General features: G+C 37.1%; 60 protein-coding genes (2 of these 60 only partly in view). 49 read left to right on the plus strand and 11 right to left on the minus strand.

Annotated elements, in window-relative coordinates:
• From IEV74_RS02090 to IEV74_RS02100, 3 genes are all read left to right on the plus strand, one after another.
• Nucleotides 1-1,291 carry the 3' portion of a vitamin B12-dependent ribonucleotide reductase gene (locus IEV74_RS02090; RefSeq protein WP_188453676.1) on the plus strand. It extends 1,271 nt beyond the left edge of the window, so the window shows 1,291 of its 2,562 coding nt (coding positions 1,272-2,562); its start codon lies beyond the left edge, outside the window; its stop codon occupies nucleotides 1,289-1,291.
• Nucleotides 1,292-1,505: 214 nt separating this feature from the next.
• Nucleotides 1,506-1,919: a transcriptional regulator MntR gene (gene mntR, locus IEV74_RS02095; protein WP_188453677.1), complete on the plus strand. Its 414-nt coding sequence runs from the start codon at nucleotides 1,506-1,508 to the stop codon at nucleotides 1,917-1,919.
• A gap of 112 nt (nucleotides 1,920-2,031) precedes the next feature.
• The gene (locus IEV74_RS02100; protein ID WP_188453678.1) at nucleotides 2,032-2,922 is read left to right on the plus strand and encodes a patatin-like phospholipase family protein; all 891 of its coding nucleotides are present in this window, start codon (nucleotides 2,032-2,034) and stop codon (nucleotides 2,920-2,922) included.
• Between the two features lie 44 nt (nucleotides 2,923-2,966).
• Here IEV74_RS02100 and IEV74_RS02105 read toward each other — a convergent pair whose 3' ends face one another.
• Entirely contained in the window at nucleotides 2,967-3,341 is a 375-nt protein-coding gene (locus IEV74_RS02105; protein ID WP_188453679.1) for an SA1362 family protein, read from the minus strand.
• A gap of 326 nt (nucleotides 3,342-3,667) precedes the next feature.
• On the opposite strand from IEV74_RS02105, the gene IEV74_RS02110 reads away from it, so the two are divergent.
• The 26 genes from IEV74_RS02110 to spo0A all read left to right on the plus strand — a co-directional run bounded on the left by IEV74_RS02110 (nucleotide 3,668) and on the right by spo0A (nucleotide 25,222).
• Nucleotides 3,668-4,177, plus strand: coding sequence for a YqhR family membrane protein (locus IEV74_RS02110; RefSeq protein ID WP_188453680.1), 510 nt, complete (start codon nucleotides 3,668-3,670; stop codon nucleotides 4,175-4,177).
• A gap of 87 nt (nucleotides 4,178-4,264) precedes the next feature.
• A complete protein-coding gene (gene aroQ / locus IEV74_RS02115) occupies nucleotides 4,265-4,696 on the plus strand; it encodes a type II 3-dehydroquinate dehydratase (RefSeq protein ID WP_188453959.1) in 432 nt (143 codons plus the stop codon).
• Between the two features lie 15 nt (nucleotides 4,697-4,711).
• A complete protein-coding gene (locus IEV74_RS02120) occupies nucleotides 4,712-5,773 on the plus strand; it encodes a M24 family metallopeptidase (protein WP_308418961.1) in 1,062 nt (353 codons plus the stop codon).
• A gap of 45 nt (nucleotides 5,774-5,818) precedes the next feature.
• Entirely contained in the window at nucleotides 5,819-6,376 is a 558-nt protein-coding gene (gene efp / locus IEV74_RS02125; protein ID WP_188453682.1) for an elongation factor P, read from the plus strand.
• Nucleotides 6,377-6,681: 305 nt separating this feature from the next.
• Entirely contained in the window at nucleotides 6,682-7,662 is a 981-nt protein-coding gene (gene spoIIIAA, locus IEV74_RS02130; RefSeq protein ID WP_188453683.1) for a stage III sporulation protein AA, read from the plus strand.
• Nucleotides 7,607-8,119: a stage III sporulation protein SpoIIIAB gene (gene spoIIIAB / locus IEV74_RS02135; protein ID WP_188453684.1), complete on the plus strand. Its 513-nt coding sequence runs from the start codon at nucleotides 7,607-7,609 to the stop codon at nucleotides 8,117-8,119. Before spoIIIAA ends, spoIIIAB begins: the two co-directional genes overlap by 56 nt.
• A 27-nt stretch (nucleotides 8,120-8,146) precedes the next feature.
• Nucleotides 8,147-8,353 carry a stage III sporulation protein AC gene (spoIIIAC, locus tag IEV74_RS02140; RefSeq protein WP_188453685.1) on the plus strand — a complete coding sequence of 69 codons (207 nt, stop codon included), beginning with the start codon at nucleotides 8,147-8,149 and terminating at the stop codon, nucleotides 8,351-8,353.
• A 6-nt stretch (nucleotides 8,354-8,359) separates the two neighbouring features.
• The gene (gene spoIIIAD, locus IEV74_RS02145) at nucleotides 8,360-8,752 is read left to right on the plus strand and encodes a stage III sporulation protein AD (protein WP_188453686.1); all 393 of its coding nucleotides are present in this window, start codon (nucleotides 8,360-8,362) and stop codon (nucleotides 8,750-8,752) included.
• 36 nt (nucleotides 8,753-8,788) lie between these two features.
• Nucleotides 8,789-9,973: a stage III sporulation protein AE gene (spoIIIAE, locus tag IEV74_RS02150; RefSeq protein ID WP_188453687.1), complete on the plus strand. Its 1,185-nt coding sequence runs from the start codon at nucleotides 8,789-8,791 to the stop codon at nucleotides 9,971-9,973.
• An 11-nt stretch (nucleotides 9,974-9,984) separates the two neighbouring features.
• Nucleotides 9,985-10,614: a stage III sporulation protein AF gene (spoIIIAF, locus tag IEV74_RS02155; RefSeq protein ID WP_188453688.1), complete on the plus strand. Its 630-nt coding sequence runs from the start codon at nucleotides 9,985-9,987 to the stop codon at nucleotides 10,612-10,614.
• A complete protein-coding gene (gene spoIIIAG / locus IEV74_RS02160) occupies nucleotides 10,611-11,249 on the plus strand; it encodes a stage III sporulation protein AG (protein WP_229683035.1) in 639 nt (212 codons plus the stop codon). Before spoIIIAF ends, spoIIIAG begins: the two co-directional genes overlap by 4 nt.
• Nucleotides 11,250-11,262: 13 nt before the next feature.
• On the plus strand, nucleotides 11,263-11,820 hold the full coding sequence (locus IEV74_RS02165) for a SpoIIIAH-like family protein (protein WP_188453690.1): 558 nt from the start codon (nucleotides 11,263-11,265) through the stop codon (nucleotides 11,818-11,820).
• A gap of 241 nt (nucleotides 11,821-12,061) precedes the next feature.
• Nucleotides 12,062-12,562, plus strand: coding sequence for an acetyl-CoA carboxylase biotin carboxyl carrier protein (gene accB, locus IEV74_RS02170; RefSeq protein WP_188453691.1), 501 nt, complete (start codon nucleotides 12,062-12,064; stop codon nucleotides 12,560-12,562).
• A 12-nt stretch (nucleotides 12,563-12,574) separates the two neighbouring features.
• Nucleotides 12,575-13,933 carry an acetyl-CoA carboxylase biotin carboxylase subunit gene (accC, locus tag IEV74_RS02175; protein WP_188453692.1) on the plus strand — a complete coding sequence of 453 codons (1,359 nt, stop codon included), beginning with the start codon at nucleotides 12,575-12,577 and terminating at the stop codon, nucleotides 13,931-13,933.
• 16 nt (nucleotides 13,934-13,949) lie between these two features.
• Nucleotides 13,950-14,348, plus strand: coding sequence for an Asp23/Gls24 family envelope stress response protein (locus IEV74_RS02180; RefSeq protein ID WP_188453693.1), 399 nt, complete (start codon nucleotides 13,950-13,952; stop codon nucleotides 14,346-14,348).
• A 164-nt stretch (nucleotides 14,349-14,512) separates the two neighbouring features.
• Complete coding sequence (nusB, locus tag IEV74_RS02185) at nucleotides 14,513-14,893, plus strand: transcription antitermination factor NusB (RefSeq protein ID WP_188453694.1); 381 nt, start codon at nucleotides 14,513-14,515, stop codon at nucleotides 14,891-14,893.
• Nucleotides 14,894-14,907: 14 nt separating this feature from the next.
• The gene (gene folD, locus IEV74_RS02190) at nucleotides 14,908-15,762 is read left to right on the plus strand and encodes a bifunctional methylenetetrahydrofolate dehydrogenase/methenyltetrahydrofolate cyclohydrolase FolD (RefSeq protein WP_188453695.1); all 855 of its coding nucleotides are present in this window, start codon (nucleotides 14,908-14,910) and stop codon (nucleotides 15,760-15,762) included.
• Nucleotides 15,759-17,111, plus strand: a complete 1,353-nt coding sequence (xseA, locus tag IEV74_RS02195; RefSeq protein WP_188453696.1) for an exodeoxyribonuclease VII large subunit — start codon at nucleotides 15,759-15,761, stop codon at nucleotides 17,109-17,111. The genes folD and xseA overlap by 4 nt, the downstream gene beginning before the upstream one ends.
• Complete coding sequence (locus tag IEV74_RS02200) at nucleotides 17,101-17,328, plus strand: exodeoxyribonuclease VII small subunit (RefSeq protein ID WP_188453697.1); 228 nt, start codon at nucleotides 17,101-17,103, stop codon at nucleotides 17,326-17,328. Before xseA ends, IEV74_RS02200 begins: the two co-directional genes overlap by 11 nt.
• 2 nt (nucleotides 17,329-17,330) lie before the next feature.
• Complete coding sequence (locus tag IEV74_RS02205; protein ID WP_229683045.1) at nucleotides 17,331-18,215, plus strand: polyprenyl synthetase family protein; 885 nt, start codon at nucleotides 17,331-17,333, stop codon at nucleotides 18,213-18,215.
• Nucleotides 18,216-18,903: 688 nt separating this feature from the next.
• Entirely contained in the window at nucleotides 18,904-19,491 is a 588-nt protein-coding gene (locus IEV74_RS02210) for a hypothetical protein (protein ID WP_188453698.1), read from the plus strand.
• Nucleotides 19,492-19,515: 24 nt separating this feature from the next.
• The gene (locus IEV74_RS02215; RefSeq protein ID WP_188453699.1) at nucleotides 19,516-20,343 is read left to right on the plus strand and encodes a TlyA family RNA methyltransferase; all 828 of its coding nucleotides are present in this window, start codon (nucleotides 19,516-19,518) and stop codon (nucleotides 20,341-20,343) included.
• A gap of 50 nt (nucleotides 20,344-20,393) precedes the next feature.
• Nucleotides 20,394-20,843, plus strand: coding sequence for a transcriptional regulator AhrC/ArgR (gene ahrC / locus IEV74_RS02220; protein ID WP_188453700.1), 450 nt, complete (start codon nucleotides 20,394-20,396; stop codon nucleotides 20,841-20,843).
• Nucleotides 20,844-20,892: 49 nt separating this feature from the next.
• Nucleotides 20,893-22,593 (plus strand): DNA repair protein RecN, encoded by a 1,701-nt coding sequence (gene recN, locus IEV74_RS02225; RefSeq protein WP_188453701.1) that lies wholly within the window; start codon nucleotides 20,893-20,895, stop codon nucleotides 22,591-22,593.
• A 277-nt stretch (nucleotides 22,594-22,870) separates the two neighbouring features.
• Nucleotides 22,871-24,151 carry a SpoIVB peptidase gene (spoIVB, locus tag IEV74_RS02230; protein WP_188453702.1) on the plus strand — a complete coding sequence of 427 codons (1,281 nt, stop codon included), beginning with the start codon at nucleotides 22,871-22,873 and terminating at the stop codon, nucleotides 24,149-24,151.
• Between the two features lie 345 nt (nucleotides 24,152-24,496).
• A complete protein-coding gene (gene spo0A, locus IEV74_RS02235) occupies nucleotides 24,497-25,222 on the plus strand; it encodes a sporulation transcription factor Spo0A (RefSeq protein WP_229683046.1) in 726 nt (241 codons plus the stop codon).
• A gap of 54 nt (nucleotides 25,223-25,276) precedes the next feature.
• Here the strand turns inward: spo0A and IEV74_RS02240 are convergent, their stop codons facing one another.
• Together IEV74_RS02240 and IEV74_RS02245 are read right to left on the minus strand one after the other, a co-directional pair.
• The gene (locus IEV74_RS02240) at nucleotides 25,277-26,623 is read right to left on the minus strand and encodes an aspartate kinase (RefSeq protein WP_188453704.1); all 1,347 of its coding nucleotides are present in this window, start codon (nucleotides 26,621-26,623) and stop codon (nucleotides 25,277-25,279) included.
• A gap of 411 nt (nucleotides 26,624-27,034) precedes the next feature.
• Entirely contained in the window at nucleotides 27,035-27,262 is a 228-nt protein-coding gene (locus IEV74_RS02245; protein ID WP_188453705.1) for a DUF2627 family protein, read from the minus strand.
• 135 nt (nucleotides 27,263-27,397) lie between these two features.
• On the opposite strand from IEV74_RS02245, the gene IEV74_RS02250 reads away from it, so the two are divergent.
• The 10 genes from IEV74_RS02250 (at nucleotide 27,398) to IEV74_RS02295 (ending at nucleotide 39,163) form a co-directional block, all read left to right on the plus strand.
• Nucleotides 27,398-29,470, plus strand: a complete 2,073-nt coding sequence (locus IEV74_RS02250) for a sigma 54-interacting transcriptional regulator (RefSeq protein WP_188453706.1) — start codon at nucleotides 27,398-27,400, stop codon at nucleotides 29,468-29,470.
• Between the two features lie 108 nt (nucleotides 29,471-29,578).
• On the plus strand, nucleotides 29,579-30,478 hold the full coding sequence (yqiS, locus tag IEV74_RS02255; protein ID WP_188453707.1) for a phosphate butyryltransferase: 900 nt from the start codon (nucleotides 29,579-29,581) through the stop codon (nucleotides 30,476-30,478).
• 24 nt (nucleotides 30,479-30,502) lie between these two features.
• Entirely contained in the window at nucleotides 30,503-31,600 is a 1,098-nt protein-coding gene (bcd, locus tag IEV74_RS02260) for a branched-chain amino acid dehydrogenase (protein WP_188453961.1), read from the plus strand.
• Nucleotides 31,601-31,629: 29 nt separating this feature from the next.
• Entirely contained in the window at nucleotides 31,630-32,718 is a 1,089-nt protein-coding gene (buk, locus tag IEV74_RS02265) for a butyrate kinase (protein ID WP_188453708.1), read from the plus strand.
• 18 nt (nucleotides 32,719-32,736) lie between these two features.
• Nucleotides 32,737-34,164, plus strand: a complete 1,428-nt coding sequence (gene lpdA / locus IEV74_RS02270; RefSeq protein WP_188453709.1) for a dihydrolipoyl dehydrogenase — start codon at nucleotides 32,737-32,739, stop codon at nucleotides 34,162-34,164.
• Nucleotides 34,165-34,185: 21 nt separating this feature from the next.
• A complete protein-coding gene (locus IEV74_RS02275) occupies nucleotides 34,186-35,178 on the plus strand; it encodes a thiamine pyrophosphate-dependent dehydrogenase E1 component subunit alpha (RefSeq protein ID WP_188453710.1) in 993 nt (330 codons plus the stop codon).
• Between the two features lie 15 nt (nucleotides 35,179-35,193).
• Nucleotides 35,194-36,177, plus strand: coding sequence for an alpha-ketoacid dehydrogenase subunit beta (locus tag IEV74_RS02280; RefSeq protein ID WP_188453711.1), 984 nt, complete (start codon nucleotides 35,194-35,196; stop codon nucleotides 36,175-36,177).
• Nucleotides 36,178-36,194: 17 nt separating this feature from the next.
• Nucleotides 36,195-37,460: a dihydrolipoamide acetyltransferase family protein gene (locus tag IEV74_RS02285; protein WP_188453712.1), complete on the plus strand. Its 1,266-nt coding sequence runs from the start codon at nucleotides 36,195-36,197 to the stop codon at nucleotides 37,458-37,460.
• A gap of 175 nt (nucleotides 37,461-37,635) precedes the next feature.
• Nucleotides 37,636-38,067 (plus strand): BrxA/BrxB family bacilliredoxin, encoded by a 432-nt coding sequence (locus IEV74_RS02290; protein ID WP_188453713.1) that lies wholly within the window; start codon nucleotides 37,636-37,638, stop codon nucleotides 38,065-38,067.
• A gap of 106 nt (nucleotides 38,068-38,173) precedes the next feature.
• A complete protein-coding gene (locus tag IEV74_RS02295) occupies nucleotides 38,174-39,163 on the plus strand; it encodes an aromatic acid exporter family protein (RefSeq protein ID WP_188453714.1) in 990 nt (329 codons plus the stop codon).
• 30 nt (nucleotides 39,164-39,193) lie between these two features.
• Here the strand turns inward: IEV74_RS02295 and prli42 are convergent, their stop codons facing one another.
• Nucleotides 39,194-39,331 (minus strand): stressosome-associated protein Prli42, encoded by a 138-nt coding sequence (gene prli42 / locus IEV74_RS02300; RefSeq protein WP_188453715.1) that lies wholly within the window; start codon nucleotides 39,329-39,331, stop codon nucleotides 39,194-39,196.
• Between the two features lie 127 nt (nucleotides 39,332-39,458).
• Here prli42 and IEV74_RS02305 point away from each other — a divergent pair, with 127 nt between their 5' ends.
• The 5 genes from IEV74_RS02305 (at nucleotide 39,459) to IEV74_RS02325 (ending at nucleotide 46,010) form a co-directional block, all read left to right on the plus strand.
• On the plus strand, nucleotides 39,459-41,093 hold the full coding sequence (locus IEV74_RS02305) for an acyl-CoA mutase large subunit family protein (protein ID WP_188453716.1): 1,635 nt from the start codon (nucleotides 39,459-39,461) through the stop codon (nucleotides 41,091-41,093).
• Between the two features lie 15 nt (nucleotides 41,094-41,108).
• Nucleotides 41,109-41,933 carry a methylmalonyl-CoA epimerase gene (gene mce / locus IEV74_RS02310; RefSeq protein WP_188453717.1) on the plus strand — a complete coding sequence of 275 codons (825 nt, stop codon included), beginning with the start codon at nucleotides 41,109-41,111 and terminating at the stop codon, nucleotides 41,931-41,933.
• Entirely contained in the window at nucleotides 41,933-43,486 is a 1,554-nt protein-coding gene (locus IEV74_RS02315) for an acyl-CoA carboxylase subunit beta (RefSeq protein WP_188453718.1), read from the plus strand. Before mce ends, IEV74_RS02315 begins: the two co-directional genes overlap by 1 nt.
• A gap of 59 nt (nucleotides 43,487-43,545) precedes the next feature.
• Entirely contained in the window at nucleotides 43,546-44,673 is a 1,128-nt protein-coding gene (locus IEV74_RS02320) for a M20/M25/M40 family metallo-hydrolase (RefSeq protein WP_188453719.1), read from the plus strand.
• 89 nt (nucleotides 44,674-44,762) lie between these two features.
• The gene (locus tag IEV74_RS02325; protein ID WP_188453720.1) at nucleotides 44,763-46,010 is read left to right on the plus strand and encodes a DNA polymerase IV; all 1,248 of its coding nucleotides are present in this window, start codon (nucleotides 44,763-44,765) and stop codon (nucleotides 46,008-46,010) included.
• Nucleotides 46,011-46,052: 42 nt separating this feature from the next.
• Here the strand turns inward: IEV74_RS02325 and IEV74_RS02330 are convergent, their stop codons facing one another.
• From IEV74_RS02330 to IEV74_RS02345, 4 genes are read right to left on the minus strand one after another with little or no spacing between them, the layout of a single operon-like run.
• The gene (locus IEV74_RS02330; RefSeq protein ID WP_188453721.1) at nucleotides 46,053-47,423 is read right to left on the minus strand and encodes an aldehyde dehydrogenase; all 1,371 of its coding nucleotides are present in this window, start codon (nucleotides 47,421-47,423) and stop codon (nucleotides 46,053-46,055) included.
• A gap of 13 nt (nucleotides 47,424-47,436) precedes the next feature.
• Nucleotides 47,437-48,360: a ribonuclease Z gene (gene rnz, locus IEV74_RS02335; RefSeq protein ID WP_188453722.1), complete on the minus strand. Its 924-nt coding sequence runs from the start codon at nucleotides 48,358-48,360 to the stop codon at nucleotides 47,437-47,439.
• A gap of 13 nt (nucleotides 48,361-48,373) precedes the next feature.
• On the minus strand, nucleotides 48,374-49,390 hold the full coding sequence (gene namA / locus IEV74_RS02340; RefSeq protein ID WP_188453723.1) for an NADPH dehydrogenase NamA: 1,017 nt from the start codon (nucleotides 49,388-49,390) through the stop codon (nucleotides 48,374-48,376).
• Nucleotides 49,391-49,406: 16 nt separating this feature from the next.
• Nucleotides 49,407-50,147 carry a glycerophosphodiester phosphodiesterase gene (locus tag IEV74_RS02345; RefSeq protein ID WP_188453724.1) on the minus strand — a complete coding sequence of 247 codons (741 nt, stop codon included), beginning with the start codon at nucleotides 50,145-50,147 and terminating at the stop codon, nucleotides 49,407-49,409.
• Between the two features lie 68 nt (nucleotides 50,148-50,215).
• On the opposite strand from IEV74_RS02345, the gene IEV74_RS02350 reads away from it, so the two are divergent.
• The 3 genes from IEV74_RS02350 (at nucleotide 50,216) to IEV74_RS02360 (ending at nucleotide 53,679) form a co-directional block, all read left to right on the plus strand.
• A complete protein-coding gene (locus IEV74_RS02350) occupies nucleotides 50,216-51,847 on the plus strand; it encodes a M20/M25/M40 family metallo-hydrolase (RefSeq protein WP_188453725.1) in 1,632 nt (543 codons plus the stop codon).
• A gap of 66 nt (nucleotides 51,848-51,913) precedes the next feature.
• On the plus strand, nucleotides 51,914-52,876 hold the full coding sequence (locus IEV74_RS02355; protein ID WP_188453726.1) for an MBL fold metallo-hydrolase: 963 nt from the start codon (nucleotides 51,914-51,916) through the stop codon (nucleotides 52,874-52,876).
• A gap of 8 nt (nucleotides 52,877-52,884) precedes the next feature.
• Entirely contained in the window at nucleotides 52,885-53,679 is a 795-nt protein-coding gene (locus IEV74_RS02360; protein WP_188453727.1) for an SDR family NAD(P)-dependent oxidoreductase, read from the plus strand.
• A gap of 58 nt (nucleotides 53,680-53,737) precedes the next feature.
• Here IEV74_RS02360 and IEV74_RS02365 read toward each other — a convergent pair whose 3' ends face one another.
• The 3 genes from IEV74_RS02365 to IEV74_RS02375 all read right to left on the minus strand — a co-directional run bounded on the left by IEV74_RS02365 (nucleotide 53,738) and on the right by IEV74_RS02375 (nucleotide 56,939).
• Nucleotides 53,738-54,076: a YolD-like family protein gene (locus IEV74_RS02365; RefSeq protein ID WP_188453728.1), complete on the minus strand. Its 339-nt coding sequence runs from the start codon at nucleotides 54,074-54,076 to the stop codon at nucleotides 53,738-53,740.
• A 545-nt stretch (nucleotides 54,077-54,621) separates the two neighbouring features.
• Complete coding sequence (gene dinB, locus IEV74_RS02370; RefSeq protein WP_444545754.1) at nucleotides 54,622-55,854, minus strand: DNA polymerase IV; 1,233 nt, start codon at nucleotides 55,852-55,854, stop codon at nucleotides 54,622-54,624.
• A gap of 164 nt (nucleotides 55,855-56,018) precedes the next feature.
• Nucleotides 56,019-56,939 carry an aldo/keto reductase gene (locus IEV74_RS02375; RefSeq protein ID WP_188453730.1) on the minus strand — a complete coding sequence of 307 codons (921 nt, stop codon included), beginning with the start codon at nucleotides 56,937-56,939 and terminating at the stop codon, nucleotides 56,019-56,021.
• A 115-nt stretch (nucleotides 56,940-57,054) separates the two neighbouring features.
• Here IEV74_RS02375 and IEV74_RS02380 point away from each other — a divergent pair, with 115 nt between their 5' ends.
• Nucleotides 57,055-57,603, plus strand: a complete 549-nt coding sequence (locus tag IEV74_RS02380) for an NUDIX domain-containing protein (protein WP_188453731.1) — start codon at nucleotides 57,055-57,057, stop codon at nucleotides 57,601-57,603.
• Nucleotides 57,600-57,671, plus strand: the 5' portion of a protein-coding gene (locus IEV74_RS02385) for an endonuclease Q family protein (RefSeq protein ID WP_188453732.1). 1,095 nt of this gene lie beyond the right edge of the window; the window shows 72 of its 1,167 coding nt (coding positions 1-72); it begins with the start codon at nucleotides 57,600-57,602; its stop codon lies off the right edge, out of view. Before IEV74_RS02380 ends, IEV74_RS02385 begins: the two co-directional genes overlap by 4 nt.

Raw genomic sequence — 57,671 nt, forward strand, 5'->3', positions numbered from 1 at the left:
TTATGGTATCCGTGTATATCGCAAAGTTAAAGCCAAAGAATTATGGAATTTAATTAACGTTTGTGCAACATATTCAGCAGAGCCGGGGATTTTCTTTATTGACAATGCAAACGACAAAACAAATGCAAAAGCATACGGTCATCAAGTAGTTGCAACAAATCCATGCGGGGAACAGCCTCTTGCGCCTTATTCTGTTTGTAACCTTGCAGCTGTTAATTTGGCCGAAATGGCAGACAAAGAGTCAAAAATAGTTAACTTTGAAAAGTTAAGGAATACTGTAAAAACCGGCGTTAGAATGCAGGATAACGTTATCGATGCTACACCTTATTTCTTGGAAGAAAATAAAAAACAAGCACTTGGAGAACGCCGAGTAGGACTTGGTGTCATGGGATTGCATGATCTTTTAATCTATTGTGAGACGGAATATGGATCCAAAGAAGGGAATACATTAGTTGATCAGATTTTTGAAACGATAGCAACCACTGCATATCGTGAGTCTATTGAAATTGCTAAAGAAAAAGGAAGTTTCCCATTTTTAATTGGACAAACTGAGAAGGAAACAACTGAACTAAGAGAGGCATTCATTAATACTGGGTATATGAAGGAAATGCCGGATGATATTAGGCAAGGTATATTGCAGTATGGTATTAGAAATTCACATTTACTAACAGTTGCACCTACAGGAAGTACAGGAACAATGGTCGGTGTGAGCACTGGCCTGGAGCCTTATTTTTCATTTTCATATTTCAGAAGCGGACGACTTGGTAAGTTTATTGAGGTAAAAGCTGATATTGTACAGGAATATCTTGAACACAATACTGGACAGGACCCGGATAATCTGCCTAAATGGTTTGTAACAGCAATGGATTTAGCTCCCGAAGCACATGCAGATACACAGTGCGTTATTCAGCGCTGGGTGGATAGCTCCATTTCTAAAACCGTAAATGCACCAAAAGGCTATACCGTAAATCAGGTAGAAAATGTGTACCGAAGATTGTATAATGGCGGTGCTAAAGGTGGCACAGTATATGTAGATGGGAGCCGTGATTCACAAGTATTAACCTTAAAAGCAGAAGAAAATTCATTTGAAGAGAAAACGACAGAAGATTCTACAGCCGAAAAACCGCGTGTTGTACTGATGGATACGATTCAGGAATTAGAAAAAACAAATGTCACAATCGGTTCAGAAGTTGGCGATACATGTCCAGTTTGCCGTAAAGGAGATGTTGAGGATATGGGCGGCTGTAATACTTGCACCAATTGTGGGGCGCAATTAAAATGCGGTTTATAAAATAATCTTAATTGAGAAGGGCTAATCCAAGAAGGTTAGTCCTTTTTATATGAAAGAAATACGAATGTAAACACATTTTAAAGTTTAGGCATGCATCGGCTTTCTTACTCAATTTTAGGTAATAACTTGTCTAAAATCTTCATATCCTGTATGCTTTAAAAAGAAACATTGTTGCACTAGCTAAAAAATTATTCTTTGAAATGAGGAGATTTTTATGCCTACTCCGAGTATGGAGGATTACATAGAACAAATCTATAATTTAATTGAGACAAAAGGGTATGCACGTGTTTCCGATATAGCGGAAGCATTACAGGTCCATCCATCATCTGTTACGAAAATGGTTCAAAAACTGGATAAAGATGCCTATTTAAATTATGAAAAATACAGAGGATTTATTTTAACTGCTAAGGGCAAGAAGATAGGTGAACGATTGGTTTTCCGACATGAATTATTAGAAGAGTTTCTGGAAATTATTGGTGTTGATAATGAAAATATTTATGATGATGTGGAAGGGATTGAACATCATTTAAGCTGGAATTCCATTGATCGAATTGGTGATTTAGTACAGTATTTTAAAATGGATCAGAAACGAGTGGAAGTTTTAAGACAAACCCAAAAAGAAAAGTAATACAGAAATAAATCCACCCGGAACTGTTCCGTGTGGATTTTTCATTAAATATGTTCTATTCCCAAACTAATGTGCTTAAAAATGTATAAAGACAGCGTAGAGGAGAGGACCAATGAAAATCGATGCGGTATTTTCAGGTGGCGGGGTTAAGGCATACGCATTTTTAGGTGCATTGGAAAGTATAACTAGTAAAGACCACACAATTGAGCGTGTGGCCGGAACATCTGCAGGAGCTATCATAGCAGCATTTATAGCGAGTAATTATCGAATCAGTGAAATAAATGAGCTGATCAGGGGAATAGATCTGACAAAGTTTCTGGATCCACCAAAAATTAGTGAAATAATTCCTTTTAGTAAATGGCTGTTTTTATATTTTCAAATGGGAATATATAAAGGCGATAAACTTGAAAACTGGTTATATAATCAACTAAAAGAGAAAAATATTTATACCTTTAATGATTTAAAACCGGGTTATTTAAAGGTTGTTGTCAGTGATCTGACCCTTGGAAAACTTGTTGTTATTCCAGATGACTTGGAACGAATATACGGAATAAATCCCAAGCATTTTCCGATTGCCAAAGCGGTACGAATGAGTGCTGGTTTTCCATATTTTTTTATGCCTAAAAGGATGCCAGGCAAAACGAATCAGAAAAGCATTGTAGTTGATGGAGGCTTGTTAAGCAATTTCCCATTATGGATATTTGAAAATCATGACGAATCAAAGACACGCCCAATTCTGGGTGTAAAATTAAGCGGCGATTTGGAAAGTCAGCAGCCAAGAAGGATTAAAAATGCTTTAGATATGTTCCATGGTTTATTTTCAACAATGAAGCAGGCACATGATTCCAGATATATTTCAAAATCACACCAAAATAATATACTCTTTATTCCAACTAAAAACGTGGAAACTATCAACTTTTCAATAAGTGAAGAAACTAAATTACAATTAATAGAAACCGGGAGAGCAAGCGCTGAACGTTTTTTAAAATATTGGCCGACATAAAATGCGGAATCAAAAACAATCGCATTATCATTAAATGCGATTGTTTAAAATGTAGCTCTATTTTTTCTTTTTTGTTTATTGCCATCTATTACCCGTAAATGGGAAGCGCGTTTATTTGTTTTTTTCTTCATTTGGACTTGTTGTGGGCGTTTTGATTGAGTGAATTTTTGTTTTGGATCGTGTCCGTATTTTGATTTTGATTGTTTGACTGCCCTTTTGTATTTCTTCATGTCGCTTGATGATTCTCTTTTTCTAAGAAAAACAAAATAGAATACCCCAAATAAAGCTAAACCTATACCAAGCGTTATCAAAATAGTTGTGATGAAATTTACAGTATTGGTAAACACCTGAGATAACAGGCCAATCACAGCGAGACCTATGATTAAATAAATGAATATAGAAAATTTATTACGAGCCATCAGTATGTGTCCTCCCTTCAATTGTCTGTTAATTAAATTACCTTTATTACCTATATACCACGATTAACCATTTTTATAGCATAAAATTAACCCTATACAAACAAAGTATTACAATAAATTCTTTCCTTTATGTGTTAAAAATATTCAGGGTATAATAAGTTTTTCTTAGGTCAGGAGAGTATTAACTGTAATACTATAATCATGCATTTTATTTGATCATATCATTAGTTTCGTTTAAATTAAATCATTTTCTGCCTCCATTTTGCTAAATGAAAAATGATTTGTTTTACAGCATTTGGTCATACTAAAAGTTGGAGGTGTAAGCTGTGAGTGATGATAAACTCTTAGAACAAAATAAACGGGAAAAACCGATGACACTGTTGACAAGATCTTTAACTACAGGTTTTATAGGCGGGCTATTATGGAGTTTATTAGGTTTAGTCATGTATTATTTCAATTTTTCCGAAGTAGCTCCAAAAACCTTTTTATTACGATCATGGCTGACTGCCGAATGGACGGATAGCTGGTTGGGTAATGTTGTGTCAATTTTAATGGTAGGGGTACTTTCCATTTTGACCGCATTTATATATTACGGATTATTTAAAAAGATAAACTCAATGTGGATGGCTTCTGGATTTGGTATAGTACTTTGGTTCATTGTCTTTTACGTGGCGCAGCCGATTTTCACAAATGTACCGCAATTAACTGATCTCAGTGCTAATACGATTGTATCTACCATATGTCTGTATATCTTGTATGGTACATTTATTGGGTATTCCATCGCCTATGATTACCATGACACAATATTAACAGAGGAACGAAAGCATTCTGAGTAAACTGTTAAAATTATTATTCAAAAATGTCTATTTATGATAAGATTAAAAAGTCGGAATTATTCTGAAGAAAAAGGATTGAGTTCGCGGATGAACCGTATTTTATTATTAAATGGGCCTAATATTAATATGTTAGGACAACGGGAAAAAGAGATTTATGGACAATTTACTTTGCAGGATATTGAGCAAAGCCTGGAACAATTGGCTACTGAAAATGCCTACGAGCTTGATAGCTTTCAGTCAAATCATGAAGGGGAATTGATTGATCGATTACAGCAAGCAAATGGGAAATATGCGGGAGTTATTTTTAATCCGGCTGCCTACACGCATACAAGTATAGCGTTGAGGGATACGATTAAAGCTATTACAACTCCTGTGATTGAAGTACATATTTCGAATGTGCATAACCGGGAAGAATTCCGTCATACATCCATGCTTGCTCCTGTATGTTTTGGCCAGATTGTTGGATTAGGAATAACCGGCTATCGTTTAGCAGCGTTGGCATTTTTTGAGAAAAAGTAGAAAGGGATGGAGAACTTGGAGAAACTAAACAGCTTAAGAAAACAATTAGATTTAAAAAATTTAGATGCACTTATTATTACGAGCCCGATTAACCGTAGATATATTACCGGTTTTACCGGGACTGCAGGTGTTGCAATCGTCGCAAAAAATGATGCCCGCTTTATTACAGATTTTCGTTACACAGAACAAGCGAACGATCAAGTAAAGGATTTTAAGGTCGTTGAACATAAACAATTGATAGTTCAGGAAATAAATGCCCAGTTAAACAATTTACATGCAACTAAAATCGGCTTTGAAAAAGAACATATGACATATGCCGCATTTGAACAATATAAAAAAGTAATCGATGGGGAGTTAATCCCAGTAAGTGGCCTGGTTGAAGAATTGCGCTTGATAAAATCAGCTGAGGAACTGTCAATATTAAAAAAAGCGGCTGAAATAGCTGATGCCGCTTACGTTCATATTCAAAAATATATTAAGCCTGGTGTAAAAGAAATTGACGTTTCAAACGAGCTTGAATTTTTCATGCGAAAACAAGGAGCAACTTCGTCCAGCTTCGATATTATTGTAGCTTCAGGAAACCGATCTGCACTGCCGCATGGAGTAGCATCAACAAAAGAAATCCAAAATGGAGAATTAGTAACATTGGATTATGGAGCACTTTATCAAGGTTACTGCTCAGATATAACCAGGACACTTGCTGTTGGTGAGATAAATGATGAACTAAGAACTATCTATAATACGGTACTGGAGGCGCAATTAAAAGGCGTTGAAGGGATCAAACCGGGGATTACTGGAAGAGAAGCTGATGCCCTAACCAGAGATTATATAACTGACAAGGGATATGGCGACTATTTTGGCCATTCAACCGGGCATGGTTTAGGGATGGAAGTTCATGAAAATCCAGGCTTATCTTACCGCTCAGAAACCGAGCTTAAAGCTGGAATGGTTGTGACCGTTGAACCAGGAATATACGTTCCGGGTGTAGGTGGATGCCGTATTGAGGATGATATCGTCGTAACTGAAACTGGAAATGAGCGTTTAACATTTGCAGCTAAAGAGCTAATTCAATTATAATAAGTTGTTGTGTTTTTAGAGGCTTATTTCAAGGAGGAATTTATTTTGATTTCGGTTAATGATTTTAAAACAGGACTTACAATTGAAGTAGATAATGATATCTGGCAGGTTTTGGAGTTCCAGCACGTGAAGCCTGGAAAAGGTGCTGCATTTGTCCGTTCAAAATTACGTAATTTAAGGAATGGTAACATTCAGGAAAAAACTTTTCGCGGTGGAGAAAAAGTTAGTAAGGCACATATCGAAAATCGAAAAATGCAATATTTATATGCTTCAGGCGATTCTCATGCGTTTATGGATACGAATACGTATGAACAGATTGAAATGCAAACAAAGCAAATTGAAAATGAATTAAAATTTATGAAGGAAAACATGGAAGTATCAGTTATTACCTACGAAGGTGAAATTCTAGGTGTTGATTTGCCAAATAACGTGGAGTTGACGGTTACTGAAACAGAGCCTGGAATTAAGGGAGATACTGCCAGCGGTGGAACAAAGCCCGCCACTTTGGAAACAGGACACATTGTTCAAGTACCGTTTTTTATTAATACTGGTGATGTTTTAGTAATTAATACATCTGATGGCAAGTATGTATCAAGAGCATAATTCAGTTAGAAATTATTATTAAGGAAAGTCCCGCATTATAAGGGACTTTCCTTTATTTTTTTCCTCTTCTAGAAAACTATAAAATTTGAATGCTGTGGATAATTGAACTACAGCATCCGCCACGTCCATCTCTGGCGTCAAGCGACTGATGGACTTCGCTTTTCCTTACTTACCTCCGTTATATCCCCAATAGCTTCGCTTAATTTTTACTGCTTTACAAACCTATCATAATCCCGCATATCTAGTCATAAAATGTTCTGCCAATCATACATTATAGTAAAGCTATTAAAAGGTGTGGACATGCTATGGAGGAAATTCTTCGTTTATTTCCCGATAAAATAAAACAGTTAATAAAATTCAAAATCAACGAAAGATGGGATGTTTTACAGGAAATACGTTTTCGTCTAAATCGTCCGATAGAATTAATATTTGATAATAACAAAATAGAATGGATAAAACAAACTGTTCCAGACAGAAAAGATAGTACGTATGTACTTAATCAAATAAGCCAATTTTCACTTTACCGTATGGAAGATGAATTACGTGAAGGATACGTAACACTTGAAGGCGGTCATCGAGTTGGACTTGCTGGAAAGGTGAATACATTAAACGGTGCTGTTAAAGCCATTCAGCATATTACCTTTTTTAATATTAGAATTGCCAAAGAAAAAATTGGAGCTGCGTCATCTGTACTTCCCTATATATACAAACGCAAGTACCTTAATACGTTAATAGTTGGTCCGCCACAAACTGGTAAGACAACGATTATACGTGATATGACACGTCTGATTGCAACCGGGTGGCGTGATGTATCAGCAAAAAAAGTTGCAGTTATAGATGAAAGGTCGGAAATTGGCGGATCATTAAAAGGGCTCCCGCAGCATAATTTGGGATTAAGGTCTGATGTGATGGATGCGTGTCCGAAAGCAGAGGGTATGATGATGATGATTAGGTCAATGTCACCTGATGTTTTGGTTGTAGATGAGATAGGCAGCTATAAAGATGTACAGGCTTTGATGGAGGCAATACATGCTGGTGTAGTCGTGATCTGTACAATTCATGGCGAGAGCATAGAAGAGCTGAAGAAAAGACCATCTTTATTGGAGCTATTTCAACATAACGTATTTGGTCGAATTATCGTTTTGGATAAGCATTCCGTACCAGGACATATAAGCAGTATTTATGATCAAAAGCAGGATAATATATTTCATAAAGTCGAGGTGACTCCGGATGAAGTGGGTTGGAGTACTTCTTTTCATAGGCACAACAACCTGGATAGGTTTTGAAATTAGCAAAAGACTGAACAACAGGCCAAAGCAAATAAGACAGTTAAAGAATGCATTACAAATATTAGAAGCCGAAATTTTATATAGTCAATTATCATTAAAGGATGCATTTGAAACAATTGCCAGCCAGATACCCCAACCGTCTCAATCATTTTTCAAGTCATTAAGTGACGGCATGCAAAAAAGCGGTACGGATCTATCAAATTTATGGAAAAAAAGGATAGATAAGTTTATGAAAGAATCCGCATTAGGAAATAACGAAAAAGAAATTTTGCTTCAGTTTGGTCAGACGCTTGGTCAACATGATTTCATCCAGCAGCAAAAACATATACAGCTTACAGTCAGTCATCTTAATCGAGAATTAGAAGAGGCAAGGGACAATCAATATAAATATAGCAAAATGGCAAAAAGCTTAGGATTTTTATGTGGACTATTTATTGTATTATTACTGATTTAACTGATTAAGAGTGAAAGGGGTACATCCATGCTGACTGATGCATCCATCTTATTTCAAATAGCTGGTATTGGAATTATTGTCGCGATTATTCATACAATCTTAAAGCAAATGGGGAAAGAAGAAATAGCCCAATTTGCAACACTTGTTGGATTTATAATTGTTCTGCTTATTGTTATTAACGGTTTGTCAGATTTATTTCAGCAGATAAAATCTGTATTCCTTTTTCAGGGGTAATCGTATATGGACATCATACAAATTGTTGTTCTAGGAATTGTTGCAAGTATTTTATTCATCATATTAAAGGATCAAAATGCATCATTTGCTTTCTTTCTTATAGTAATTACTGGAATTATCATCTTTTTAGCAATCATCCGGCAAATCGGTACAATATTTCAATTAATTGAATCGTTGGGTGAAAAAGCTAATATCGATGGGATGTATATGAAAACAATTTTAAAAATTATTGGCATTGCCTATATTGCCGAACTTGGTGCCAATATAACAAAAGATGCCGGGTTAGAAGCGGTGGCAGCAAAGATAGAACTTGCTGGCAAGGTTTTTATCCTGTTACTCGCTATTCCAATCATAACTGCTGTCATAGAAGCTATTCTGAACTTTTTACCTGTCACATAATCAAGCAACTTATCTGAAAGGGGTACATGTAGGTGAATGAAACGACTTAAACAATCAATTGGCGGTGTCCTGTTCATTCTGATTTTACTCTTTTCCTCCCAGACAACTGTTTCCGCTGCAGTTCAAATTGATAATAAGGATCTTGAAACTAGCATATTGGATGGAATCTCCCTAGATGGAATACAAAGGCATTGGAATGGACTTGTTGAAGAATATGGTGGTTATATTCCAGAACTTGAAAAAACCAGTTTAATTGAATTTATTAAGGAAAACGGGTCCTTCTCATTGAAAGATACATTCCGCGGAATCTTAGAGTACTTATTTCACGAGATTATTCTCAATGGAAAATTACTTGGATTATTGTTGATGCTAACGTTATTCTCGGTGCTGTTACAAACGATGCATACAGCTTTTGAACGGAATGCTGTCAGTAAAATAGCGTATTTTGTTGTTTACCTTGTATTAATCTACTTAGCTTTAAATAGTTTTTATTTGGCATTCACCTATACAAAAGATGCTATTGATTCGATGAGCCACTTTTTAATAGCATTGCTTCCATTAATTTTAGGACTGATGGCTTCATTTGGAAATGTGATTACTGTTTCATTTTTTCACCCAATTATAGTTGTACTTATTTATGCTAGCGGTGTTATTGTTTCAAAATTTATTCTGCCGCTGTTATTTCTATCAGCGTTATTATTAATTGTCAGTACATTGAATGAGAATTACAAAGTGACACATTTGGCAAATTTGTTTAAAACTGTGAGTTTAGGAGTGCTTGGTGTTTTTTTAACCATTTTCCTTGGAGTTATGTCTGTTCAAGGGGCTGCCAGTGCTATTCAGGATGGGGTGGCTATGAAGACCGCGAAATTCGTTACGGGAAATTTTATTCCAATCGTTGGAAGAACGTTTACAGACGCTGCCGATACAATTTTAAGTGCTTCATTATTGTTGAAAAATGCAGTCGGTATTGTCGGTTTACTCATAATTGTATTTCTAGCAATTTTTCCTGCAATTAAGATTTTTGCAATTGCATTTATTTATAAAATTGCTGCAGCTGTATTGCAGCCTATCGGTGATGGACCAATCATAACAAGTTTATCTATTATTAGTAAACATATCATATTCATATTAGCAGCACTTTTGGCGGTAACATTAATGTTTTTTTTGGCGATCGTAATACTTGTTGTGGCTGGGAATATTACATTACTGCTGCGCTAAGGAGGGTACGAATGGATGCGCTTATACAATGGGCAACACAAATTGTTGTATTTTTACTATTAGCTATGGTGATTGATCTCCTTATTCCGGCAAATGTTATGAAAAAATATATTAAATTAGTTGTTGGATTAATTCTGATATTAATCTTTTTAAAACCAATATTTTTTTTGTTTGATATCAATATTCAACAAGCATTGGAAACGTCCTTTCAGCAGCTGACTCAGGCAGAAGCAAATCCTGAAAGAATAGAAAATTCCATTGAAATGCAAAAAAATGAAATAGAAGACTCTCAAACTGCATATATTTTAGAAGAAGCGGTTGTCCTACTGAAAGATCAAGCACAAAACCCACTACTCGAGGGGTATCAGGCAGAGATCACGGATATCAAGTTTCTGTTTAAAAAGGGTGAAAAACCTACATATGATGGAAAGGGACTTGAGGAGGTCATTGTACATCTCAGAGAAAACGAAAATGAGAAGGGAGAAGTGAATACAGTTGAAACGGTTGAAATTAATACAGATCGTCCAGTGACAGAAGAGGACAAAGAGCATAATACAAAAGGAATTAAAGCATTATTGGGGGATGTGTGGGAAATTGATAAAGAAAAGGTAACACTCATATGGGAGGGAGAAGCACCTTGAAGCAAAAACTAAAAGAATTCTTCAAAGAAAAAAAGGTAGATAGTAAGATACGACATCCATCGAAAAAAACTGGATACTTGATTGTCATAGGTTTGATCGGACTGCTTCTGCTAATTCTCAGTAATGTGTTTTCTACATCCCAAAACGAAGGGCAGCAGGAGGTTGCGCCGGTTAAACAAGCTACTGAAGGAAAGACTGCAGGCGCGTTTTCTGAAAAAAAATCAACTACTTCGAACGTAAGTGAACTTGAAGGAAGCTACGAAAAGGATTTACAGGAAATGTTAGAGAAAATTCAAGGTGTATCAGAGGTAGAAGTAATGGTGAATCTTGACTCAACTAAAGTAAAAGTATATGAAAAAAATTTAATTACTGGTCAGCAGGTTACAGATGAGGAAGATAAAACAGGCGGCACTAGAAAAATAGAAGATAGTACCAAGGAAACACAAGTTGTCCTAGTAAGACAAGGAGATAAAGAGGTGCCTTTATTAATACAAACAAAAAAGCCGGAAGTAAGAGGGGTATTTGTTGTTGCAAAAGGCGTAGATCATGCAACAGTAAAAAAGTGGGTGATAGAAGCTGTATCTAGAGTACTTGATGTTCCAACACATAGGGTTTCTGTAATGCCTAAAAATTAAGGAGGATGTAAAAATGCTAAAAAAACAAACGGTTTGGTTATTAACAATGCTCAGTTTGATGATTGTGCTAAGTGTCTATTATTTAACTTCCCCGGATAGCGGTGATCTTGCATATGGTGTAAATGATGGACAGGATGAATCGGAAGAAACGGCTGCAAATGATGCTGCTGAAACTGAAAATGGTGCAAGTGTAGATGAAATTGCAAATGCATCTGAGGATCAGTTCTTTACAACTGTCCGAATGGAATTACAGGATAAGCGCAGTGAGGCGAAAGAACGATTAAATGAAGTGGTAGCTTCAAGTACAGCATCTACAGAAGAAAAAAACAAAGCATATGATGATATTGCCGCAATTGAAAGCCGTTCAACGAAGGAAACTATTTTAGAAAAATCGATTTTAGATTCATCGGAATATCAAGATGTATTGGTTCGCTGGGAAGATGGCAAAGTCTTTGTTCATGTGAAGGCTGACGAGCTATCCAAAACAGCAGCTAATAACATTATGCAGTTAGTTAGGGATGAATTTGGAGACATTAGAGTAAATGTAGATTTCCAGCATCCAGAAAGCTAAAATAATATAAATGCTGCAGAACTCTTATCTGTTTTAGATAGGAGTTTTATTTTGGTATAAAAATATATTAGTTAAACCATTCGCATTGAAGGTACGACACTGGTATAATAATAAGTTGAAAACGTTTTACATAGTTATATTCACGTTAAGGGTTGATGTTTTGTTTATATTTATCGTAAAATGTTAAGAGGAGTTATTAGTACCTGTTATTAATTTGTATTAAACTGAAGGGGTGCAACGTATGTTAAAAGTACAAGAAATTCGCGAATTAATTAAACTTATTGATCAATCATCCATTGATGAATTCACTTACGAAACAAATGGTACGACTGTGTCCATGAAAAAAGCAAGTGAAAATGCTGGAGCTAAACCAGTTAAGAGGGTTGAAACAGTAGAACAGCCGGTGGAAACTATTAAAACGGAAGAACCGAAAGTCACAGTACCTGCAGATGAATCAAAGGCGGTTGCTGGTGAGCCGGAAAACACAGCTACAGTGGATTATGACTATGAAATTGTGTCTCCGATGGTAGGAACGCTTTATAGTGCTGCTTCACCTGAGGCAGATTCATATGTGCAAAAAGGTAGCAAAGTTCAAAAAGATACGGTCGTATGTATCGTAGAAGCAATGAAATTATTTAATGAGATTGAAGCAGAAGTCAACGGTGAAATCGTTGAAATATTAGTGGAAGATGGCGAATTGGTAGAATATGGTCAACCACTATTTAGAGTAAAGACTAAATAAGGGGTGTAAAGTGTGATTAAAAAACTGTTAATTGCCAACAGAGGGGAAATTGCTGTTCGAATAATCCGTGCATGTAAGGAAATGGATATTGAGACAGTTGCTGTTTATTCGGAAGCTGATAAAGATTCGTTACACGTCCAATTAGCAGATGAGGCATATTGTATAGGTCCAAAGTTAAGTAAAGATAGTTACCTTAATTTCACAAATATAATGAGTGTTGCTACATTAACTGATGTTGATGCTATTCATCCAGGTTATGGGTTTTTAGCTGAAAACGCGGACTTTGCTGAGATCTGTAAAGCATGTAATGTTACCTTTGTAGGTCCTACCCCGCAAGCAATTCAAAAAATGGGAATAAAAGACGTAGCCAGGGAAACGATGAAGGAAGCAAATGTCCCAATCGTTCCGGGTTCTGAAGGTATTATAAATAGTGAAGAAGAAGCAATTTCAATAGCTGAAGAAATCGGATATCCAGTTATCATCAAAGCAACTGCTGGTGGAGGCGGTAAGGGTATTCGCGTTGCAAAATCAGAAGAAGATTTAATAAAAGGTATCCGTATTACCCAAAAAGAGGCCGAAACTGCATTTGGAAATCCGGGTGTTTATATTGAGAAATTTATTGAGGATTTCCGGCATGTAGAAATCCAAGTATTGGCCGATCAGCATGGAAACGTAATCCATTTAGGAGAGCGTGATTGTACAATACAACGCAGATTACAAAAGCTAGTTGAAGAAACTCCTTCTCCTGCGCTGACTCCAGAAATTCGTGCGAAAATGGGAGAAGCTGCTGTTAAAGCTGCTAAAGCCGTTGATTATGTAGGTGCTGGAACAATTGAATTTATCTTTGACCGAACAAGTAAATCGTTTTATTTTATGGAAATGAATACGCGTATTCAGGTTGAGCATCCAGTCACCGAGATGGTTACAGGAGTCGATTTAATTAAAGAACAAATTAAAATCGCAAACAATGAACCGTTGCAGATTAAACAAGATGAAGTTGAAATCGAAGGTGCGGCAATCGAATGTAGAGTTAACGCTGAGAATCCATTTAAAAACTTTATGCCTTCACCCGGTAAAATTGAAATGTATTTACCACCAGGTGGATTAGGAGTTAGAATAGACTCAAGCGCATATTCCGGATATTCTATACCGCCATATTATGATTCAATGATTGCCAAATTAATTACGTACGCCCCAACAAGGGAAGAGGCAATTAGCCGAATGAAACGTGCATTGGATGAATTCGTTGTTGATGGAGTTTATACCACTATTCCATTTCACCGATTAATTATGGATCACGATGTTTTTGTTAAGGGTGACTTTAATACTAAATTTCTCGAAGAAAATCCGATAGTGGAATCAAACGACTAAAAGGAGCGTGAGAAGTATGAGTGATCAACCTTTGTTAAACGTAAGTGATGATACAAGCCTAGGCAAAGTTGAAATTGCACCTGAAGTGATTGAAGTTATTACAGGAATCGCCGCTTCAGAAGTAGAAGAACTTTCATCAATGCGTGGAAATTTTGCCACTGGTGTTGTAGAAAGATTTGGAAAAAAGTCTCACGGAAAAGGTGTCAAGGTAGAATTAACTGATAATGGTATACTAATTGATCTGTACGTCGTATTAAATTATGGCGTTTCCATTCCGCAAGTTGCACAAAAGCTGCAAACTAATATAAGACAAACATTAAAAAACATGACAGCACTTGAAATTGATGAAATAAATGTTCATGTTGTTGGTGTTCAAATGGATGTTCAAGACAATTCAGAAGAAAAATATGAATAATCTCAAGGTCAAAAGAATTCCATTCTTTTGACCTTGATTGCTTTCAAGTTGAATATAATTTCCCGCTCTAATAGGGTGCGGTCTCATTGTAGCTTTGCATACTTAATCATGTTATTATTTGAAGGAGATATTATAATAGTAGATTTTTTAAAGGAGTCAAGTTAATGAACCGACATACAGCAAGAGAAAAAGCATTTCAAATACTTTTTCAATTAGATATGAATGATATAAATCCTGGCAAAGCGGCTGAAGACTATTTAGAGACTATGGAAATAGATGCGTTTTTAAAAAAATTGGTAGATGGTGTTGCTTCACACAAAATTGAAATTGACAATATGATTTCTGAGCACTTGGAAAATTGGTCCATTCAGCGTATCGCCTCAGTAGAAAAAACAATATTGCGTATCGCAACATATGAAATAAAGTATGTTGAAGATATTCCTGCAAATGTATCCATTAATGAAGCTGTGGAATTGGCGAAAACATTTGGAGATGAGAAATCAGGTAAATTTGTCAACGGTGTATTATCCAAAATCGTAGCATAAAGGGGATGTTAGCTATGTCTGCTGAAGTTATTAACGGAAAAGATTTAGCACATAAACTAAGAGCTGGTATGAAGGAAGAAGTCTCACAACTTAATAAAAATGGTGTAATACCTCATCTGACTGTTGTACTTGTTGGGGAAGACCCTGCATCAAAGTCATATGTTAACGGAAAGAGAAAAGCTTCTGAGGAAACGGGGATTTCATCACAAATTATCGAGTTGCCGTCAACTGCCACAGAGGAAGAACTGCTCCAATTAATAGCAAAACTAAATAACGATGATTCCGTACATGGGATATTGGTTCAGCTTCCTTTACCTAAGCATATACGTGAACAGCAAGTGATAGAAGCAATCGATCCAGCCAAAGATGTTGATGGGTTTCATCCAGTAAATATTGGGAGAATGATGACAGGGAAAGATACTTTTTTGCCTTGTACACCTTTTGGAATCTTAACCATGTTAAAATCAAATAATATTCCAATTGAAGGAAGTCATGCTGTAATTATTGGTCGCAGCAACATAGTAGGGAAACCAGTCGGGCAGCTATTACTAAATGAAAATGCGACAGTTACATATTGCCATTCAAAAACAAAAGATTTAAAACAGATTACAACGAAGGCCGACATTTTAATAGTAGCAGTTGGAAAAGCAAATATAATTGGCAAAGATTATTTAAAGCAGGATGCAGTTGTTATCGATGTTGGGGTGAACCGATTAGATAATGGTAAATTAACTGGTGATGTTGATTTCGAAGATGCAAAAGAAATAGCTTCCTATATAACTCCTGTCCCTAAAGGAGTTGGCCCAATGACAATTACAATGTTATTAAAAAATACAATAAAAGCAGCGAGGGGATTGTCGGAAAATTGAATAGGAATTATTTGACTGTAACTGCCCTCACGAAATATATTAAGCGAAAATTTGAAACAGATCCACATCTAAAAACAATACTGCTTAAGGGTGAAATTTCTAATTTTAAGCACCATAGCCGTGGTCATATGTACATGACGATCAAGGATGATAACTCAAGAATACAAGCAGTAATGTTCGCGGGGAATAATCGCTTTTTGAAATTTGAACCAGAAAATGGTATGAATGTATTAATTAAAGGAGAAATTGGTGTTTTTGAACCACATGGTCAGTATCAGCTTTATATTCAACAGATGGACCCTGATGGAATAGGAGCATTATATTTAGCCTTTGAACAGTTGAAGGAAAAACTGCATAAACAGGGGTATTTCAATCCAGAGAATAAAAAAGAAATACCAAAATTCCCAAAGCGAATTGGTGTTATTACCTCCCCTACAGGTGCAGCGGTTCGAGATATTATTACAACGATAAAACGCAGATATCCAATTTGTTATACAACTATAATACCAGTCCTTGTTCAAGGACAAAACGCCGCATTGTCGATTGCAAAAGCGATAGAAACTGCAAATGATTATGACAATTTTGATGTTTTAATTGTAGGTCGCGGCGGAGGTTCAATTGAAGAATTATGGAGTTTTAACGAGGAAATAGTTGCCCATGCCATATATCATTCAGCTATTCCTGTTATTTCAGCTGTTGGTCATGAGACAGATACGACAATCAGCGATTTTGTGGCGGATTTACGTGCTCCAACACCAACAGGAGCAGCAGAATTAGCAGTTCCATCTCAAATTGAATTAAAAGGAAGATTAGCTACCATAAATCGTTCGTTAACAAAAGTAATGATTTCTGATTTTGAGCGTGCAAAACAGGCATTGCAACGAATAAAGCAGTCATATGCATTTCGTTATCCTAAACAACTAACAAGACAAAAAGAACAGGAATTGGACAAACAGGTTGAACGGTTAAATAAATTGCTGAAAATACATGCAAACCGAAAAAAAGAAATGTTTATTAATATGAAAACCCGCTTGGCGAATCAACATCCAGAGAAACAACTGTCACAAGCCAGAAAAAATTTAATTCAACTTATCAAACAAAATAATTATTATATGAATAAAAATGTAGAACAAAAAACTGCTCAAATATCGTTGCTATTGGACAAATTATTCTTATTAAATCCTTTGGAGATTATGAAGCGGGGGTTTGCAATACCATATACAAACACGAAAGATATTATAAAATCTGCTGAACAAGTCGGACAAGATGATATTATCTCACTGAAGCTTAGTGATGGAAATTTGGATTGCCGAGTGTTAGAGGTGAAGGAGGATAAAAATGACCAATGAAGTTACCTTTGAAGAGGCTATGATTGAGTTGGAAAAAATTGTAGAGAAATTAGAAACAGGAGATGTTCCATTGGAAAAAGCAATAAATTATTATCAAGAAGGTATGAAACTTTCGAAAGTATGTAATGATAAATTAATGAATGTGCAGGAAAAAATGACACAAATAATGAATGAACATGGTGAGCTTGCCCCGTTTGAAATACAGGAGGATGAATAGTGTTGCACGAAACGCTTGATACATATATTGAAAACAATAAACGAATTGTTCATCATGAATTGAAAAATCAGCTTGACTATTTACCTATTCCTAATCGATTAAAAGAATCAATGCTTTATTCAATTGAGGCTGGTGGTAAGAGACTCAGACCCATTTTGCTGATAGCTAGTAATGAAGCATATGAGGGTGATCCCCAAAAAGCAATAAAAACTGCTGTAGCACTTGAAATGATTCATACCTATTCTTTAATACATGATGATCTTCCCGCCATGGATGACGATGATGTCAGAAGGGGGAAACCTACGAATCATATTATGTTTGATGAGGCAACTGCCATTTTGGCCGGGGATGCATTGTTAACATATAGTTTCGAGATTATTTCTAACGATCCGTTATTATCAGACAAACAAAAAGTACAATTAGTCCAGAAATTGTCCTATGCCAGTGGTCCGAAGGGCATGGTTGCTGGTCAATTTCTTGATATGGAAGCGGAAAACAAGTCTGTTACGATAAAAGAATTGGAAGAGATTCATGATCTTAAAACAGGTGAATTATTAAAGTATGCAGTATCAGCTGGGGCACTAATTGGCAATGCTTCTCAATCGCAAGTAAAGGATTTGAACGAGTTTGCTTATTATTTAGGCCTTATTTTCCAGGTGCAGGATGATATATTGGATGTGACAGGTGATCAGGATAGATTAGGAAAGCCTGTGGGCAGTGATGAGAGCAACAAAAAAAGTACATATCCCAAACTTCTGGGAACACATGGTGCATTAAAGCAAAAAGAAATATATGTTGAGAAGGCAAAAAACGCATTAAAAAATGCTAATGCAGACCATTCGTATTTAATGATGCTAACTGATTATTTTAGTGAACGTGATCATTGATTATGAACATGTGGAAATTTAGCTGCTGATATGGTATAATAGAACTAACAAAGGAATGGTGCAGTATTCTAGTCAGTCCTCCGTTCCTGAAGGCGGGCCTAAAAATCCGCCAAAGGGCACATCGATGAAGTTCCTTGTGGTGGCTTGAGGCGCCCAGCCTTGGGTCAGTGCTGGGAGTTAAGGTTTTAGGGCGATCCACAAAGGCATGTGGGCGTTGACCCTATTACCGCGGAGGCCCATCTTTGTAGTGATAGCTAAGCCTAGGTATCATTATGAACTGGGGTATGAACCTGCTTAAATAAGGTAAGGGACTCCTTATTGGCAGCGTAGCCTGCCTTGAGTGGTGCTGAGAGGATTGGATTCTTAAATCTCAAAACTAGGTGGCCACTGGTTTGTTATTTGTATCTCCATGAAATCAGAACTGCAAAAGAGGCTAGGGAGCGGTTAAAGGCTGTTGAGGAAATCTCCTAGACTGTTTCCAGGACGTTTGAAAGGGATTATAGTGTGGACTAAGTGGTAATCCAGTCTAGCTTTTGGTGACGGAGCTAAGATGGGTTTAAAGGGGAACCGCCTTCATGGCAACATGGGGTATCCATCTGGGAAAACCTACTGGACCTAAGCCGCAGTTTTTACCTTTTGAATGACCATTCCTTATTACATAACAAATAAATTTTATTTGAGGTAGAGAATGAAATCACACATAAAAAGATCGATTAAATTTAGTTTGACCATTGCCGTTATCACTTTTGTGCTAGCGGCTATTTTTTCAGTTATATCATCGTCTATATTAAGTGACGTGGTGTGGGTAACAGGAATGTTTATTGTATTAATTATTGTCTCAATTGGTGTTGTTTTTGATATGCTGGGTATAGCGTCCACGGCCGCAGATGAAGCGCCATTTCATGCAATGGCAGCTGAAAAGGTTAATGGTGCAAAAGAGGCTGTAATTATAATACGAAACGCAGATAAATTTGCAAGCTTTTGCAACGATGTCATTGGAGATATATCTGGTATTGTAAGTGGTACTGCAACCGGCATGGTCGTGGTACAAATAGCTGCATTAACAGGTAATGGGGAAGGTTCATCCTTACAAATCACATTATCCGTCGTATTAACAAGCCTTGTTGCGGCGTTAACTGTTGGCGGAAAAGCGTTAGGTAAATATTTTGCAATTAACGCCTCAACGAATATTATTTTTTTTGCAGGAAAAGTAATTTCACTTATAGAAAATAAGTTAAAAATACGCATACTTCCTAAAGGAAATAATTCAAGGTAAATAAAATAAAAAGGACTTTTATGGATGAGTAAAATAAGATTGGATGTTTTATTAGTAGAAAGGAATTTAATTGAAACAAGAGAAAAAGCAAAACGTGTAATTATGGCTGGTTTAGTATTTTCGGAACAAAATCGTATGGACAAGCCAGGTATGAAGGTAGATAAAGATATACCATTAACTGTAAAAGGTAAACTAATCCCATATGTTGGTCGAGGTGGATTAAAGTTAGAAAAAGCACTGAAGCATTTCTCAGTTACAGTTAACGATAGAATAATGGTTGATATTGGGTCATCGACCGGCGGGTTTACAGATTGTGCCTTACAAAATGGGGCGAAACGCTGCTATGCAATCGATGTTGGATACAACCAACTGGACTGGAAATTAAGAAATGACGACCGTGTAGTTGTAATGGAAAAAACAAATTTTCGTTATGTTACACCTGATATGCTAAATGAGGGTACACCGAATTTGGCAACGATTGATGTTTCATTTATTTCCTTAAAATTAATATTGCCGGTTCTTTGCCAATTACTAGAGTCAAATAGTGATGTTATTGCATTAATTAAACCACAATTCGAGGCTGGCAGAGAAGAAGTTGGAAAAAAAGGTATTGTACGTGAGAAAAGTGTTCATAAAAATGTTGCAGAAAAAATCATATCGTTTGCTTTGGACAAGGGATATCAATTTTATGGATTGACTTTTTCGCCTATTACGGGTGGCGATGGAAATATTGAATTCCTAGTTCATTTAGGTTGGAATAATGAAAAAGCAGGAAAAGAATTGAACATTGTCGAATTAAATCAGATAGTGGATAATGCACACGAAAACTTTTCCGCACACCGTGCAAAATAGGCAAGGCTACTTCAATACACAGTAATTAAATTAGTAAATGGGGGATTAGGATGAGCAAGATCCAACGCCATATAAAAATACGTGAATTGATTACGGAAAATGAAATAGAAACACAGGATGAATTAGTTGATCGTTTAAAAAGTTTAGGCTACAACGTTACACAGGCTACGGTATCGCGTGACATCAAGGAACTTCACCTTGTAAAGGTTCCCTCTGTTTCAGGTACTTATAAATATAGTCTCCCCGCAGATCAACGCTTTAATCCGTTAGAAAAGCTGAAACGATTAATCATGGATGCATTTGTTAAAATTGACCATGCAAGTCATTTTATTGTTTTAAAAACACTCCCAGGCAATGCCCACGCAGTTGGAGTATTAATTGATAATTTGGATTGGGATGAAATAATGGGTACGATATGTGGAGACGATACGTGTTTAATCATATGCCGTACCGAGGGAGAATCGGAAATTATTAAAGATCGTTTTTTAAGTATGCTTTAACTTCCAAAAACAGATGCATATTTTTGCAAAAATACGGGGTGAATGAAACATGCTTACAGAATTATCAATTCAGGACTTTGCTATAATTGATAAAATATCCATAACGTTTAACGATGACCTGACAGTATTAACAGGTGAAACTGGAGCAGGGAAATCAATTATTATTGATGCTGTTCAATTGTTGGCAGGTGGAAGAGGATCGGTTGAATTTGTCCGGCATGAAGCGAAAAAGGCGGAAATAGAAGGACTATTCAGTGTTGAACCAAATCATGCAGTATTTAGAATTGGTCTGTATTATGGTATTGATATTCAAGAAGACGGAATGGTTGTTTTGCATCGCACGATTACCGCAAATGGCAAAAGTATTTGCCGGGTGAATGGAAAGTTAGTGACATTGGCGATATTGCGTGAGTTTGGAAAGACGCTGATAGATATACATAGCCAGCATGAAACACAGTCACTTATGGATCCAGAAAATCATATTGATTTACTGGATTTGTATGATCATCAGGTAATTGCTAAAACAAAAGAAGAATATACAAAATTATTCCAAAAGTTACAGAAATTAAAAAAACGGCATAAGGATTTAAGTGAGAACGAACAGGAAACTGCACATCGAATAGATTTGCTTGAATTTCAGCTAAAAGAACTTGAGCAGGCAAATTTAATGCCGAATGAAGATGAAATCTTAGAGGAAGAGCGCAGTCAATTAGCCAATTATGAACGTATTTATACAGGTATTTCGGATGCATACAATGCACTTTATGGTGAGCAAAAAGGGATTGAATGGTTAAATATAGCGCAACAAGCACTACAGGATAATAGGGAATTTGACAGCTTTGTTGGTGAAAAAGCAACTGAATTGTCTAATCACTTTTATCTTATTGAGGAACTGTCATATGATTTACGCAATTACAGGGAAACATTACAGTATAACCCAGAGCGATTAAACGAAATTGAAGCAAGGTTAAACGAAATAAGCCGATTAAAGAAAAAGTATGGGCAAACGGTGAATGATATTATTGAATATATGGGTAAAATAGAGGAAGAATTAGAACAATTAACAAATAAAGAGTCCCATTTAATGAAATTAACTGACCAAATAAATGAAACGGCAAAAGATGCCTACTTAGAAGCTAAGCAGCTGCATGATAGCAGACAAAGAGCAGCAGATTCCTTAATTAACAACATTCACGAAGAATTAAATGGGCTTTACTTAGAAAAAGCAGAATTCTCTGTTTTATTCGATGCAATAGCAGACCATGATGCAGTGGATCAGTTGCATAAAAACGGCATCGATCATGTTACCTTTTTAATATCCACTAATCCTGGTGAACCTTTGAAGGAATTGAATAAAGTTGCTTCAGGCGGTGAGTTATCTCGAATAATGCTCGCACTAAAAAAAATCTTTGCCAGGCATCAAGGTACAACGAGTGTTATTTTTGATGAGGTTGATACAGGTGTAAGCGGCAGGGTTGCACAAGCTATGGCTGAGAAAATATATCGTATTTCCAACGAATCACAAGTGTTATGCATTACCCACTTACCGCAAGTAGCGGCAATGGCAGATACACATAAGTTAATTGAAAAAGTGGAAAAGGATAATCGGACATCTACAATGGTAACTGAGCTAACTTTAAATCAAAAAGTTGTTGAGTTAAGCAGGATGATAACAGGTACTGAACTAACCGAAACTGCGAAGGAACACGCTAAAGAACTGCTTGAATTAGCTGCTGCTTATAAATTTTAAAAAAAATAAGGATAATCTTGATAAAAAAGCCAGAAGATAGAATACCTGGCTTTTTTATATGCTTCTTAATAAACCTATACATACGACTCCACATAGCTTGCATGATCCTATACAACTATTATGCTTTATTACACCTATTCATTATTCATGAATTTTTTTAAAGGAAATGTTACACATGTTTTCTTATCTTTAACCAGTTTAAAAAAGTGTCTGTTCGGTCAAATTAGAAGTACAGAAATAAATATGGTATGGGTTAGGAACGAGGAGAGTGAATTGATTGAAACACAAAAATAAAATTCGATTAGGAGTAGGAATTTTGCTCCTTGTTACCTTATCAGCATTACCTTTTTTTAACCCATTACAAAATTACCTTTCCATTCCTAATGAAATAGTGACGTTTGATAATCAGACTCCGATAGAGGTCCCTGCATTAGGTGAAAACGTTACTATTGATCCTACTGAAGACAATGTCCAAGCAATTGATTCCTCTGTTTTTTACGCCAAAGAACCTGGAGATAGTCAATTAGTATATGAAGTGGCTGGCCTTCCAATAAAAAAAGTGAATGTATCGGTATTAGAAGATATTAAAGTGATTCCTGGCGGCCAATCCATTGGTGTTCAGCTTCACACTTTGGGTGTACTAGTTGTTGGTCATCATCTCGTAAAAGGGGAAAATGGCTCACTATCACCGGGGGAAAAGGCAAATATCAAAGTTGGTGATGTCATATTAAAAATTAATGGCGAACCGATTAAAGAAATGTCCGATGTTAAACCAATTGTGGAAGAAGCCGGTAAAAATAATAAGCCATTAAATGTAACCATTAAACGTGAAAAAGAGACGTTTAATACTACATTGCAGCCGGTTATGGATAAAAAAGGACATGAATATCGAATAGGGTTATATATCAGAGACTCAGCAGCTGGGATCGGAACAATGACCTTTTATGATCCGAACTCGAAGAAATATGGAGCACTCGGTCATGTTATTTCCGATATGGATACACAAAAACCAATACAAATTTATGATGGAACAATTGTGCGTTCAAATGTTACCTCAATTGATAAAGGAAATAATGGTACCCCTGGAGAAAAACAGGCTGAGTTTTCAATTGGGGAAAATAAAATTGGGACGATAACTAAAAATAGTCCATTTGGAATCTTTGGGGAATTAAATAAACCAATTAAAAATAATATAATGGATAAACCAATGCCAATTGCTTTGTCACATCAAGTAAAAGAAGGTCCGGCAAAAATTTTAACTGTTTTGGATGGGGAAAAAGTGGAAGAGTTTGATATAGAAATAGTTAGCAGTGTCCCGCAAAAATATCCCGCAACAAAGGGTATGATTATCCAGGTAACCGACCCTGAACTATTGAAAAGAACAGGTGGTATTGTACAAGGAATGAGTGGCAGTCCAATTATTCAAGATGGTAAAATTATTGGAGCTGTAACACATGTCTTTGTAAATGATCCAACAAGTGGTTATGGTGTTCATATCGAATGGATGCTTCAAGAAGCAGGAATAAATATATACGAACCGAATAAGAAAGCAAGCTAGCAATTAAGTGTCTGGTAATATAACCCATATTACCAGACTTTCTTATAAAATTGACTCCTTTTTGGAAAATTATGATATAATAAATTCAGTTAATATTTTTCGACAATTCTGAGTTAACCATGTCGTAATACATCATATTTTATCAAAAAATATCGTAATCGGAAGTAAAATAAAGAAAATAAGAGAAAACGCAAAAAAAGTTAATGTTTTTCAAATAAAAAAAGGATATTTGATACTTATGTCGAATACATTACGTGGAGATACCGAATTACATAAAGGAGGAACTTTTTAGTGGAAAAAATCTCAGTTTGTTTGGTCGATGATAATAGGGAACTAATTCAGTTGATGGAAGATTATTTTGCGGAACAAGAGGATATTGAGGTGATCGGGACAGCATTTAATGGGAAAGAATGCTTAGAAATGTTAGACGAACTGGACCCTGATGTATTAATTTTAGACATCATAATGCCACATGTGGACGGATTGGCTGTGCTTAGCAAGGTACGAAATGCTGAAAGAAACAGTTATCCGAATGTTATTATGCTTACTGCGTTTGGACAGGAAGAGGTTATGAAAAAGGCTGTTGATTTGGGAGCATCTTATTTTATCTTAAAACCATTTGATCTAGATAACCTTGCTGATCAAATCAGACAAGTCCAAGGAACTAATATTGCTCATTCAAATACGAAGAAGATTGTTAAAAAGGATAGAAGGAAGAAGGATTTAGAAGCTAGTATTACAAATATTATTCATGAAATAGGTGTTCCAGCTCACATCAAAGGTTATATGTATTTACGTGAAGCAATTACAATGGTATACAATGATATAGAACTGTTAGGCTCCATAACGAAAGTGCTATATCCAGATATTGCTAAGAAGTACAATACAACTGCTTCAAGGGTCGAACGTGCAATACGACACGCAATTGAGGTTGCCTGGAGTCGTGGAAATATAGATTCTATTTCAGCATTATTTGGATATACGGTCAGCATTTCTAAAGCTAAGCCAACAAATTCAGAGTTCATTGCAATGGTCGCCGATCGCTTAAGATTAGAGCATAAAGCAAGCTAAAAGAAAAAATTACTGTATCCTCACTATGGATACAGTAATTTTTTCTTTGTACTGTTATTCGAAAAAAGTAGTATACAGTGATTGAACAGCACGATTTATATCTATTTCCTGAATCCCAAACATCATGGAAACTTCAGAAGACCCTTGGTTAATCATTTCAATGTTAACATTTGCTTCGGCGATTGCTGTAGTTGCTTTTTGTGCAACACCAATAGTGCTGGTCATTCCTTCACCTACAACCATAACCATTGCTAAATTTCGATGAATTTTAACCATATCAGCATGTAATTCATCATTAATGCGTTTAAGAATTTTTCTTTCTTTTTCCGCGGTAAGCTGATTTTGGCGAATAATCACTGACATATCATCAATACCAGAAGGAGCATGTTCGAATGATATTTCTTCATCCTCAAAAATGTGCAGTAATTTGCGGCCGAACCCTACTTCTCTGTTCATTAAGTACTTACTAACATATAAACTGCAGAATCCAACGTCACTAGCAATTCCAACAACACATTTTTCGTTTGGCTTCTTTTCTGCTACAATCATTGTCCCGGGTGCGTTGGGATTATTTGTATTTTTAATACACACTGGTATTCCGGCCTTGAATGCAGGAATTAATGCTTCATCATGAAACACAGAGAATCCCGCATACGATAATTCGCGCATTTCCTTGTATGTAACTGTCAGAATTTCTTTCGGCTGATTTACAATAGTGGGATTCACGGCATAGACAGAGTCAACATCTGTAAAGTTTTCATACAAATCCGCCTGAACTCCTGCCGCTACAATAGATCCCGTTATATCAGATCCACCTCTTGAAAAAGTAACTAAATCCCCATCCATTGTATATGCAAAGAATCCAGGTATAACAAAAATACCTTCTTCATTTCGTAATGTTTTTAGATTGTCATAACTTTCCCGGAAAATTTGCGCCTTACCAGGTTCGTTACTAACTAATATTCCGGCATCTTTTGGATTTAAATAAGCAGCATGCAACCCTATTGAAGAAAGATATTCACTTATAATTTTTGCTGAATTATCTTCACCAAGTGATTTAAGTGCATCCATTTTTATTAGATCGGGCTCTTTACTGTTTAAAATTGATTCAATTGATTGTTCAAGTTCATAAACAATGTTTGATTGAATATTCAGTTCGTCAATAATTTCAGAAAATCTGTTCAAAATTGTATCCACTAAATTTTTGTGCGGCTTATTTTGATTATGTTGAATAGCTAATTCAATTAATTTATCAGTAATTTTAAAATCATCTTTATGTCTTTTGCCAGGAGCAGATACTACAATGAATTTTCTAGTGGAATCACCTTTTACAATAGCTCCCACTTTTTTTATTTGAGTTGCGTTTGCAACAGAACTTCCACCGAATTTTGCTACTTTCATTTCCCCATCGCCCCGCTTACTTATTATATTTTTATTTTTCATAGTAACACATTGGCTCTGCCTTGTGTAGTACAAAGTGCAAGCCGTTACGGACAGTTACAGAAAACAAAGCAATGTCATTTACATCGTTTCTTATGAACAACTATGTTTAAAATTACTATAAAAAGAGCCTGGGACAAAAGTGTTTTAACCAAAAAAAATCCGAACATAGTTGGTGCATACATACCGCTGCGGAAATACACTGCGCTTTCCGCGGGCTGCCCTGAGCCTACTCTGAGCTATCGCTCTACGTAGTCTCACCTAGGCTTTTCATCCCGCATGAGTCTCCGTGTATTTCCTTCTGTAGTATGGTGAAATGTTCGGCTCTGGATTAAACAATTTAGTTATGTCCCAGCCTCTTCCGTAATATCATTATTTTTTCTTCTTAATAAGTTGTTTTTTCCGGTCGCGATAAACGATAAAGCCACCTATAAATGCTATTCCCGCAGAAAATAGTAAAAAACCAATAAAAAATTGAATTCCTAAATGAAAAAAAATAGGGAATAATTCATTGAATAATGAGTCACGCATAAGTTTGATACCATATGCAGCAATAATTCCAGGTACAATTAAAAATAATGCAGCAATAATTCGAGTCATACATTTTCCCCTTTTTATGTATAAGCTTTTTATAGTATACCAAAATGAAGTAAAAATAGGAATTAAACGGGATTTGCCAAAAAGTGCATATTATCGTATGCTTAAGTTGTGCAAAAAATTGCAAGGTGGGATAGTATGAAACGTGTGCTTATTGTGGGCGGGGGTAAAGGTGGCAGTGCTCTGTTAAAGATATTATCCGCAACAGATCGTATGGAAATAGTCGCGGTTATTGATAAAAACAGTAATGCAATGGGAGTGCTGACTGCTAATCGTTTTAAAATTCCAGTAAGCAATGATTGGAAGGAATGGATAAATCAAGATCTTGATATTATCATTGAAGCAACTGGAAATGAGCAAGTTCTAGAAGAATTGCTGGAAACAAAAAATAGAAAAACAGTTGTAATACCAGGAACAGTTGCATACATAATCGCTGAGCTATTTGAAGAAAAAGAAAAATTGCTTGATCGTATAAAACTTCAAATGAGCAATCAAGAGCTAATATTGAATAATATTCGTGATGGAATGATTGTTATTAACAATGAAGAAACAGTTCAGTTTGTTAATAAGAGTACAGAGCGAATTGTAGGAGTTGCCAAAAAAGATTTTGAGGGGAAATCAATTAAAGAAATTATTGAGGATACAAGATTGCCGCACGTATTGCGAAGCCGCAGAAAAGAAGTGAACCAAAAGCTGGTATTGGAAAATGGCAAGAAAGTAATTACGACGAGGATACCGATTATAAATGCGAATGATCATTTAATTGGTGCTTTTGCTGTTTTTAAAGATATTACAGAGGTAATGAACTTAGCTGAAGAAAATACAGATTTAAAAGAAATTAAAACAATGCTTGAGGCAATTATCCAATCCTCTGATGAAGCAATCACTGTCGTCGATGAAAATGGGATTGGCATCATGATAAATCCTGCATATACAAGAATAACCGGTCTAAAAGAGGCTGACATTGTTGGACAACCTGCTAATGCAGACATATCTGAAGGCGAAAGTATGCACATGAAAGTATTGCAAACTAGAAGGCCTGTCAGAGGAGTCCGAATGAAAGTTGGGGCTTCTAAAAAGGATGTTTTAGTAAATGTTGCACCTGTTATTGTGGATGGAAAAATCAAAGGCAGTGTCGGAGTTCTGCATGATGTTACCGAAATAAAGTCCTTAACAAGCGAGCTGAAAAGAGCTAGACAGATCATTCGTAACTTGGAAGCTAAGTATACATTTGACGATATTATTGGAACTTCACCTGAAATGAGACTGGCTTTAGAACAAGCAAAAGTCGGGGCGAAAACACCTGCAACAGTGTTGCTGCGAGGTGAATCCGGAACTGGTAAAGAGCTCTTTGCCCACGCAATTCATAACGAAAGTGACAGGAAGCATAATAAATTTATTCGGGTAAATTGTGCGGCAATAGCCGAAAGCATTTTAGAAAGTGAATTGTTTGGTTATGAGGAAGGCGCTTTTTCAGGAGCTAAAAGAGGTGGAAAAAAGGGGCTTTTTGAGGAAGCAAATATGGGAAGTATATTTCTGGATGAAATTGGAGAGCTTTCTTTGCACATGCAAGCAAAATTACTGCGGGTATTGCAGGAACATGAAATCGTTCGGGTGGGAGGAACAGATCCGGTTACGATTAATGTTCGTATTATAACGGCTACCAATATTAATATGGAAAAAGCTATAATGAAAAAAACATTTCGTGAAGATCTATATTATCGCTTAAATCGATTGCCTATTTTCATTCCATCACTAAGAGAAAGGTTGGCAGATCTGCCAACGTTAATTAATCGTATCATAGATAAAACAAATCAAGATTATGGTCGAAATGTAACATCCATCTCAGGGGATGCACTAGCTGATTTAAAGAACTATCATTGGCCTGGAAATGTACGTGAATTGGAAAATGTCATTGGACGGGCCATGATCTATATGGATATGAATGAAGAAGTAATAAAAAAACAGCATATTCCATCACTGAATTCAAACAGCAGTCACAGTATCAAGTCCACACCGCTGGATAATAATAATTCATCTCTTCAAAAAGCTATGGAACAATATGAAAAAGAATATATTTCAAATGCTTACAAGCGCAATAACTATAATAAAACTAAAACCGCTAAAGAGCTAAACGTTTCAATTAGAAATCTTTACTATAAAATGGAAAAATACAAAATTGAAAAAAGCGGCATGCAAGATTTTTCATAAATGCACATTATTGCATAGCTGGAACTTGATTAGATAAAGCGCTTACATAAATTCGATGTTGGCACGATATTTGCTACAATATAAACGGAGGAAGTATAGGGGGGAATTATGAAAACATTAGCATCGCTGCAAAAGAAGGCAAAACGAAATAAAAACCAGGTAATTTCAATTGCGGATGCAGCAGACAAGGAAGTACTAGAAGCGGTAAAACGTGCAAAAAGTGAAGAAATGTGTTCGTTTATTTTATTTGGTAATAAACAAGACATCAGATCTATTGCATATACTATCGACTTAGATTTATCATCACCTGGAATAATGGTGGAAGATGTAAAAGATCCCGCAGAAGCAGCAGTAAAGGCGGTTTCTCAAAAACAGGCAGATATACTTATGAAAGGAAACGTTACAACGAAGGATTTATTAAAAGCAGTTTTAAGTGAAAAATTCGGGTTACGAACAGGTCATGTATTGTCACATGTAGCATTGTTTGAAATTCCGAATCGGGATCGCCTTCTATTCTTAACGGATGCTGCGATGAATATTGCGCCAACATTAAAAGAAAAAGTAGAAATTGTGAACAATTCCGTAAAGGTGGCGCATGCTATTGGTCTCAATAATCCTAAAGTTGCCGCACTTGCATCCGTTGAGGTCGTTAATCCGGCTATGCAAGCAACAATTGATGCTGCTGCTTTAACGCAAATGCAAAAGCGCGGACAAATTACAGGCTGTATAATTGATGGTCCACTAGCATTCGATAATGCCATATCGATAGAAGCTGCTATGCATAAAAAAATTGTCTCTGAAGTTGCAGGAAATGCAGATATGTTAGTCGTCCCAACGATAGATGTGGGAAACGCATTATATAAATCCTTTATGTACTTTGCGGGTGCAAAGGTAGCTGCAGTAATAAGCGGCGCCAAAGCACCAATAATTTTGACCTCAAGAGCAGATTCTGCCGAGAGTAAATTATATTCATTATCATTAGCTTTATTATCATCAAAAACATTTTAGGAGGAAACATCAATGAATAATAACTTGGAAATCTTTTCTTATATGGAAAAATACGACTATGAGCAATTGGTTTTTTGTCAGGATAAAAATTCTGGATTAAAAGCGATAATTGCTATTCATGATACGACATTAGGACCAGCTTTAGGCGGGACGAGAATGTGGACGTATGATTCAGAAGCGGATGCGATTGAAGACGCGTTAAGACTTGCCAAAGGAATGACATATAAAAATGCTGCAGCAGGATTAAATCTTGGCGGGGGGAAAACAGTCATAATTGGCGATCCTAAAAAAGATAAAAGTCCAGAATTGTTTCGGGCGTTTGGACGCTATATTCAAGGGCTAAATGGTCGCTATATTACTGCAGAGGATGTAGGTACGACCGTGCAGGATATGGACTTGATTCATATGGAAACAGACTTTGTTACTGGTATTTCTCCGGAGTTCGGATCATCTGGGAATCCCTCTCCTGTTACAGCGTATGGGGTTTATAAAGGTATGAAGGCCGCGGCCAAGGAAGCCTTTGGAACTGATTCGCTGGAAGGCAAAACTGTTGCAGTCCAAGGTGTTGGAAACGTTGCCTATACCATGTGTGAATACCTGCATAAAGAAGGGGCAAACTTAATCGTTACTGATATTAACAAAGAGGCAGTGAATCGTGCAGTTGAAGCTTTTGGAGCAAAAGCAGTTGACCCTGATGATATTTATAATGTCGACTGTGATATTTATGCACCTTGTGCCTTAGGTGCTACGGTCAATGATGAAACAATTCCACAATTAAAAGCAAAAGTTATTGCTGGTTCGGCAAACAACCAATTAAAGTCAGCTAAACATGGTGATACCATTCATGAAATGGGTATTGTCTATGCACCGGATTATGTAATCAATTCTGGAGGTGTCATTAATGTTGCCGATGAACTTAATGGATACAATAAAGATAGAGCAATGAGAAAAGTTGAAACGATTTATGATAGTTTGCTAAAAGTCTTTGAAATCTCGAAACGTGATAATGTTCCAACATATGTTGCGGCGGATCGCATGGCCGAAGAACGGATTGAATCTATCCGTAACTCAAGAAGTCAATTCCTGCTCAATGGGCATCATACGCTTAGCCGCAGAAAGTAAAGCTTTAATAAGCAACGGAGGGCAAAGGTTTGCAACAACAACTATTTCGAATACTGGTGTTAAATCCAGGATCAACATCTACGAAAATTGGTGTATTTGATAACGAGAATTGCATTTTTGAAAAAACCATCCGGCATAATGCTGATGATATGAAACAGTTTAAACGGATTATTGATCAATATGATTTCAGGAAAAGAGTTATTCTGGAACATTTGGATTATGAGGGTATAAACATATCCAAACTAAATGCTGTCTGCGGTCGTGGAGGGCTATTGCGGCCCATTGAAGGCGGAACCTATGAAGTTAATGAACTAATGCTCCAAGATTTAAAAATGGGATATAATGGGGAACATGCCTCAAATCTTGGGGGGATTATTGCACATGAAATAGCGAGTGGCTTAAACATACCATCGTATATTGTTGACCCAGTTGTTGTTGATGAATTAGATGATATCGCCCGTTTCTCTGGTGTCCCTGAAATACCGCGAAAGAGTATTTTTCATGCACTAAATCAAAAGGCGGTTGCAAGAAAGGCTGCCTTTGATTTAGGAGAAGCATATGAAAGTGTAAATCTAATTGTTACGCACATGGGTGGAGGTATTACTGTCGGAGCCCATCGGTATGGAAAGGTTATTGATGTTAATAACGGCTTACATGGTGAGGGACCGTTTTCGCCAGAACGAGCAGGTACTGTACCAGCGGGAGATTTAGTTTCATTATGCTTTTCCGGACAGTATTATCGAGATGAAATAATGAAAAAGCTTGTTGGCAGTGGAGGGCTAATGGCGTATCTGCATACAAATGACGCTGTGGAGGTAGAAGAACGGATTAAAAACGGCGATAGTTCTGCAATAAAAATATACGATGCTATGGCATATCAAATAGCTAAAGAAATAGGAGCAATGAGTGTTACCCTGTCAGGGAGAGTTGATGCGATTGTTTTAACGGGTGGTCTAGCATATGGTAAAACATTTATAGAAATGATATCGGAGCGTGTAAATTGGATCGCTGATATAATTGTCTATCCAGGTGAAGACGAACTGCAGGCATTGAATGAAGGTACGTTACGGGTTTTACGTCATGTAGAACAAGCTAAGACCTATCTAAAGAATGATTAGAAAAAGGAGAATTAATGTATGGCAAAAGAGTATGATCTTGTCGTTCTCGGAGGGGGAACGGGTGGTTATGTAGCAGCTATACGGGCTTCACAGCTTGGGTTAGAGGTTGCTGTAGTAGAAAAAGGAAAACTTGGTGGAACATGCTTGCACCGTGGTTGTATTCCTTCAAAGGCATTACTTCGCAGTGCCGAGGTCTATAGACAAACAGTGGAAGCTGAACAATACGGAGTAGAAACAAAAGATACGAAATTAAATTTTACAAAAGTACAAGATAGAAAAAGCAGTATTGTCAATACATTGCATCAAGGTGTCCAAGGATTAATGAAAAAAGGGAAAATTGACGTTTACGAAGGTTTTGGCAGAATTTTAGGGCCAAGTATTTTTTCACCAATGCCTGGAACTGTTTCTATTGAGTATGAAAATGGTGATGAAAATACGATGATTGTCCCTAAGAATGTATTGATTGCCACAGGGTCAAAACCAAAGTCGCTGCCGGGATTAGAAATTGATGGAGAATATGTAATGACCTCAGATGAAGCCTTGCAAATGGATAAATTACCAGCTTCGATCATTATTGTCGGTGGTGGAGTTATTGGAATTGAATGGGCATCTATGCTTGCCGATTTTGGTGTAGATGTTACTGTTGTTGAATATTTAAACCAAATCCTGCCAACTGAGGACGAAGCAATTGTAAAAGAAATGGAAAAGCTTTTAAAGAAAAAAGGAATTAAAATTGTAAAGAATGCAATGGTGTTGCCTGATACGTTATCTCTTGACAATGGGATTAATGTAGAAGCGGAAATTAATGGAGAAAATAAAAGTTTTCAAGCGGAGAAAATGCTTGTTTCAGTCGGCAGAGAGGCAAATACAAAGAACATTGGTCTTGAGAACACTGATATCATAGTTGATAAAGGTGTCATTCAAACAAATCAATTTTATCAAACAAAAGAATCACATATCTATGCAATTGGTGATGTAATTGGTGGAATGCAGCTTGCACATGTTGCTTCTCATGAAGGAATTATCGCTGTTGAACACATGGCAAATAATATCCCGGAACCGGAACCAATTATATACGAGAACATTCCAACATGTATTTACTCAAATCCTGAAATTGCGAGTGTTGGATTGACAGAAAAACAGGCAAAAGATAAAGGCTTAGACATTAAAGTTGGTAAATTTCCTTTCAAAGCGGTTGGCAAGGCACTTGTACATGGGGAATCTGATGGTTTTGTTAAAATTATTGCAGATAAAGATAACAATGACCTATTAGGTGTCCATATGATTGGACCGCATGTAACTGACATGATTTCTGAAGCCGGCCTTGCAAAAGTTTTGGATGCAACTCCTTGGGAAATTTCAGAAAGCATCCACCCGCATCCAACCCTGTCTGAAGTTATTGGAGAAGCTGCACTTGCAGTGGATGGCAAACAAATTCACGGTTAATCAAAAGGAGGGACTTTAATTATGTCTAAAAATCGTCATGAAGGATTAGGTTTAACAGATGAACAAGTATTAGACATGTTTAAGACAATGCTTTTAGCTAGAAAAATCGATGAAAGAATGTGGCTGTTAAATCGTGCTGGAAAAATACCATTTGTTATTTCTTGTCAGGGACAGGAAGCAGCACAGGTTGGAGCATCGTTTGCATTAGATCGCGAACAGGATTATGTGGCTCCATATTATCGTGATATGGGTGTTGTGCTTGCATTCGGAATGACTGCAAAAGACTTAATGTTATCTGGATTTGCTAAAAATGAAGATCCAAATTCAGGTGGACGGCAAATGCCTGGGCATTTCGGCCAAAAGAAAAATAGAATCTTAACCGGTTCATCCCCTGTAACTACCCAAGTTCCGCATGCTGTTGGTGTTGCCTTAGCAGCTAAAATGGAGAAAAAAGATATTGTTTCATTCGTTACACTAGGGGAAGGATCATCAAATCAAGGTGACTTCCACGAGGGGTTAAACTTTGCCGGTGTCCATAAATTACCAGTGATTACAATGGTAGAAAATAATAAATATGCCATCTCTGTTCCTATCGAGCGACAATTAGCGTGTGAAAAAGTATCTGACCGTGCACAAGGTTATGGCATGCCGGGGGTTACAGTAGATGGGAATGATCCGCTTGCCGTTTATGAGGCAGTAAAAGAAGCGCGTGATCGTGCCGTAAAAGGGGATGGACCCACATTAATTGAAGCTGTTTCGTACCGATTAACGGCACATTCAAGTGATGATGATGACCGTCAATATCGTGAAAGTGAAGAGGTTGAGGAAGCAAAGAAGAAAGACTCCATTATAACGTTTGCCTCTTATCTAAAAGAAGTTGGGATCTTAACAGATGAAGTAGAAAAAGAAATAAATGGAGAAATCGGCAACCTTGTAAACGAAGCAACAGATTATGCGGAAAATGCTCCATATGCAGATCCGGAAGACGCATTAAAATTTGTTTACGAAGCGTAAGGAGGGGAATTTACTATGCCAGTAATGTCATATATTCAAGCAGTTACAACAGCATTAAAAGAAGAAATGCAACGTGATGAAAAGGTATTTGTTTTAGGGGAAGATGTAGGGAAAAAAGGCGGAGTGTTCCGTGCTACTGATGGATTATACGATGAATTTGGCGAATACCGTGTACTTGACACACCGCTAGCTGAATCCGCGATCGCTGGTGTTGGAATTGGTGCTGCGATGTATGGAATGCGACCTGTTGCGGAAATGCAGTTTGCCGATTTTATTATGCCAGCAGTCAACCAAATTATATCAGAGGCATCAAGAATTCGTTATCGTTCTAACAATGACTGGAATTGCCCGATTACGATTCGTGCGCCATATGGCGGGGGTGTACACGGAGCGCTTTATCATTCACAGTCTGTTGAAGCAGTATTTGCCAATCAACCTGGGCTGAAAATTGTAATGCCTTCTACACCGTATGATGTAAAAGGTTTATTAAAAGCGTCTATTCGTGACAACGATCCAGTACTTTTCTTCGAGCACAAACGTGCATATCGTTTGTTAAAAGGGGATGTTCCGGAAGATGATTATGTTTTGCCAATCGGAAAAGCTGATGTGAAACGTGAAGGTTCTGATATTACTATTATTACTTACGGGCTATGTGTACATTTTGCCCTTCAGGCAGCAGAGAAATTAGCAGAGGAAGGCATCGATGCACATATTCTGGACTTACGAACAATATATCCATTGGATGAGGAATCAATTATAGAGGCGGCTAAGAAAACTGGAAAGGTTCTTTTGATAACAGAGGATAATAAAGAAGGCAGCATCATTGGAGAAGTAGCAGCAATCATCGCAGAGAATTGCTTATTTGATTTAGATGCACCGATACAACGGCTAGCTGGTCCTAACATCCCATCTATGCCGTATGCACCAACAATGGAAAAATATTTCATGGTTAATCCAGATAAAGTAGAAAAAGCAATGCGTGAATTAGCTGAATTTTAGATAAAGGAGGACCCGCGATGGCTACTGAAAAAATTAACATGCCTCAATTAGGTGAAAGTGTAACTGAGGGTACAATTAGTTCATGGCTTGTTGGTGTCGGTGACAAAGTCAATAAGTATGATCCAATTGCAGAGGTCATGACAGATAAAGTAAATGCCGAAGTTCCATCTTCTTTTACAGGGGTAATAAAAGAGCTTATTGCTCAAGAGGGTGACACGATTGAAGTTGGAGAATTAATGTGTTATATCGATTCGGAGGGGGGAACTAGTAATGAAAAAGATCCTGCTTCAGATAAAAAAGAAAAAATTGAAGAAAAAACGGAAGGTAACCCCAATGCCGATCAATCAATGAAAAAGCGCTATTCGCCAGCTGTATTGCGAATGGCGCAAGAAAATGATATTGATTTAGAACAAGTAAATGGTACAGGAAAAGGTGGACGTATTACTAGAAAAGATATAGAAAAAATTATCGCTTCTGGTGAAATGCCGAAACCAAATGTTGAACAGCCACTGAGAGAGGATGAAATACACCGAGACCAAAGTAAAAAATCAACAGCACAAATACCGCAGCAAACAGCTCAATCAGGTGACATTGAAATTCCAGTTACCGGAGTTCGGAAAATAATTGCACAAAACATGGTACGTTCCAAACAAGAGATTCCACATGCATGGATGACTGTTGAAGTTGATGTAACAGAACTGGTGAATTATAGAAATCAAGTTAAAAATGACTTTAAACAAAAAGAAGGATTTAGTCTTACATTCTTTGCTTTTTTTGTAAAGGCTGTTGCACAAGCATTGAAAGAATATCCACAGCTAAACAGTGCATGGGCAGGAGATAAAATTATTCAAAAGAAAGATATAAATTTATCTATCGCAGTTGCTAAGGATCAAGAGCTTTTCGTGCCTGTTATTAAACATGCGGATGAGAAAAGCATCAAAGGAATTGCTAAAGACATTTATGAACTTGCAACAAAAGCTCGATCAGGTAAATTGACCTCCGAGGATATGCAAGGTGGTACATTCACTGTTAATAATACTGGTTCTTTTGGGTCAATTCATTCAATGGGTGTAATTAATTACCCGCAGGCTGCTATTCTGCAAATTGAATCTATTGTTAAGCGTCCAATGATTGTAAATGATATGTTTGCTGCAAGGGATATGGTGAATTTATCTTTATCATTGGATCACCGGATATTAGACGGGCTTGTCTGTGGTCAATTTTTGGCAAGGGTAAAAGAAATTTTGGAAGGTATAAATAAAGACAATACAAACGTCTATTAAGGTAAATTTTGTTGCTTCACAGTTTACGTCTATAATGTAAAAGCAAAACTTTTTGGTAAATGTTCCTATATATTATTTCAGGTAAAATCTAAATAAATTGAAATCCGCGCTTATAATTGATAAGCTTGTGATAGGTTTTAACTATACTTAATTAATATAAGGGGATGGATTTTAAATGGATTTTAATCTGTTCATGAATGACGTTGTAGATGCAGCCAGAAAAGATATTAGGGAAGCTGGCTATGAGGAGCTTACTTCACCTGAACAAGTCGATGATGCACTTAACCGTAAAGGTACAACACTTGTAATGGTAAACTCTGTATGCGGCTGTGCTGGAGGTGTGGCACGTCCTGCAGCAGCAAATGCTATACACTATGATAAACGTCCAGACCATCTTGTTACTGTTTTTGCAGGGCAAGATCGTGAAGCAACGGAAAAGGCACGTGGATATTTTGAAGGATTCCCGCCGTCATCACCATCTTTTGCATTTTTAAAGGATGGAAAAATTGTTACGATGTTAGAAAGGCATGATATCGAAGGTTCTAGTGCAGTTGATGTAATAGGAAAGCTGCAGCATGTGTTTGATGAACATTGTGAGGAAATATAAATAATAGATATTTCTAATGAATATGAGGCTGTCTCAGGTGGATTATCGGGTCAGCCTCATTTTCATATAAGTAATGTGCATGACTCTTGTAGGGGGAAATTATATTGTGAAAATTGGCTCTAGAACTGTTAAAACTGCAATAGGTACTCCCATTGCTATTGTGCTTGCTCAATTAGTAGGTGTTACGAACTTTGTTTCTGCAGGTATTTTAACAATCTTATGCATCCAGCCATCTAGAAAAAGGTCCGTATTAAGTGCTTGGCATCGTTTTTTAGCCTGTACACTGGCAATTATTTTTTCTTTCGCGTTCTTTGAAACAATTGGTTATAATCCGATTGTTGTCGGGTTAATGCTTGCTTTTTTTATACCTGCAACTGTTGTATTGAAAATCACACCTGGTATAGCGACTAGTTCCGTAATTATCTTACAATTGTATGGTGCCGGACACATTTCGTTCAGGTTTATAATTGAAGAGTTTTTATTGATATTAGTCGGTGTTGGTACAGGCCTATTATTAAATTTATACATGCCAAGTTTAGATAATAAGTTAAAGAAACAGCAAATGAAACTGGAACAGAATTTCCAAATTATTTTAAAGGAAATTGCATTATACATAAGGGACAAAAATAAGCTATGGGACGGCAAGGAATTGACAGAGACGGAGGAACTTTTACGCGAGGCAAATGATTTGGTTGATCGTGATCGGGAGAATCATATGTTACGTAACAAACATCCCTATCATGACTATTTTCAAATGCGGGCGAAACAATTTGAATTGCTGCAGAGAATGCTGCCTCTTGTCAGCAGATTGCCAAATACCGATTCACTATCTGATAAGATTGCAAGTTTTTTTGAGGGACTATCAGATGCAGTACATCCAGGCAATACAGCGGTACTATTCTTGGAGAAATTGGATGAGTTATATAAGACGTTTAAACAAGAACCATTACCGGCAACAAATGAGGAATTTGAAACAAGAGCAAATCTATTTAGACTGCTTCATGAAATTGAGGATTATTTGAGATTGAAAAAGAAATTTAAGGCTAGCGATGTCTCTTCTAAAAGAAAAAATAAAAAGACTGGAATAAAGCAATAAGTTAATCCAGTCTTCCTTTTATTCATAAACCTATAGAAACATTACCAAGCCTGTTGTAAGCGATGACAAAACCATTGCAAGAATCATAATATAGATAACAATCTTAAGTCTTCTTTCCCGTTTTGATCGCCTTCTTGGCGCCTGTTTTTTAATTTGTTTTGCAGCCACAATTTAGTCCTCCTTCTAATTCCCCCATACTACTTGTATTTTATCGTTAAAATAAACAATGGACAAGTATAAAAAAATAATTAAAAATAGAATTATAAAAAATTTTTTGGAATGGAGGCTATATCTGATGACTGAAAGAAATAATTGGGAACAATCTGTTGAAAAAACAATTAAGCGTTTTCCTGAACGAAAGGAAACGTTTACTACATCATCCAATATAAAGGTTGACAAATTGTATGCAAATGAAAATACAGACAAATATGAGGAAAAACTTGGGTATCCGGGTTCCTATCCATATACACGTGGAATACAGCCCACGATGTACCGCAGTCGTTTCTGGACGATGCGTCAATATGCAGGTTTCGGTTCAGCTTTAGAAACGAATAAAAGGTTTCGATATTTGTTGGAACAAGGTCAAACAGGACTTTCAGTTGCGTTCGATTTGCCTACGCAAATAGGTTATGATTCTGATGATGCAATGGCTGAAGGAGAAGTAGGAAAAGTTGGTGTGGCGATTGATACGCTTCATGATATGGAACAGCTATTAGATCAAATCCCACTTGATAAGGTAAGTACATCGATGACGATTAATGCACCTGCATCAGTATTGTTGTGTATGTACATTGCAGTGGGTGAAAAGCAAGGTGTTTCGTTAGATAAATTAACAGGAACAATCCAAAATGATATTTTAAAAGAATATATCGCTCGTGGTACATATATTTTTCCACCGAAGCCATCCATGCGATTAATAACAAACATTTTTGAATTTTGTCAGCTGCATGTTCCAAAATTTAACACGATAAGCATATCTGGCTACCACATTAGGGAAGCTGGTTCTACGGCTGTGCAAGAAGTAGCATTCACGATTGCAAATGGAATGGCATATGTTGACGCTGCTCTGAAAGCGGGATTAGATATAGATGCATTTGCTCCAAGGCTTGCGTTTTTCTTTAATGCACACAATCATTTTTTTGAGGAAGTTGCGAAGTTCCGTGCAGCACGAAGAATATGGGCAAAAATTATGAAGGAGCATTATAAAGCTAAAGATGCTAAAAGCTGGAAAATGCGTTTCCATACGCAAACAGGTGGTTCGACGTTAACTGCTCAGCAGCCAGATAACAACATAGTTCGCGTAACTTTGCAAGCGCTTGCGGCGGTTATGGGGGGAACGCAAAGTTTACACACAAACTCTCGAGATGAAGCATTATCATTACCAACAGAGGACTCAGCAAGAATTGCACTCAGAACACAGCAAATCATTGCCCATGAAAGCGGTGTCGCTGATACGATAGATCCATTTGCTGGCTCCTTTTATGTGGAAGAATTAACTGATAAGATAGAAGATGAAGTTTACAAATATATTGACCGTGTCAATGAATTGGGTGGCGCGGTTAAAGCGATCGAAGAAGGATTTATGCAAAGGGAAATTCAGCACAATGCATATGAAACACAAAAACGCATCGAAAAAGAAGATGAAATCATTGTAGGATTAAATAAGTTTAAGCTTGATGAGGAAGTAAATCCCGATTTGCTTAAAGTTGATGAGGCACTTGAGCAAGCACAAAAAAAGTCGGTTAAAATGACAAGAGAAAATCGTAACCAAGAGAAGGTTAATATGGCTCTAATCAATTTAAAAAAACAGGCAAAGAAGGAAGATGTAAACTTAATTCCATATATTCTGGATGCCGTAAAGCAATATGCAACCATTGGGGAGATTTGCAACGTTTTACGTGATGAATTTGGCGAATTTACAGGAATTTAATAGGGGGAGAGACAGATGGGGAAAATACGCGTATTAATTGCAAAACCGGGATTGGACGGTCATGATCGTGGCGCGCTGGTAATTGCACAGGCATTGCGTGACCATGGAATGGAGGTCATCTATACCGGTTTAAGACAATCACCAATTCAAATTGCGCAGGCAGCTATACAGGAGGATGTAGATGTTATTGGACTATCTTCTTTGTCCGGAGCGCATCGTACATTGTTTCCAAAGGTAATCGAGGCATTACAAGAGAGAAATGCCGGCGATATTCCTGTTGTTGCAGGGGGTGTTATCCCAAGTGAGGATATTCCTTATTTAATTGAAAAAGGAATTAATAAGATCTTTACAAGCGGTTCATCAACCGAAGCACTTGCAAACTATATTAAACAGCTTATCAATCCGGAGCATTCTAAATTAGAACAACCAAATAAAATTGCTCATATTGGAATAGCAGTTCATTCAATTGATCAAGCAATCTCCTTTTATACAGATACATTAGGATTAGAATTGGAAGGGGTAGAAGCAGTTAAATCAGAAGGAGTTAAGGTAGCATTTCTTAAAATTGGCGAGTCGCGATTTGAACTGTTAGAACCATTAGACGATACATCCACGATTCAAAAGTTTCTTGACAAAAAAGGAGAAGGGATCCACCATATTGCACTTGAAGTGGATAATGTTGAAGAACGATTACAGAAATATAAACAGGCAGGTATAAAGCTAATCAATGAAGAAGCAAAATCCGGGGCGCATAATAGTCAAATAGCTTTTATCCATCCAAAAGCAGCAAATGGAGTTTTGCTGGAGTTATGCCAACATACTGAGGGAAGTGATTTATAATGGATATTTTTGATAAAATAAATGAATTATACGATAAACGCAGACAGGTTGAACTTGGTGGTGGTGACGAAAGGATTGATAAGCAGCATGCCAAAGGCAAAATGACGGCAAGAGAACGCATTGATTACCTGCTTGATGATGCATCTTTTGTTGAATTAAATCCTTTTATTGAACACCGTGCTTCCGATTTTGGTATGGATAGTTCTATAGCAAAGGGTGAAGGAGTTGTAACTGGATACGGGAAAATAAATGGTAAAGCCATCTACCTGTTTGCCCAGGATTTCACTGTTTATGGCGGGGCACTTGGCGAAATGCACGGAAAAAAGATAGCAGCAGTTATGGATTTGGCTGCTAAAAATGGTGTGCCATTTATTGGGTTAAACGATTCTGGAGGGGCACGAATTCAGGAAGGTGTATCTTCTCTAGATGGATATGGACAAGTTTTTTATCGTAATTCAATCTATTCAGGAGTTATTCCGCAAATATCAGTTATTATGGGTCCAAGTGCTGGCGGTGCCGTTTATTCCCCAGCTATTACTGATTTTGTTATCATGGTTGAAAAGACATCACAAATGTTCATAACAGGTCCGAAAGTAATTGAAACAGTTACCGGTGAAAAAATATCATCAGAAGATTTAGGCGGAGCACAAATTCATAATGCGAAAAGCGGAAACGCTCATTTTAAAACTAAAACAGAGGAAGAAGCGCTGGATACCGTTCGTGAATTACTTGACTATTTACCTGCAAATAATCAGGAGAAACCGAATTCAGCCGCTTTAGCTGAGAAGAAGACTGATAATCTTTGTCCAGAACTGACAGAGATTGTTCCATTTGATTCTACAAAACCATATGACGTAAAAAAAGTGATTGAACAAGTACTTGATAAAAACAGCTTTTTTGAAATTCATAAAGAATTTGCAAAAAATATCGTAGTTGGCTTTGGTCGGATCAACGGTCAAACAGTAGGTCTTGTTTGTAATCAGCCGAAATATCTTGCTGGCGGACTAGATATTGATTCAAGTGATAAAGCAGCCAGATTTATTCGTTTCTGCGACGCGTTTAACATCCCGCTTATTACATTTGAGGATGTTACAGGCTTTTTCCCTGGTGTTAAACAAGAGCATGGTGGTATCATACGTCATGGAGCAAAAATTTTATATGCCTATTCTGAAGCAACTGTACCTAAAATTACTATTATTACACGAAAAGCCTTCGGTGGAGCCTATGTCGCGTTAAACAGTAAATCTATTGGGGCTGATTTAGTATATGCATGGCCAAACGCGGAAATCGCTGTAATGGGTCCAGAGGGTGCAGCAAATGTAATTTTTGCAAAGGAAATTGCTGAGAGCAATAATCCAGAAGCAACACGACAGGAAAAAATAGATACGTATCGTGAAAGATTTGCAAATCCTTACGTTGCGGCAGGACTTGGAATGGTCGACGACGTAATTGATCCAAGGGAAACCCGGATAAAACTTATTCAAAGCTTAGAGATGTTAGCCCAAAAGCAAGAGGACAGACCTAAGAAAAAGCATGGAAATATACCATTATAAATTATTATTAGCAGTAATCATGAATCCACACTTTACATAGAAAAAGGAGAATTTTACAAATGGTTCACGTAAACAATGATCGATTAATCAATGAATTTATGGAATTGGTACAGATTGATTCAGAAACAAAGCATGAAGAAAAAATTGCCGAGGTATTAAAAAAGAAGTTTACTGATCTTGGTTTAAACGTTATTGAGGATAATAGCAAAAATGAAACGGGTCACGCAGCAGGTAACCTGATTTGTAATTTAAAGGGTACAAAAGATGATGCTGATACTATTTATTTTACATCACACATGGATACAGTTGTACCGGGAAATAATATAAAGCCATCCATTAAAGACGGATATATTGTATCCGATGGTACGACAATTTTAGGCGCTGACGATAAGGCTGGCCTAGCTGCAATATTGGAGGCAATCCGTACGTTACAGGAAAATAATATTGAACATGGAGATATTCAATTTGTTATCACTGCAGGTGAAGAATCGGGTTTAGTTGGTGCAAAAGCATTGGATAGTTCATTGTTAAAAGCAAAATACGGATATGCGATTGATAGTAATGGTACAGTTGGAGACATTATTGTCGCGGCTCCAACACAAGCCAAAATCTATACTGTCATGAAAGGCAAAACGGCACATGCGGGCGTAGCACCTGAAAAAGGTGTTTCAGCAATTACACTCGCGGCCAAAGCTATTGCTAAAATGCCGCTTGGGCGAATTGACGAAGAAACAACTGCTAATATCGGCCGATTTGAAGGTGGTAAGCAGACAAACATTGTGTGTGATTATGTTGAAATTTTGGCAGAGGCACGTTCACTTGTTCCTGAAAAAATGGAAGCACAGGTTGCTAAAATGAAAGAGGCGTTTGAATCGACTGCCAAAGAGCTTGGTGGAAGCGCTAATGTCGATGTGCAAGTAATGTACCCTGGATTTAAACAAGAAGCAGGGGATGAGGTTGTTGAAATTGCGAGAAGTGCAGCAAAATCAATTGGACGAGATAGTAAACTGCTAAAAAGCGGCGGTGGCAGTGATGCAAATGTTATTGCAGGACTTGGAATACCAACTGTAAATTTGGCTGTTGGATATGAAGAAATTCACACAACTAATGAACGGATTCCTGTTGATGAGCTGGTAAAAGTATCTGAGCTTGTTACAGCGATTGTACAAGAAGCAGCAAATAAATAATTATTGAAAAGGAACCCTTAAGCTCTTAGGGTTCTTTTTAAATTATGTTATAATAAAAAACAAACAACCGTTCGCAAAGGATGTTAATTATGTCTCAATGGTACCCCAAAAAAGGCCGTGTTATTTTTCATATCGATATGAATTGTTTTTATGCATCTGTGGAGATGGCCTATGACCCAACCTTAAAAGGGAAGCCACTGGCGATTGCTGGTAATCCGGAAGAACGAAAAGGAATTATTGTTACCAGCAGCTATGAGGCTCGGGCAAAAGGTGTAAAAACGACAATGACATTGTGGCAGGCACGAAAATTATGCCCAAGTTTAATAGTGATGCGACCTAACTTTGAGCGATACCGAACAGCATCAAAAGAAATGTTTAAAATCTTAGCGGAAATAACGCCATTCGTTCAACCAGTCTCAATTGATGAAGGATATATGGATATAACCGAAAGCGGACATCTCGGTAATCCATTGGAAATAGCAGAAAATCTGCAAACTAAAATTAAAAATGAACTTGACCTTCCGTGCAGTATAGGTATCGCCCCAAATAAATTTTTGGCAAAAATGGCATCTGACATGAAAAAGCCATTAGGCATTACAGTTCTGAGAAAACGGGATTTACCGCAAAAACTTTGGCCATTACCGGTGGGAGATATGTATGGTATTGGTGAAAAGACTGCAAATAAATTAAATACGATTGAAGTCAATACGATTGGGGATCTTGCCAATGGGGATGTATATCAATTAAAACGTGTTTTAGGTATAAATGGAGAACGATTAAAGAATCGGGCCAATGGGATAGATCCAAGGCAAGTTGACCCTGAAGCGGTACATGAATTCAAAAGTATCGGAAGCTCACAAACACTTCCGCTGGATACTACGGATGAAAATGAAATCCGAAACTTAATGGGCCAATTGGCAGACAGTGTCGAACGCAGAATGAAACGAAAGCGTGCAGCCGGGCGTGGTGTGCAAATTATGATTCGCTATCATGACCGCAAGACAATCACAAGGAGTAAAAAGCTGCAATCATATATTGAAAATAAAGAAGATATTCTTTACATCTCAAATGAATTGTTTCATAAACATTGGAATATGGAACCGATTCGTTTGCTGGGAATTACGGTGCAAGATGTTGAAGTGAAGGAAAATATCGCACAACAGCTGGATTTGTTTACCTATGAAAAGGAAGCGGAAAAAGAAAAGCTTTATACTGCCATTGACGAGCTTACATCTAAATACGGAAAAAATCCTTTTATGCAGTTAAAGGATGAAGATAAGGCTAATCAGCCACGAACTAGTTTTCAAAAGGATTTTTTAGATGATTATAAAAAGTAAAGGCTCACAACTATTGTAAAGTGATAATAGTTGTGAGCCAAATTATTTTATTATTCGTTTAACCAGCGCTTCAGCTACTTTTCCACCAGGATAGCGAAAAGGCATATCAAATTTTGTAGTTTGTTTTAACACACTTTTCTTGTGTGAGAATGTTTCAAAGCTATATTTCCCATGGTATCTTCCAATTCCGCTGCTTCCGACTCCTCCAAAAGGAAGATATGGATTTGCTAAATGATAGAGTGTATCATTAATACACCCGCCGCCAAATGAAATACCCTGTATAATTTTTTGCTGTGCTGTCAGTTTTTCTCCAAAATAATAAAGTGCTAATGGCTTATCCAGTTGCTTGATTTTTGAAATAACAGCATCGAGATCGCTAAATGTAAATATAGGTAACAAAGGACCGAATATCTCTTCTTGCATAATTGGATCTTCCCACGAAATTTTGTCTAAAATAGTTGGCTCAATTGCAAGTTTATTTTTGCTGTAATTTCCACCATGTACAATTTTTCCTTCAGTTAGAAAAGCTTGTAATCTATTAAAATGGTTTTCATTAATGATCCGGACATAACCTTCATTTTTCAAAGGTCTTTTTCCATAAAATGATTTAATATATTTCTTGATTGCCTTAAACAGTTTCTGCTTAATATCCTTATGAACATACAAATAATCCGGTGCTACACATGTTTGACCGGCATTTGTAAATTTACCCCAAACAATTCGCTTTGCCGCTAGATCAATATCGGCATCTTTGTCGACAATTGCAGGACTTTTCCCCCCTAATTCCAATGTGACAGGTGTAAGGTGTGTACTTGCTTCCCTCATTATAATTTTTCCGACAGCAGTGCTTCCAGTAAAAAAGATGTAGTCAAATTTTTGTTTTAATAGGTGTTCACTAACATCCTTGCCACCTTCAACTACGGCAAAATAATTATTATCAAATGTTTCTCCAATCATTTCAGATAATAATGAAGAAGTTGTTGGGGTTAGCTCCGATGGCTTTAGGATAACTGTATTGCCGGCTGCAATTGCACCTATTGCGGGGGCTATTGCTAACTGCAATGGATAGTTCCAGGGAGAAATCACGAACGAAACACCATACGGTTCAGACAGAATATAGTTTTTCGTACCTTTATGTGTAATAGGTACGTCCGCTTTTTCGGGCTTCATCCAGTCTTTAAGATTTTTCAGTGCAAAATCTATTTCAGTATAAAGAAACCCAACCTCTGTTGTAAGTGCTTCATGTCTGGATTTGTTTAAATCGGCTTTTAGTGCTTGATATACACTATTTTCATATTTTTTAAGTATACTTTTTAGCTTTTTAAGCTGCTCCTTTCGAAAAGAATATGTCAGTGTTTCCCCTCTTAAGAAGTAATCCCGCTGACTTTCCACTAATCTCTCTATTTGATCCATTCTAAACACTCCTCTATTTTTTAGGATGTATTGTCATCCGGTAAAAATCATATGCGAGTACAGTGTTAGGAAAAACCCCTTGTGCCTCTATGAGTAATTGTTTGCAATCTTCTCTTTGATAGCGTGATGAGATGTGTGTTAACACTAATTTTTGCGTATTGCTTTCTTTGGCTAGGGAAGCCGCCTGAGTTGTTGTGGAATGAAAATAGTCTTTAGCTAATTTTTCTTTTGAATCATCAAAAGTTGCCTCGTGCACAAGAACGTCGGAATTTTCCACAAATAATTTATTTTGTTCAGTAAGTCGTGTGTCTCCTAAAATAGAAATGATTCTTCCTGGTTTATTTGGTCCAATATAATGTTTTCGATAAATGGTTTTTTCATTCACGGTTACGGTAGCATTATCCTTGATTTTCTGATAGACGGTCCCAGGGTGTATGCCTGCTTCTTTCAATTTCTCGACTAACAGTTCACCAGGTTTATCCTTTTCCACGATACGGTAGCCGTAACATGGAATTCCGTGATCAAGTTTTTTGCAAATTACTGTGAATTTGTCATCATCAATAATTTGTCCTTCCGTAATTTCAATTATTTTTAACGGATAGGTGAGATGTGTTCCGCTGACTTGAAGACTTGTCTCGATATATTGTTTAATACCATGCGGTCCGTAAACAGTTAATAAGTCGTCTCCACCTTGAAAGGAACGGCTGCTTAAAAGGCCTGGGAGACCAAATATATGGTCCCCATGCATATGTGTAATAAAAATTTTGTTTATTTTTCTGGGACGTATTGATGTATTTAAAATTTGATGTTGTGTTGATTCCCCGCAATCAAACAGCCAAATGCTGTTTTGTTCCTGAAGCATTGTCAAAGCAATGGCAGAAACATTACGTTCTTTTGACGGGACGCCTGCGCCTGTTCCGAGGAAAATTAGTTCCATTCGTACGTGCCTCCTAACTCCAGCCTCGTTTGTACTGTACGGGTGGATTAATGGAATATCCCAGTTCATCGGCAGCACACTTGGCCCAATATGGATTTCTCAGCAGGGATCGACCAATAAATACTAGATCTGCCCTTTCATTTTGAATAATTTCCTCCGCCTGTAAACCACTGGTAATAAGCCCAACGGCCCCGGTAGCAATGCCTGTTTCGTATTTGATTTTTTGGCAACGAGGCAGCTGATAGCCGGGATAGGAATTGATTTTAGCTGGTACAACACCACCTGAACTGCAATCAATTAAATCTATTCCTTGGTTTTTCATTTCCTTTGCAAAATAAATGAAGTCTTCAAGTGTATTACCTTCATCATGGTATTCATCTGTAGAAATCCGTACAAATAGCGGACCATTCCATTCGGTCTGAACAGTCTCAATAATTTCAGATAGGAAACGGTAACGATTTTCCTTTGAACCGCCGTATTTATCTGTCCTTTTATTTGTAAGGGGTGAAAGGAATTGATTGATTAAATAGCCATGTGCACCGTGCAGTTCAATGATGTCAAATCCGGCTTCTTTTGCTCTCCTTGCACCATTTTTAAAAGCTTCTATTGTTTTTTGTATAGCTTCTTCTGTCATCTCAACGGGAGTATCTGATGAATCGTTAAATGGCAGGGCGGAGGGAGCGTAAATCGCTGAATCCAATACTGCCTTTCGTCCAGCGTGTGCAAGCTGTGTTGCAGATTTTGCACCATAAGCGTGTATTTGTTCATTAAGTTCTTTTAGTCCTGCGACATGTTCGTCATTCCAAATTCCTAAATCTTCAGGAGAGATACGCCCTTCCGGCATTACTGCAATAGCCTCTGTCATTACTAGACCTACTTGCCCAACTGCTCTGCTTGTTAGATGTGTTATATGAAATGGTGTGATTTTCCCATCACGATTATAACAGGAATACATACACATGGGGGACATAACGATCCGGTTTTTTAGTTCGACATCTTTAATAGTAATTGCTGAGAATAAATTAGACATGTTGTTCCTCCTATGATTATTTGTTTTTTTCTTTGAAAAGTTTACGATAGTGCTGTGCTATATTAGGTACATCGGTAAAAATACCATCACATTTTAAGGCATATGACTTTAGTATTCTTGATGGTCTATTCAATGTATATACCCGGATTTTCATATTTGCTTTTTGACATTGTTCAACAAGCAAACGATTCAGCAAACGGTATTTTACGTGTAACGCATTTGCACCAAGGCTTTGCGCATAGGATATAAGATTTTTATTTCTTGATGTTAAAAAGGCAACCTTAATATCACTATGAAGTTTGTTAATCCGTTTTACACTGTTCGGATTAAATGTCGACAGTGTTGTACGGTTTAATAATTGATAATGCTTTACCATTTCATATACAATTGTTTCAATGTTCTTATAGTCTATTTTATTATTTTTCAGTTCAATATTTAAGTATAACGGCTTGGGTTTAATCCAATGAAGGAATTCTTCAAGTGTGATAATTGATGTTCCAGCATATTTTTTGGAAAACCAGGAGCCAGCATCTAATTGTTTCACCTGATTAATTGTGAGGTCCTTAATATAGCCGATTCCATTTGTCGTTCGCTTGACATGTTCATCATGAATTAAAACCGGAACATTGTCCTTTGTTAGCTGTACATCCGTTTCAATGCCGTCTGAACCCAATTCATGGGCAAGTCTGAAGGCGGGCATTGTATTTTCTGGTGCTAGTTTGCTAGCCCCGCGATGAGCGATAATTTTAGTAGTCAATAATTTCACCTCTTGTTTGATTGTGTTTTATTCTTTTCGAAAAGTCAATTTCCATAGGGAGGATACGTATGAAAAACTGGCAAACGAAGGAAGAATTAACGGAACTTTTATGCTCTTTAGTTAATCATCAAAGTGTAACTGGCAGCAACGCGGAAATCGCATTGGCAGAATATATTTATCATTTGCTTGCACAAAAAGAATATTTTCAAACCAACCCTGAATTATTAAGATTGCATCCATTAGATGACGGCAGAAGACTACTTACAGCGTTAGTTAAAAAGAATGCTGCGAAAGAAACAGTTATTTTATTAAGCCACTTTGACGTTGTCGATGTAGAAGATTATGGATCACTAAAAAATCTTGCCTTTCTTCCAAGGGAGTTAACAAAAGAAATAAATAAACTCAAAGATCAATTACCAGAACATATACAGCAGGATTTAAATTCTGGTGAATGGTTATTTGGCCGGGGAACGATGGATATGAAAGCAGGGTTATCCTTGCACTTGTCTATGCTGGAAAAAGCAATTGACAGTGAGTTCGATGGAAACATTCTTCTGTTAACCGTTCCTGATGAAGAAATGAATTCAAAAGGGATGCTGACTGCGCTGCCGGTTTTAAATGAATTACAGAAGAGTGAGAATTTAACTTTTCAAGCATGTCTTAACGGTGAGCCCATGTTTAGCAAATACCCAGGCGATCCTTCACATTATATATATACGGGTTCAATCGGAAAGGTACTTCCCGGTTTTTATTGCTATGGGAAAGAATCACATGTCGGTGAACCATTTGCAGGTATTAACCCAAATTTAATGATTAGTTTTTTATCCCAGCAGCTAGAGTTAAATGAGGCATTTATCGAAAAAATTGGTGATGAAGTAACACCTCCTCCAACCAGTTTAATGCAGCGTGACTTAAAGGAAAAATACTCTGTACAGACACCACATGCAGCAATTGCAATGTACAATGTTTTATATTTAAAACAAACTTTTAACCAAATTAATCAAAAATTGCTTGAAAGTGCTAAAAAAGCCGGAAGGGAAATAGAAAACTATGTAAAAGAGAAGGCAGATAATTTCGCTGACCTGGCATCAGATTTTGCACTGCCCAATATTAGTGTAAACATTTTGATGTATCAAGAATTATATAACGAAGCCGTGAAACGATATGGAAATAATGAAATAAAAAGACGGCAAAATTTGTTAGTCAGTCAGAGAGACAAAGGGGACCGGGATTTTTCTACTTTGCTTGTTCAGGAGTTAGCAGCAATGTGCAAAGACTTGAGTCCGATGATTGTACTCTTTTATAGTCCGCCATTTTATCCTGCTGTATCATCGTATAATGATCCGTATATAAAAGGTGTAATGGAATCCATCACGGAAAAAACATCGCGATCTTACAATATTGATTTAACTGTCGCAGAATTTTTTACAGGACTATCAGATTTAAGCTATGTTGGGCCAGTTTCATCTCAAAGTACGTTAGGCCAATTAACAGCAAATATGCCCCTGCAAAACAATGGATTTGTTTTTCCGGAAGATATCATGGAAAAGCTGACAATGCCAATATTAAACATTGGTCCTAAAGGAAAGGATCCGCATCAATGGACCGAACGCCTAGAATTGACGTACAGCTTTGAGTATTTACCAGAGATTCTAACTAGTGCCATACATCAATTGCTAGAAACAAAGTCATTTGGGTGACATTTTTATGAAAAAGAGGTAAACTTATATAAATGAATGACCATTCACTTCCTTGGGGGCTTATACATGAAGGTATTACACGATACAATTACTAAACTAACACTGCCAACACCATATGCGGTTGGAGATGTGCATGTTTATCTATTAAAAGGAGATACATTGTCATTAATTGATGCAGGTGTGAAAACAAAAGAGGCGTGGGAAGCGCTGACATACCAACTAAAACAAATAGGGTATCAACCAAATGATATTGAACAAATCATATTAACGCACCATCATCCAGATCACATTGGGTTAGTAGGGGAATTTTCAAGAATTCAAACTATAGCTGGACACAGCATTAATAATTTATGGTTAACAAGAAATAAATCATTTTTAAAGCGTTATCAGCAGTTTTTTAATGACTATTTTGTCGCTTCTGGTGTTCCAGACAGTTATATGCAATTCCTGGATAAATTAGATTTGCCATTACGGTACGCTGGTGTTGGAGAACTAACTGCAAAATTAGATGAGGGGGATGTTCTGCCTGGTCATGGCGATTGGCAAGTTATCGAAACGAAAGGACATGCACAGAGTCATTTATCATTTTTACGGGAAGCAGATGGAGCCTTTCTTGCAGGGGATCACCTATTGAAACACATTTCTCCAAATCCGTTATTGGAACCGCCAATTGATGAGGAATCTGAGCGTCCAAAACCGATTTTGCAATATCGGACAAATTTACTGAAGTGTCTTTCATTGGATATTAAAACAGTTTATCCTGGACATGGAGAAATTTTTACGAATGTAGCTGAATTAATTCCAGCCCGTTTAGAAAAACAGGAACAACGAGCAGCTAAAGTACTTGATATGCTAAAAGAAAAGGAACATACACCTTTTGAAATTTGTAAAAAGCTTTTTCCGAAACATATTGATCATGAACTTGACCTGACAATTTCCGAAACAATCGGTCAGCTTGATTTTCTTGAAAACGAGGGATATATTACAAAATACAGTGACAATGATGTATTTGTATATCATGTGAAATAGGTGGTAGTTTGAGTAGAAGTATTTCGAGCAAATCAATTATTGTAACAGGGGCATCAAGTGGTATTGGTGAGTGTATTGCCTGGCATATTGCTAAGAATGGCGGCATCCCTATTATGATCGCCCGTTCGATTGGGAAGCTAGCACGACAAAAACAAACGATTGATCAAATGCTTGGAGCTCAGTCATTTGTGTATCAAGCGGATTTAACTAATCAGACAGAACTCGAGAATGTTTTTAAACAAATTTTATCAGAACATAAACAAATAGATGGTTTAATCAATAATGCGGGTGCGGGAGTATTCGATTATGTGGAAACGATGAAACTCGCTGATATGGAAAATATGTTTCATTTGAATGTGTTTGCACTGATTCAAGGAACGGCGCTTGTGTTGCCGCATTTCTTGGCAAAACAGGAAGGGCACATTATTAATATAGCTTCACAGGCTGGCAAGATTGCGACACCGAAATCAGCTATTTATGCCTCTACTAAACATGCAGTTCTTGGATTTACAAATGCACTGCGTTTAGAAATGAAAGATATGGGTGTTCATGTTATGGCGGTAAATTTAGGCCCGGTTCGTACAAACTTTTTTGATGCAGCTGATCCGAACGGTACATATCAAAAAAGCATTGACCGCTATATGCTTGATCCCGACAAAGTTGCACGAAAAGTTGTTCGGCATTTATTTACGAATAAACGTGAAATTAATTTGCCAAGATGGATGGACCTTGGCAGTAAACTGTATCAGCTTTTTCCAAAATTCATGGAATTTTTATTAAGAAAACAATTTAACAGGAAATAAAAACAGTCATACCGGCTGTTTTTTATTTCCTTGTAAGTACTTGACTATATCCGAACACCTATAAAATTGTAACATCTATAATGTCATCAAAAGAAATCCATGTACTATTATTGGGGGAGACAAGTTTCATCTGTTCGGGAGTTGTTTTTTTAATCTTTCCGGAAAGGCACTGGTCATGATAGGGGTGAAAGATTTGAATTTTTACATCCTTTTCTTGTTGTATCGCATCCGAAATTAATTGGGAAAACAATGAAATCTGTTGTTCGTCAAAAATAGGTTTCGTTTGTTTTTTTAATTCTTTTTGATGTTCCCGTATGCGCAGCTTATGTTCCGGCAGCATCATCCGACTCGATTCCCACATTAAATTATGACCTTTCGTTAATTTGTTTGGATTCATTTGCTCTTCCTTCTTTCCTATTGGTTCCTTTTTTGCTGTCTTTTACTACACAGTTTCCGTAAACTGTGACGTAAATACTTGTGGTGATTTCGCTTCATTTTGGATGCTCCTTGGTCCCGCAGCCCGTATACACTACGCTTTCCGTGGGCGGCTGATGAGCCTCCTCACGCTGACGCGCTCCGTGGTCTCACCGATGCCTCATCTCCCACAGGAGTCTCCGTGTATACGGGCTGCTAGTAAGTGTATTTATAACGTAATCATGATTTCTTAAAGATATTATAGATACTTTATATTTAATAATTACAATCTATGCATGTACCGATATATATTAATTCCACTTCACTAGTCCGGCATCGCTGCGGGCGGTGACTCCTGCTCAGAAAAGCACGAGTCCGGAGACACCAAAGAGTGGTTTTCTCGAGGAGGCTGAGGCCGTGCCCTAAGGTGCGCATCCGCCCGCAGCGATCCCGGACGGCGACCCGAGAATATTACGTCGCATTTTACGTCTTTTGTGTAAAAACAACAATTTTTTAGAAAATAGCTTTTTATTTATAATGTCCGCCAATTTTTTCGGCTCGACTATATGCCTGCCCGGCACTGGTTAATGAAGAGGCTCGCACAATAGCGGTGGGCCCATATTTTGTATAGATATAATCCATCGCTTCATTAAGGTGTTCCTTTTTTAGCGAAAAATCAAAGAGACTTAATTGATAAGGGTCAGCTGGCTGCAATTGCGATAATGTTACACCGGCACTGCGAATTGGCAAGCGATTCCAGTGGATCTGGAATAAATGCAGAGCCGCATGGTAAATATCCATATCAAAATTGGTTGGCGATGAAAGCTTTAGTTGCCGGTGAAATCCAGTGGGGAAATTAAAATCAGCTCCACGTATTCCGAGTGATACCGTATTTCCCCGGTAACCACCGGTTCTGGCTCGTCTTGCAACTTCTTCACTTAATTCCAGTAGAATTACTTTAATTTCGTCAAATGCTTCATAATCCCTTGGCAGTGTCATATGATGCCCTACCGCCTTTTGCGTATCATGTGTTTTAGCAGTGACGGGAGCATAATCTATTCCGTTTGCAATTTGCCATAGTACCTCCCCGTTAATGCCCCATCGTTTTTTTAATGCGTCTACAGAAAAATTTGCTAACTGACCGATTTTTTGAATGCCCAATCGTTCCAAGTGATGTTTCATTCGGCTGCCTACTCCAAACATTTTGCCAATAGGGAGCTCCCACATCATTTCTTGCATATTTGTTTTATCCAACTGAAAAATACCATCTTGATTTTTTTTAGCAAATGCATCACAGGCAATTTTTGCAAGTGCTTTATTTGGAGCAATTCCGACCCGTGCATAAACACCTGTTTCCTCCTTGATCTCTTGCTGTATTTTTCTTGCCATTGTAAATGGGGTGCCGAATAGCTTCAAGCTGCCTGTAAGGTCTAAAAACTGTTCATCAATGGAAAATACCTCAACAAGATCTGTATACTGTTCCAATATGGTTGTGATTTGACATGACATATCAATGTAACGCTGCATTCGCGGCCGTACCACAACGGCATTCGGACATTTGGCTAGCGCTTGCCACAATGCTTCAGCAGTTTTCACGCCATATTTTTTGGCTAATGGACAGGCTGCCAAGATTATTCCGCTTCGGCGCTCGGGATCTCCTGAAACAATAACGGGCTTGTTTTTTAATTTTGGGTTTTCTGCTTTTTCAACAGAGGCATAGAATGATTGCATGTCAACCAAAAAAATAACTCTTTTCATCACAAGTTTCCTCTCTAATTTTCAGAACAAACGTTTGTATAACTATTATATGCGAATATATGTTCTTTATTCAATGGAAATTGTTGTATGAATGAAAAAAGATAGGGAAAAAGGAGGGGTATCGTAAAAACAGGAATGTCTTTAAAAAAGACATTCCTGGGTAATCGTTAGCGATGATTGGTGTAATGCATCTGCTTAGTAGATGCTTTTATGGCTTGATATCTTTCATTAGACAGTAACGTTGCCTGTGTAATAGCTGCATTTTCAGTAACCTGAACAATAGAACTCGCTCCGAATACAGCACTTGCGATAGCGGGGTGGTGAAGCACATATTGTAATGCAGTTGTATTGAGAGAGGTGTCTACCCCAACAATATTTTTTATTTCATCATATACCCTAACCAATTCCTCATACGAATAATCCAAAAATCCTTCACGTGATTTCCGCTCGATTTGCTGGTGTCCCTTGTTACTCAATATTCCTTTAGCCAAAGGCCCCCGTGCCAGAACGCTAACGGCATGTTGATGAAGCAGGTCGAGCATTTCTTCTTCAGGTCTAGGATCCAATATACTATATTGCATCATTACAGCATCAATGTTTGAACGTTTAACATATTCTCGAATTACATTAGGACGAATCGATGAAATTCCATATGCCCGGATAATACCTTCTCTTTTTAGATCTTCAAAGGCATCAATTGATTCGTCAATTGGGTCATCAATTGTACCGCCATGCAGCATATAAAAATCAATATAATCTGTTCTTAAACGCCTCAGACTATTTTTTACACCAGCTTTGATGTGTTCTTTAGAAGGGTCCCAAAACCAATCTTTCGTATCCTTGTTAAAATGATTGCCAACCTTCGTAGTTAAAATAATCTGATTCCGTTTATTATGAATGGCGTTACCAACAATTTCTTCATTTATCCCAAAATCGTACAGATCAGCAGTATCTAAGTGATTTATACCAACCGACAAAGCATGATCAATAATTTCCTGTGCTTTGGTTTTGTCAGTACCAAGTGACATACAGCCAAGTGTCAGTTCTGATATATATAAATCTGATTTACCAAGCTGGTTTTTCTTCATTGTTTTCCTTCCTCCTCAATCCTATTTTCTTTTATTGTAAAAATAGTGCTTTGTAAACTCAAGAATTTCACTTATGGTAAAATGAAGGAAGCAAATATAAGTGGGGCTGATTTGAATGAAAAAATTGGAAGAAAAAACAATAAATACGGAAAAAATTTATAATGGTAAGGTTGTAAAATTACAGGTGGATGAGGTTACATTGCCAAATGGAAAAACATCTGCAAGAGAAATCATAAAGCATCCAGGTGCGGTAGCAATAATTCCAATTACCAAGGATAACAAAATTGTATTTGTTGAACAGTATAGAAAGCCATTAGAAAAAACACTGGTAGAAATCCCGGCGGGTAAACTGGAAGCAGGGGAAAAACCGGAAGTAACAGCTGTACGTGAATTAGAGGAAGAAACAGGTTATACAACAAGTAATCTGACCTATGTTACTTCTTTTTACACTTCACCAGGCTTTGCTGATGAATTAATGTATATTTACATGACAGATCAGCTGGAAGCCCTGCAGGAGAATGTTACTGGCGATGATGATGAATTTGTTGAGCTTTTAGAGCTAACACTAGATGAGGCGAAAATTTATGTAAAAGATCAGCGTATTCATGATGCGAAAACAAACTATGCCATAATGTATCTGGAAACTTTGGAGATGATGAAATGAATTCTTATTTTGCCGATATGCATATTCATATTGGAAGGGATATGTACAATAAGCCAGTTAAAATTACT

The organism is Virgibacillus oceani (assembly GCF_014638995.1).
Taxonomy (GTDB): domain Bacteria; phylum Bacillota; class Bacilli; order Bacillales; family Amphibacillaceae; genus Virgibacillus_E; species Virgibacillus_E oceani.

What these genes read in the sequence shown, in the direction of transcription:
- aroQ (WP_188453959.1), top strand. Translation starts at nt 4,265, where the DNA reads ATGAACCGTATTTTATTATTAAATGGGCCTAATATTAATATGTTAGGA.
- mntR (WP_188453677.1), top strand. Translation starts at nt 1,506, where the DNA reads ATGCCTACTCCGAGTATGGAGGATTACATAGAACAAATCTATAATTTA.
- IEV74_RS02365 (WP_188453728.1), bottom strand. Translation starts at nt 54,076, where the DNA reads ATGAATCCAAACAAATTAACGAAAGGTCATAATTTAATGTGGGAATCG.
- IEV74_RS02380 (WP_188453731.1), top strand. Translation starts at nt 57,055, where the DNA reads ATGAAAAAATTGGAAGAAAAAACAATAAATACGGAAAAAATTTATAAT.
- IEV74_RS02275 (WP_188453710.1), top strand. Translation starts at nt 34,186, where the DNA reads ATGTCTAAAAATCGTCATGAAGGATTAGGTTTAACAGATGAACAAGTA.
- yqiS (WP_188453707.1), top strand. Translation starts at nt 29,579, where the DNA reads ATGAAAACATTAGCATCGCTGCAAAAGAAGGCAAAACGAAATAAAAAC.
- spoIIIAF (WP_188453688.1), top strand. Translation starts at nt 9,985, where the DNA reads ATGGATGCGCTTATACAATGGGCAACACAAATTGTTGTATTTTTACTA.
- IEV74_RS02240 (WP_188453704.1), bottom strand. Translation starts at nt 26,623, where the DNA reads ATGAAAGTAGCAAAATTCGGTGGAAGTTCTGTTGCAAACGCAACTCAA.
- IEV74_RS02280 (WP_188453711.1), top strand. Translation starts at nt 35,194, where the DNA reads ATGCCAGTAATGTCATATATTCAAGCAGTTACAACAGCATTAAAAGAA.
- lpdA (WP_188453709.1), top strand. Translation starts at nt 32,737, where the DNA reads ATGGCAAAAGAGTATGATCTTGTCGTTCTCGGAGGGGGAACGGGTGGT.
- IEV74_RS02305 (WP_188453716.1), top strand. Translation starts at nt 39,459, where the DNA reads ATGACTGAAAGAAATAATTGGGAACAATCTGTTGAAAAAACAATTAAG.
- IEV74_RS02320 (WP_188453719.1), top strand. Translation starts at nt 43,546, where the DNA reads ATGGTTCACGTAAACAATGATCGATTAATCAATGAATTTATGGAATTG.
- ahrC (WP_188453700.1), top strand. Translation starts at nt 20,394, where the DNA reads ATGAGCAAGATCCAACGCCATATAAAAATACGTGAATTGATTACGGAA.
- spoIIIAD (WP_188453686.1), top strand. Translation starts at nt 8,360, where the DNA reads ATGGACATCATACAAATTGTTGTTCTAGGAATTGTTGCAAGTATTTTA.
- mce (WP_188453717.1), top strand. Translation starts at nt 41,109, where the DNA reads ATGGGGAAAATACGCGTATTAATTGCAAAACCGGGATTGGACGGTCAT.
- IEV74_RS02350 (WP_188453725.1), top strand. Translation starts at nt 50,216, where the DNA reads ATGAAAAACTGGCAAACGAAGGAAGAATTAACGGAACTTTTATGCTCT.
- nusB (WP_188453694.1), top strand. Translation starts at nt 14,513, where the DNA reads ATGAACCGACATACAGCAAGAGAAAAAGCATTTCAAATACTTTTTCAA.
- IEV74_RS02325 (WP_188453720.1), top strand. Translation starts at nt 44,763, where the DNA reads ATGTCTCAATGGTACCCCAAAAAAGGCCGTGTTATTTTTCATATCGAT.
- recN (WP_188453701.1), top strand. Translation starts at nt 20,893, where the DNA reads ATGCTTACAGAATTATCAATTCAGGACTTTGCTATAATTGATAAAATA.
- IEV74_RS02330 (WP_188453721.1), bottom strand. Translation starts at nt 47,423, where the DNA reads ATGGATCAAATAGAGAGATTAGTGGAAAGTCAGCGGGATTACTTCTTA.
- IEV74_RS02200 (WP_188453697.1), top strand. Translation starts at nt 17,101, where the DNA reads ATGACCAATGAAGTTACCTTTGAAGAGGCTATGATTGAGTTGGAAAAA.
- IEV74_RS02375 (WP_188453730.1), bottom strand. Translation starts at nt 56,939, where the DNA reads ATGAAGAAAAACCAGCTTGGTAAATCAGATTTATATATATCAGAACTG.
- IEV74_RS02215 (WP_188453699.1), top strand. Translation starts at nt 19,516, where the DNA reads ATGAGTAAAATAAGATTGGATGTTTTATTAGTAGAAAGGAATTTAATT.
- rnz (WP_188453722.1), bottom strand. Translation starts at nt 48,360, where the DNA reads ATGGAACTAATTTTCCTCGGAACAGGCGCAGGCGTCCCGTCAAAAGAA.
- IEV74_RS02285 (WP_188453712.1), top strand. Translation starts at nt 36,195, where the DNA reads ATGGCTACTGAAAAAATTAACATGCCTCAATTAGGTGAAAGTGTAACT.
- IEV74_RS02100 (WP_188453678.1), top strand. Translation starts at nt 2,032, where the DNA reads ATGAAAATCGATGCGGTATTTTCAGGTGGCGGGGTTAAGGCATACGCA.
- spoIIIAB (WP_188453684.1), top strand. Translation starts at nt 7,607, where the DNA reads ATGAAGTGGGTTGGAGTACTTCTTTTCATAGGCACAACAACCTGGATA.
- spoIIIAC (WP_188453685.1), top strand. Translation starts at nt 8,147, where the DNA reads ATGCTGACTGATGCATCCATCTTATTTCAAATAGCTGGTATTGGAATT.
- IEV74_RS02105 (WP_188453679.1), bottom strand. Translation starts at nt 3,341, where the DNA reads ATGGCTCGTAATAAATTTTCTATATTCATTTATTTAATCATAGGTCTC.
- accB (WP_188453691.1), top strand. Translation starts at nt 12,062, where the DNA reads ATGTTAAAAGTACAAGAAATTCGCGAATTAATTAAACTTATTGATCAA.
- IEV74_RS02250 (WP_188453706.1), top strand. Translation starts at nt 27,398, where the DNA reads ATGAAACGTGTGCTTATTGTGGGCGGGGGTAAAGGTGGCAGTGCTCTG.
- folD (WP_188453695.1), top strand. Translation starts at nt 14,908, where the DNA reads ATGTCTGCTGAAGTTATTAACGGAAAAGATTTAGCACATAAACTAAGA.
- IEV74_RS02290 (WP_188453713.1), top strand. Translation starts at nt 37,636, where the DNA reads ATGGATTTTAATCTGTTCATGAATGACGTTGTAGATGCAGCCAGAAAA.
- IEV74_RS02245 (WP_188453705.1), bottom strand. Translation starts at nt 27,262, where the DNA reads ATGACTCGAATTATTGCTGCATTATTTTTAATTGTACCTGGAATTATT.
- namA (WP_188453723.1), bottom strand. Translation starts at nt 49,390, where the DNA reads ATGTCTAATTTATTCTCAGCAATTACTATTAAAGATGTCGAACTAAAA.
- IEV74_RS02180 (WP_188453693.1), top strand. Translation starts at nt 13,950, where the DNA reads ATGAGTGATCAACCTTTGTTAAACGTAAGTGATGATACAAGCCTAGGC.
- spoIIIAE (WP_188453687.1), top strand. Translation starts at nt 8,789, where the DNA reads ATGAAACGACTTAAACAATCAATTGGCGGTGTCCTGTTCATTCTGATT.
- IEV74_RS02315 (WP_188453718.1), top strand. Translation starts at nt 41,933, where the DNA reads ATGGATATTTTTGATAAAATAAATGAATTATACGATAAACGCAGACAG.
- IEV74_RS02210 (WP_188453698.1), top strand. Translation starts at nt 18,904, where the DNA reads ATGAAATCACACATAAAAAGATCGATTAAATTTAGTTTGACCATTGCC.
- spoIIIAA (WP_188453683.1), top strand. Translation starts at nt 6,682, where the DNA reads ATGGAGGAAATTCTTCGTTTATTTCCCGATAAAATAAAACAGTTAATA.
- IEV74_RS02355 (WP_188453726.1), top strand. Translation starts at nt 51,914, where the DNA reads ATGAAGGTATTACACGATACAATTACTAAACTAACACTGCCAACACCA.
- IEV74_RS02165 (WP_188453690.1), top strand. Translation starts at nt 11,263, where the DNA reads ATGCTAAAAAAACAAACGGTTTGGTTATTAACAATGCTCAGTTTGATG.
- spo0A (WP_229683046.1), top strand. Translation starts at nt 24,497, where the DNA reads ATGGAAGATTATTTTGCGGAACAAGAGGATATTGAGGTGATCGGGACA.